We start from the raw sequence: 55,980 nt of genomic DNA on the forward strand, positions 1-55,980 counted from the left end.
CCTTCGTGGATGCCGGCAACGTCTACACGACCGAATATCCCAAGCTGGGTCAGGGGCTTCGTTATGCCGCGGGTGTGGGCGGACGCTACTACACGCCCATCGGCCCCATCCGTGTGGACGTGGCCGTGCCGCTGAACCGGCGGACAGGCGACAAGACCTTCCAGTTCTATATCTCCATCGGACAGGCATTCTAGGGGGTGGGGGGAATGGACGCCATCCGGGCTGATGCCCTTCCGGCCGCGGCGGATCATCCGCCGGCCCGCCTGTCGAAGCTGCCGGAAAAGTACGGGGAGGCCCCATGCGCGCTGTCCTGATCTGGATCGCCGCCGGCCTGGCGGGGCTTCTGGCACTGGTTTTGCTGCTGGTCATCGGCGCCGGTATCTGGCTGTCCACGCCATCGGGGCGTGACGTCATCCTGGCACAGGCACAGAAGGCCGTGCCGGGGCTGGTCGTGGAGGGGGCGGACGGCTCCATCTTCGACCTGCGCCTGGCCCGCGTGACGATGGCCGATGCCGACGGCATCTGGCTGATTGTCACCGATGCGAGGCTGGACTGGACCCCCTGGCCGCTGCTCGGCCGGTCGCTGGAGGTGGCGAAGGTCGGGGCTGCGACGGTGGATGTGGCCCGTCAGCCCCTGCCGTCGCCCGACCAGACGGAAGCCGGAACCACGCCGTTGCGTCTCCCCGTTTCCGTGACGGTGGACCGGCTGGCGGTGGGGCGGGTGACGCTGGGCGCTGCGCTGCTGGGCGGGGAGCCGGCGCTGCTGACCGTATCGGGCCATCTCAATCTGCCATCGGGCGAACTGGCCGGCGCCGGGGCGCTGGATATCGCGCGCATCGACGAGCATCCGGGCACGCTGGCCGTATCCGGCGCCTACCGGCCGGGCGGAAGGCTGACCCTGGCGGCGGAGGCGACGGAGGAAGGCAACGGACTGCTGGCGGAACTGCTGGATATTCCCGGCCGGCCGGCCGTCGTGCTGACGCTGCAGGGCGACGGCACCCTGTCGGACTGGACCGGCACGGCAACGGCCAAGGCCGGCGATCAGGCCGATGCCCGCGCGGAATTCCGTATCCGGCCCGTCGGCACCAAGTTGACCTTCGGCCTGGATCTTGCCGGCAACATGCAGGCCCTGCTGCCGCCATCCATCCGTGACCTGGTCGGGCCGGATCTGAAGGTGGGGGCCGGTGGCCTGATCGATCCGGGCAAGCTGATCGCGCTGGACGGCGTGGGGATCGAGGCCGCCATCGGCCGGGTGTCCGGCGGCGGCCAGTTCGATCTTGAAACAAGGGCGCTGAATGTCGGTGCCTGGGTGGAGGTGCCCGACGCCGCACCCCTGGACCCGATGGTGGCACCGGCCGCCTTCGCCGCGGCGCGCGGCAGCCTGACCCTGACGGGCACGCCGGAGGCGCCGCATCTGGCCACCGACATGGTGCTGGACCGTGTCGTCCTGCCCGACCTGACGGCCGCGACGCTGGGCATCAAGGGTGTCGTGAAGGCCGAGCCGGGGATGGAAAAGATCGACGTTGCGGCCGACATGGCGCTGCAGGGGCTGGCGGGGCCGCTGGCGACCCTGACAGGCCCGCGCGCCACCATGGTGACGCGCGCCGTCCTGACGCCGGCCCCGGGCCGTATCGATCTGTCGCAACTGGCCTTCAACGGCACTTCCATGACCGCGACGGCCAAGGGTGTACTGACCGGCTGGGGTCAGGATGGCGATCTGGCCATCAACATGGCGGCCCGCAATCTGGCGCCGCTGTCCAACATGGCCGGCCGGCCCCTGTCCGGCGCCATGACGGCAGAGGCCACGGTGCGCCGCCGCAACGGCGAGACGGCGGTCCTGCTGAAGGGCCAGGCCGACGGGCTGGGCGTGGGCCAGGACCAGGCCAACGCATTGCTGGCCGGGCGCACCGAACTGACGGCCGATATCACGGTAGGGGCGGAAACGGTGCTGCGCGCGCTGTCGGTGCGCACCCCGCTGATGAGCCTGACGGCCCAGGGCCGCTATGGGGCGGATGGCATCACGGCCGACGCCACGGCGGAGGTGCCGGACCTGTCGCCGCTGTCGCGCGGGCTGGGCATGGAAATGGTGGGTGCGGTCACGGCCCGCCTGCGCAGCCCCGTCGCGGACAGCCTGGAACTGGAGGTGCGCGGCGATGGTGTGGTGCTGGACGGGCTGAGACTGCCCGACACGCGCCTGGACGCGCGTCTGGCCAATGCGACCACGGCGCCCAACGGCCGTGCCACGCTGGAAACCAGGCTGAACGGTCAGCGCATCGCGGCGGAAACCAACCTGGCGCTGGCCGACGGCATCCTGGAGGTCGCTGACCTGGAGGCCGTGGTTGGCATCAACCGTTTCACGGGCGGGCTGCGGCTGGACACGGGCACGGGACTGGCCAGCGGCCGGTTCCAGGGCACGGTGCCCGACCTGGGCATCCTGGCCTTCATCGCGGGGGACGAGGTCTGGGGCAATGGCACCATCGACCTGTCCCTGTCGGCCGAACAGGGCAGGCAGTCGCTGGACCTGAAGGCGGATTTCAAGGAGATCTGGCGCCGCTGGCACGGGCAGCGCGTCGCCACCATCTCGCTGGCCGCCCGGCTTGACGGCGCCGGCCGCGACCATCCGCTGGATGCCGGCTTCACCATCACCGGTGTGGATGCCGGCACGTTGGACCTGGACCGGATCACGGGCAGCGCGCAGGGACCCCTGGCCGATCTGGCGCTGCGGTTCGATCTGGCGGGCAAGCGCGGCGCGGCGCCGCTGCGTCTGGCCATGGCTGCGCAGTTGGCGACGGGGGCCAAGGACGGCGTGACCCGCCTGGGACTGCGCGATCTGTCCGGCACCTACGCCGATACCGATTTCCACCTGGCCAATCCGGCCGACCTGGCCTTTGGCGAGGGGGTGGTCGGGGTCGACCGGCTGGTCGTGCTGGCCGGCGATGCGCGCATCGACCTGACGGCCGACCTGTCGGCTCGTGGTATCGACGGACGGCTGGCCCTGTCGCGGGTGCCGCTGAACTGGGTACGCCTGATCGACCCCACCCTGACACTTTACGGCCATATCGACGGATCGGCCGAACTTTCGGGCAATGTGCGCGATCCGCGGGGCACGCTGTCGCTGAAACTGACCGATTTCGCCGTGACGCCGCAGGCGCAACGCGGGCCTTCGCCCATCGGCGCGACGCTGGCCGCGACCTGGCGCGATGGCCGCGTCGCGCTGGAGGCGCATGTCGATTCCGCCGGGTCCGGCGTCGGCCTGACGGCGCGGGGCGATCTGCCCCTGGTCATGCAGGGATCGGTGACCAACATCGCCATTCCCACCGACCAGCCCGTCAGCGGCCGGTTGGAAGGCAACCTTGCCCTGCGGCGGCTGAATGATTTCCTGGCCAGCACGGGCGACCGGCTGGGCGGGCAGATGGTTCTGGACCTCACCCTGGGGGGCACGCTGGCGGAACGGCAATTGAGCGGGTCCGTCCGGCTGGAGAATGCCCGGTATGAGAACCAGCAATGGGGCACCCAGATCACGGATATCCAGGCCGTGCTGACAGGCGACACCCAGGGCCTCTCCATCGAGCGATTCGAAGGCCGGACCGCCGGCGGCGGCACCGTCACCGTGGCCGGGTCGCTGGGATTGCGTCCCGAACTGGGCGACCGGCAGATCGACCTGCATCTGAAGGCCAACCGGGCCAAGCTGACCAATGTCGACATGGTGGAGGCCATTGCCGGTGCGGACATCACCGTGACGGGCAGCCTGACCGACGTGACCATCGCGGGCCGGGTGGATGTGCAGCAGGCCTATGTCCGCATGCCGGACAAACTGCCCTCCTCTGTCGTGCAGTTGAAGGTGGTGGAGATCAACCATCCCCGCCGCGTGCCGCCCCCGGGTGCCGTCAGCAGCGCCGACGCCACGCCGGAAGGCACGCCGCCGCCCAAGCTGGTCATCCGCTTCAATGTGGATATCGAGGCGCCCAACCAGATCTATGTCAGCGGGCGGGGCCTGGATGCCGAACTGAAGGCGTCGCTGAAGCTGCGCGGCACGTCGGAGGCACCACTGGTCACCGGCGGCGTCTCGCTGGTCAAGGGCGAGATGGCGCTGCTGGGCCAGACCTTCACCCTGTCGCGTGTCAATATCGGTTTCATGGGCGACAATGCCTTCGACCCGTCGCTGGACGTGTCGGCCCGCACCCAGCGGGGCGAGTTGACGGCCATCGTGGAAGTGTCGGGGCGGCCGTCGAAGCCCGTGGTGAAACTCTCGTCCGAACCGCCCTATCCGGAGGATGAGGTGCTGGCCCGGCTGCTGTTCAACCGTGGTGCCGGTCAGCTTTCGGCGCTGGAGGCCGTGCAGTTGGCGCAAAGTGCCGCCCAGCTTGCCGGCCTGTTCGGCAGTGGTCCCGGATTCGTGGACAATGTGAAACGCTCCCTGGGCGTGGATCGCCTTGAATTCCGGGGCAGCGAGGACGGGCAGGGCGCCGGCACGGTCGCGGCCGGCCGCTATGTCGGCGACAACATCTATATCGGCGTCGAGCAGGAACTGGGCACCGGACAGAGCAAGGCCACGGTGGAATACGGCATCACCCAGAACATCAAGGCCCGTGGCGAAGTCGGGACCGAAAGCAAGGTGGGCATCCAGTTCGAATGGGATTATTGACCGGAGCCGGTCCCCCGACCGCCATTCGCCCCGTCCGATCTCTTCCACGGGTCCGGACGGACGGCACCCGAAAAGCGGGATGCGACGGCAGGGCATGCTTTGGAGTGTGAAAATCAGGGCATGAAAAAAGGGGCGGTCACCCGCCCCTTTTTATCACCTTGCTTTTACCATTGCGCGAAGCCGGACGGGAAGCCGGTCCTACAACATCGCCTTCAATGCCGTGCGCACCTTCTCCGACATGTCGGGCCGGTTCAGGGCATAGGCGACATTGGCCAGCACGAAGCCCAGCTTGTCGCCGCAATCGAAGCGCTCGCCCTCGAACTTGAACCCGTGGAAGGGCTGGTTGCCGATCAGCTTGGCCATGGCGTCGGTCAACTGGATCTCCCCGCCCGCGCCCTTCTCGAACACCGACAGGTGCTTGAACACCTCGGGCTGCAGGATGTAACGGCCCTGGATCGATAGGTTGCTGGGCGCCACGGCGGGGTCCGGCTTCTCCACCAGCCCCTTCACGGCGACCAGCTTTCCATCCTCCGACGCGATGTCGAGGATGCCGTATTTGTTCGTCTGTTCCCGCGGCACCTCGAACACGGACAACAGATTGCCGCCGACCTGTTCATAGGCGTCCATCATCTGCGCAAGGCAGGGTCTGGTTCCCAGCACCTGCTCATCAGGCAGCAGCACGGCAAAGGGCTCATTGCCCACAAATTCGCGCGCGCACCAGACGGCATGGCCCAGGCCCAGCGGCTCGGCCTGTCGGACATAGGAGAGATAGCCCGACTCGATCTGGATATCCTCGACGATCTTCAGCAGTTCGGCCTTGCCGCGACGGCGCAGCGTCTCGTTCAGCTCGTAATTGAGGTCGAAATGGTCTTCCAGCGGGCTCTTGCCGCGACTGGTGACGAAGCAGAACTGGTCGATGCCGGCGGCCTTGGCCTCATCCACGGCATGCTGGATCAGTGGCCGGTCGGCCAGGGGCAGCATTTCCTTCGGGATGGCCTTGGTCGCCGGCAGGAAGCGGGTGCCCAGACCTGCGACCGGGAATACGGCCTTGCGCACTTTTTGGGGCATCTTGGAGCCTGTATTGAATGCCATGATCGATCTGTCCCGCACCTTCAGGTCTTCAGACCGTGGGTGCCTTCTCCTGTTGTGCCATGCCGGACCCCCGCTTCGCAACAAAGCCGGGAGAACGGGCCCCGCTTGTCGGGGAAGGGAGGCAGGATGACTGGCCCCCTCCCTGTCAACACGGCGGCAATGAGATAGTTGTCACAGACAGCCGCATGATTTTGATTTATTAAGGGTGTGATGCTGACCACAAAGTGGCAGGATCGGAAGGATGGCCATCCGGGGCCTGCGTGGGCGGCGCGGGCGGGTGGCTGCACGTTTTATGATTGGGCTGGGATCGACGAATGAAAATCCTGATAGGCGACGACCATCTGTTGTTTCGCGAAGGGCTTTGCCGACTTTTGACCCAATTGGACAGCCAGGCCAGCTTTGTCGAGGCGGGCACGTTCGATGAGGTCCGGGAACTGGCCCGGGATGGGCAGGATTTTGATCTGGTCCTGCTGGACCTGCAGATGCCGGGCTTTCCGGGTTTCAATGGTGTCCAGGAAGTGTGCGAGGCGCAGGCCGGCACCCCCGTTGTCATCGTTTCGGCGTCCGAATCGCAGGCCGACGTGCGTGCCGCGCTGGATGCTGGCGCGTCGGGCTATATCCCCAAATCCTCTTCCGTGAAGATCATGCTGTCGGCGCTGAACCTGATCTTCTCCGGTGGCGTCTATGTGCCGCCGGCTGCCCTGCTGGGTGATGGGCCCGGTGTCGGGGGTGGTGCCGGCGGGCTCCCCGGTGTATCGCCGGGTCCTGGCGGTGGCGCCGGCGGCACCCCTGCCCTGACCCAGCGTCAGCGCGATGTGTTGCGCTGCCTGCGTGAAGGCAAGTCGAACAAGCAGATCGCCTATGAGCTGGGCCTTTCGGAAGGCACCGTGAAGATCCATGTCACGGCCGTCATGCGCAGCCTGGGCGTGCGCAACCGCACCCAGGCCGTGATCGCGTCCAGCGATATGCCCTCCTGAACCCTCCGCACGGGTCAAGCATGACGCATGCCGATGTGACGGCCCCGACGGCAACGCCGCTCGGGGCCACTGCCTATCTGGCGGCCGAGGATTATCTGGAACCGCTTTTGGTCGAACTGGGCGACGTGCGGTCCGTGCATGGGCGCCTGGTGCTGGCCGACGGGCCGCCGCGCCCGGCCGCCTGGGCGCAGAATGTCTGGTACGACCCGGTTCTGATTCCGATCCAGTCGATCAAGCAGGGGGCCAAGGCCCTGCGCGCCATCCAGCGCAATTGGGCGCTGTACGGTTTCCAGCATCACCGCCGCGCGCAACTGATCCAGGATAACCTGCCCCATGTTTCGGCCCGGCCGCTGGTCTTTCCGGCGCCGGCGCCGACGGCGCCGCTGGGGTCCTGGACATTGCTGAACGAAAATACGATTCTGGCGGCGGCGCATTGCGCCAGCCCGTTCCGCAATGGCGAGATCGAGTTTGTCGAGGACAAGGTCACGCCTCCCAACCGCGCCTATCTGAAGCTGTGGGAGGCGTTCACCCGGATCGGCCATACGCCGAAGCCGGGGGAACAATGCATCGATCTGGGCGCCTGCCCCGGGGGCTGGACCTGGGTCATGCAAAGCTGTGGCGCGCGTGTGATTGCCGTGGACAAGGCACCGCTCGACCCCGCCATCGCGGCCTTGCCCGGTGTCACGGAACGGCGGGAAAGCGCCTTCGGCCTCAAGCCCGCCGATATCGGACCCGTCGATTGGCTGGCCTGCGACGTGATCTGCTACCCCTCGCGGCTTTACCGCATGATCCAGGGCTGGCTGCTATCGGGACTGGCGCGCAATTATGTCTGCACCCTGAAATTCCAGGGGGAAACGGACCATGAGACGGCGCGCGCGTTCGCCGCCATTCCAGGTTCGCAACTGGTCCACCTGTGCCAGAACAAGCACGAGTTGACCTGGATACGGCTGGCTGCGGATGCGTGATACCCGCCTGCGATGGGGGACCTCGTCGCAGGCGGGTACATCCGGCGCTTACCGCATGCGGAAGCGGTTACGCAGGCCCAGGCTGATCAGGAACAGCAGGACCAGTCCCAAAACGGTTTGCAGGCCGCTCAGCAAGTATGCCCAATCCGGCAGGCCTTGCAGGGTTTCCGGATCGATCAGATCCTTGCGCAGACCGAGCGAGCCCAGCGTATTGGCTGTGCTGATCCCCAGTGACAGGAACAGGTCCCGAGGCTCCTTGACCCACCAGAGTGGGAGGGCCCCGACAATGATCACCCCCATGAGCCATATGAAAGGCCGCACGAAGCTCTGTCCATAATTGCAAAGAACGCGATAAAGAAGGAACGGCCATTTGCTGCGATCAGGCGCGATGACCCGGCGGCATTCAAGTTCCATGGCAAAGAATTTCAGTTCGTCTTCATGCTTCTTCAGCCGGTCCATTTCAAGCTTCAAACGCTCATAGGCAATGATGAACCGGCTTGCATCGCCCTGCGTCGGCGGGGCGGGGAATTTTGCCTCCCATATGGTGCCCTCGTGCAGTTTGGCGCCGGCAAAGTCCGGTGGATAGCGTTTGAAATTGCATCTTTCGAATGTAGTGCGCGCCTTCATCTCTGTATTGACGAAGGTAATGCTGCTGCCGAAGGTTGCGCTCTCAAAGTATACGCTTTTCTCGAACACGGCATTCTCGAAGCTGGTGGACTTATGGAATTTGGCTGACTCGAAATAAATCGTATTGGAAAAGACTGTACGGCAGAAACTGGACCTTTCATGGAATATCGAGTTATTGAATTTGGCCATTTTCATCAGCTTTGAGTCGTCAAAATTTACATCCCCGACAAACGCGACGCTGCTGAAATTGGCTTCATCCTTGAAGGTCGTATTATTGAAGTCGCATTTCCTGCGGAAAACATAGCCTTGGAAAGATACGGGTTTCTCGAATATACACCCGGAGAAATTGATATTTTCCGAAACGGAGGGGAGGGCGATGGATCGACCATCGGCTCTCGCCGCAAATTTCCGGCGAAGCGCGGATAATTCCTCATCTGTCAGGGGGACTTTTTCCGCGTCGGAAATGCCGGGTGCGGTTGGCCCGGTTGAGGATGCATAGTAGCGGTTCCAGGCGATGCGATTGGCGTTGATCCGGTCCTGGTCATCGGCGGCAGGGACGCCGTCGATGGTGGCCAGCAGGTAGAATGGATTGTCTTCGGGATTGGAACCAAAATTGGATGTTACTTCGGACATGGTCTTTCCCTGATTATAATTGTATTTATTTATAATAATACAACTTATGATCAGGGAAGGAAATCGTTCTGTTGGCACCTCCTGCCGGGGCCGCGCGCCTATCGTGTCATGGCCAGTTCCACGGCGGGCCGCATGGCGATGGCGGCGGTATAGCCCAGCTCGATCAATTCCTCGGCGCGTTCGAATTCCAGGATGCCGATATGGCCGATGCGCGGCGTGATCAGCACGTCCGGCGGCTCTCCGGCCAGGCGGGAGCGGGTTATCCGGTCCTGCATGATGTCGATCGAACTGGCCATCACCTCCAGCACGCCGGGGCTTGGCGGTCGGGGCAGGGGCTTCAGGTGGGTGGCGAACTGGCGGGCGTGCTCGCCCACCTGGTTCAGTCTGGCCGCCAGCTTGGCCAGGGGTTTGGCCACTTCGCGCAGTGGCTTTTCCGGGGGCGTTTCCCCGATCGGATGTTCAGGCAGGCTGACATTGACGGGGCCCAGTTGCGCCTTGGACAGGCGGGGCATCTGCGACAGGTCGCCGTTCAGGTTGATGGCGATCACGACCTCGGCCCCCAGCGCCCGGCACAAGGAAACGGGCACCGGGTTCACCAGCGCGCCATCGGCCAGCCACATGTTCTGGAACGGCACGGCGGGAAACATGCCGGGTATCGCCGCAGACGCGCGCACGACATCCAGCAGATGCCCTTCGCGCAGCCACACCTCCTTGCCCGTGGAAAGGTCCGTGGCCACCGCGGCGAAGGGGATGGGCAGCGACTCGATGGGTACGTCCGTGCGCTCGTTGCGGAAGCGGTCATAAGCCTTTTCGACGCTGACCAGCCCCCCGCGGGAGAAGGTGAGGTCCAGCAGCTTCAGCACATCCAGCATGCCGAACCCCTGGGCATATTCCTGCAGTTCGTCCAGCAGGTCGGTCAGATAGGCGGCGCCGACCAGCGCGCCCACGGATGTGCCGGTGATGACATCGGGCTTCAATCCGAACTCTGCCAGCGCCCGCATCACACCCACATGTGCCCAGCCGCGCGCGGCCCCACTGCCCAAAGCCAGCCCGATCTTCATGATATTCCAACCATCCCTGTGAAATGCCGCCTGCGACACCGGGAAACCTTGCGCGAGAGTGCCGCAAACGGCAATACATCCATGGGTTCTCGCCAAAAGGAAGACCGATGCGCGTCGTCATCGCCCATCTGCTGTGGCCCTTTCTGGTCGCTATCTGCATCGCCGGCTATTGGTATGGCTGGCAGTCGGGTCATGCCGTGCTGGCTTTCAACGCGACCTATTTCGGCCTGGCCGCCACCCTGTTGGTTTTGGAAAGGGTGATGCCTTATGAACGGGAATGGGCGAGAAGCGATGGACAGCTTTTCAACGACATCGCGCATACGCTGCTGAACAAGGGGCTGGGGCAGGTGATCGCCGCTTCCATTGCCATCGCGGGGCTGGACCATGCAGGGCCGCAGACGGCCAGCGGCTTCTGGCCGGGCGACTGGCCCCTGTGGGCACAGGTGCTGCTGGCCCTGGTCGCGGCGGAGTTCGGGCTTTATTGGGCCCATCGCACCGCCCATGAATTCCGCGCCATCTGGCATTGGCACGCCATCCATCACAGCGTCACCCGCCTGTGGATTGTCAATACCGGGCGCTTCCATTTCCTGGACAGCCTCTGGAAGACGGCGTTCGCCATGGTCATCGCCGGTGTGCTGGGGGCGCCCAAGGATGTCATTCTGTGGGTGCTGGCGATCACCACCTATATCGGCTTCCTGACCCACTGCAATGTCGACATGCGGTGCGGCCCGCTGAACTGGGTGTTCTCCACACCGGAACTGCATCGCTGGCATCACAACCGCGACCCGATCGAGGGCAATGTGAACTATGGCGAGAACTTCATCCTCTGGGATGTGGTGTTCGGGACCCGCCACCTGCCGGCCGACCGCAAGCCGCCCGTGAATATCGGCTGCAAGGACCCGGTGCCGGACACCTTCCTGGGCCAGCTTGCCTACCCGTTCAAGGCGTGGGCCCGGCGAGACTTCTTCAACAGCCGGAAGGCGGCCTGACGGGCCGGCCGGTGGTGTTCGCCGGTCCTGTAGTGCTACCGCCACCGCTACCATCGCGGTGGCGAAACAATCTGCGCTTCTGCGCGTTGGAACAAGCTGGCGAGCCGCGTCGCCATGTGCTTTGCTGCGGGCGACGCATCTCTTAACCAACATCAGTTCGGGTGAACCAAACATGACCCTGGCGCACAAGTTCCATCCCACGGTCCTGCGCGAATATGACATCCGCGGCATCATCGGCAAGACGCTGACACCCGACGACGCCCGTGCCATCGGCCGCGGATTCGGCACCATGGTGGTGCGGGGCGGGGGCAGCAAGGTGGCCATCGGCTTCGACGGCCGCCTGTCCTCACCGGAACTGGAGGCGGCGGCCGTGGAAGGGCTGAAATCCACCGGTCTGCACGTGGTGCGCATCGGTCTGGGCCCGACGCCCATGCTGTATTTCACGGTGCGTCATCTGAAGCTGGATGCCGGCGTGATGATCACCGGTTCCCACAATCCGCCCGACTATAACGGCTTCAAGATGATGCTGGGCAAGGGCCCCGTCTATGGCAGCCAGATCCAGGAGATCGGTCAGATCGCCGCGGCGGGCGATTTCGCCACGGGCGATGGCACGGACGAGACGATCGACATCCAGGACACCTATGTCGACCGCCTGGCGCAGGATTATGACGGCACGGCCGATCTGAACGTCGTCTGGGACAATGGCAACGGCGCGGCCGGGGAGATCCTGCGCCGCCTGGTGAAGAAGCTACCGGGCACGCATACGCTGCTGTTCGACCAGATCGACGGCACGTTTCCCAACCATCACCCGGACCCCACCATTCCGGAGAACCTGGAAGATGTGATCCACAAGGTGGCCGACCGGAAGGCGGACCTGGGCATCGCGTTCGATGGCGATGCCGACCGGATCGGGGCCGTCGATGAACGCGGCCGCATCGTCTGGGGCGACCAGTTGGTCGCCATCTATTCCAAGGATGTGCTGGAGGCGTTCCCCGGCGCCACCATCATCGCCGATGTGAAGGCCAGCCAGACCCTGTTCGACCAGATCGCCAAGCTGGGCGGCAAGCCGCTGATGTGGAAGACGGGCCATTCGCTGCTGAAGGCCAAGATGGCCGAGACGGGCAGCCCGCTGGCCGGCGAGATGTCGGGCCACATCTTCTTCGCCGACAAATATTACGGCTTCGACGACGCGCTTTACTGCGCCGTCCGCCTGCTGGGCCTGGTGTCCCGCCGCGGCAGGCTGTCGTGCTTGCGTGACGAGTTGCCCGATGTGCTGAACACGCCGGAGGTCCGGTTCCAGGTCAGCGAGGAACGCAAGTTCGCCGCGGTGGAGGAGATCAAGGCCCGCGTCAAGCAAGAGGCAGCCGCCGGCGGGATCGAGGTGAACGACATTGATGGTGTGCGCGTGAAGACGCCGGACGGCTGGTGGCTGCTGCGCGCCTCCAACACCCAGGACGTGCTGGTGGCGCGCGCCGAGGCGTTCGCCAATGACGGGCTGGAACGGCTGAAGGATGCGATCAAGGGTCAGTTGTCGGCCAGCGGCATTGCCGCTCCGGCCGATTTCTGATCAGCGATTCCCTTGAGAAGCGGGAAAGGGCCGGTGGAGGTGTTCCGCCGGCCCTTTTCCTTTCCGTCCGGGCACATGCCGGCCCATGGAAAGCCGCCCGTTGGTGGTGCCGGCCTTTGATGTCTGGCCGGTATCAGGCGACCAGCCGCCCGGCGGCGGCCGTCAGGTCGCGCAGCCGCTCCACATCCTCATCCCGCCATTGTCCCGGCTTCAGGCGCCAGCCCCAGTTACCATCGGGTTGGCCCGGCACATTCATGCGGCCTTCGGTACCAAGGCCCAGCACATCCTGCAGGGGCGTGATCGCCAGTTCGGCATTCACGCCCAGGGCGAAGCGGATCAGGTCCCAATGCAGTTCCCGCCCGTCGGTGTTCAGGTAGGAACGGATGCGCTGTCCCAATTCCCCGTCCAGGCCCCCGCGTGACGCGACCCAGCCCAGGATCGTGTCATTGTCGTGGGTACCGGTATAGAAGACGGAATGCGCGGCATAGCGGTTGGGGTCGTAGTGCCAGGGCTCGAAATGGTCGCCCCACTCGAACGGGAGCACGCGCATGCCGGGGAACCCGAAATGGTCGCGCAGCCGTTCCACCTCCGGTGTGATGATGCCCAGATCCTCCGCGATGATGGGCAGCGGGCCGTGGGCATCGCGCAGGGACTGAAACAGTTCGTAACCCGGTGCCGGCACCCACTGGCCATGGATGGCCGTTTCCTCCTGCGCGGGGATTTCCCAATAGCTTTCAAATCCGCGGAAATGGTCGATGCGCACCATGTCGACCGTTTCCAGGGTGCGGGCGATGCGCCGCCGCCACCAGGCGAAACCTTCCGCCCTGTGGGCGTCCCAGCGATAGAGCGGGTTGCCCCAGCGCTGGCCCGTGGCCGAGAAATAATCGGGTGGCACGCCGGCCACGACGGTGGGCTGGCCGCGTTCGTCCAGCGCGAACAGGTCGCGGCGGGACCAGACATCGGCGCTGTCGCCCGCCACGAAGATGGGGATATCCCCCATGATGTGGATGCCGCGCTGGTTGGCCTCCTTCTTCAGGCGCATCCATTGCCGGAAGAAAAGGAACTGCTGCACCTTCACCTTCTTGATGTCGAAGGACAGCGTATGCCGGGCTTCCCCGATGCCGATGGGATCGCGCGCGATGTAGAGCGCGTTCCATTCCGGCCACGCCCTGCCCTGGTGGCGGGCCTTCAGCACGGTGTAGAGCGCATAATCATCCAGCCATTCGGCATCGTTGCGGGCGCGGAACAGCTCGAAATCGCCCCACTCCTCGTCATCGGACGACCGTTTCAGGAAATCGCCGGCCACGATGTCCAGTGAGGCCAGCTTCATGGCGGCCACCCCGTCATAATCCACCCGCTCCGGCCCGTTTCCGGGCAGACGGTCCAGCAGGGCGGAATCGGCCAGCCCGTCGGCCACCAGATCGTCGAAACTGATCAGCAGCGGGTTGCCGGCGAAGCTGGACAGGGCCGAATAGGGGCTGTTGCCCAGGCTGGTCGGGGCCAGCGGCAGGATTTGCCATATGGTTTGCCCCGCAGCCTGGAGTTGCGCCAGGAAGGTGCGGGCAGCCGGCCCCATGTCCCCGATGCCATGCCCGCCGGGCAGCGAGGTCGGGTGCAGAAGGATGCCGCTGGCGCGCTGGTTGATCATGGGGCCGGTTCTTTCCTGGGGCTGGTCGCAAACGCGGAGGGGGCGGCGGGCAAGGGGCCGCCATTCCTATCAGGCCGACCCATGGCGCCCATGATTTCGCAACCCATGTTGCATTGCAACAGTTGCGCGCGCCGGTAACGCTGTTACAGTCTTGGGATCAGGAAGCGGGCGTTGTTGTTACGGGGGACAGATGCCGGAAGCGCCATTGCCACGGGGGATCGGCAAGCAGGGACCGCAGGCGGCCAAGACCGCGCTGGATCGGCTGTTCGACCATGTGAACCGGGTGATCCTTTCCCGCCAGCACCCCATCACCGGGTTGTTGCCGGCCTCCACGGCCGTGACGGTGCATGGCAACTACACCCATGCCTGGGTGCGCGACAATGTCTATTCCATCATCGGTCCCTGGGCCCTGTCGCTGGCCTATCGCCGCCGCGGCGACAGCGCGGCACGCGCCCGCCTTCTGGAACAAAGCGTGGTGAAGACCATGCGGGGCCTTTTGCAGGCCATGATGCGTCAGGCCGCGAAGGTGGAACGGTTCAAGCAGACCCAGGCGCCCCTGGACAGCCTGCACGCCATCTATTCGGCCAGCACGGGCGAGGCCGTCGCCGCTGACGATGGCTGGGGACATCTCCAGATCGACGCGACGTCGCTGTTCCTGCTGATGCTGGCGCAGATGACGCGGTCCGGCATGTCGCTGATCTACACGATGGACGAGGTGGCCTTCGTCCAGAACCTTGTCCATTACATCGGTCCCGCCTATCGCATCGCCGATTTCGGCATCTGGGAGCGGGGACGCAAGATCAATGACGGGGCTGTGGAACTGAACGCCAGTTCCATCGGCATGGCCAAGGCCGCCATGGAGGCCATGCAGGGGCTGGACCTGTTCGGGGAGGATGGGGGCCGGGTTGCCGTCATCCACGCCGTGCCGGACGAGATCGCGCGGGCCCGGGCCACGGTGGAGGCACTGCTGCCGCGCGAGTCCGGATCGAAGGAGGTGGATGCCGCCCTGCTGGCCATCATCGGCTGGCCCGGCTTCGCCGTCGACGTGCCTGATCTGGTGGAGCGCACGCGCGCGGAGATCCTGTCGAAGCTGGGCGGCCCCTATGGCTGCAAACGCTTCCTGACCGACGGGCACCAGACCGTGCTGGAGGATCATTCCCGCCTGCATTACGAGGCGGGCGAGTTGGAGCGGTTCCGTGGCATTGAAAGCGAATGGCCGCTGTTCTTCACCTATTTCTACGTCACGGCCCTGCTGACAGGGGATGCGCGCGGGGCGGCGCAATGGCGCGAGCGGCTGGAAGGGCTGCTGGTGGAGCGCGGGTCCGACACGCTGCTGCCGGAGCTTTACATCGTGCCCGCCGACACGGTGGAGGCGGAGCGCGCCAGCCCCGGCAGCCAGGCGCGCATCCCCAACGACAATGTGCCGCTGCTGTGGGCGCAAAGCCTGTTCATCATGGGCCTGCTGCTGGACGAGGGGTATCTGTCGGCCGGCGACGTCGATCCGCTGAACCGGCGGGCCAAGCTGAAGCCCAAGCCGCCGGTGCCGCTGCGTCTGGTCGTCCTGGCTGAGGACGAGCCGGTGCAGGCCGAACTGCGCGGCCATGGCGTCTTCTGCCAGACCCTGTCCCAAGGCGGTGGCTCCATCCATATCTGCCATGTCGATGTGCTGGTCGGGGCGCTGGCCGAACTGGGGCGCTGCGAGGCGCTGGGGCTTTCCGGTCGGCCGCCGCGCCGGCTGGGCACGCTGATCACGGCCAACGGCTTCCGCTTCGCGGGGCAGCCGGCCGTCATCGTGCCCACCTTCGTCGATGAACAGGACGGTTTCTATTTCACCTATGACCACCGGTTCCTGGTCGAACGGCTTTTGTCGGAAATCGCCTATATCAACCGCACCTGGACCTTCACCAAGCCGCCGTTGCTGGTCTTTCCCGTGTCCAAGGGCATGGCGGCGGGCGAGGGGTTCGCCGAACTGGCCCGCACGCTGGCCGATCTGCTGGCGGGCAGGGTGCCGGACCTGGTGGTGCGTGGCGGCGATCTGGCCGACACCTATGCTGGGTCCCGCATCATCGCCTTCGACCAGATTGCGCCTTCCTGCCCGGTTTCCGCCCGGCCCGTGCGGGCGCGCGATGCCGGTGCCGGTTTCGATTTCGCGGCCCCGCCGCCGGGTGCGGAGGATCGCCGCTGGATCGAGGAGGGGGACACGCCCTGGCTTGCCCGGTCGCTGGACGGGGAGCGGCGGGCCGACTGGCACCTGCTGATGCTCTCGCTGCTCTGGCAGCGCCAGGGGCGTGATTTCGTGCCCGATGGCGACAGCCGGCCCCTGTGGCAGCGGGCGGAGGATCTGTACCGCGCCGCCGGCCATGCCGGGCACTGGGACATCGTCCGGCCGCTGGCCTGGCTGATGGACCGGCATGACGAACGCCTGCAGGACGCGGTGAAGGAGATCGTGGTCCGGCAGAAACACGTGATTCTGGGCGACTGTGCGCGGGCGGGCGCGGTCGTCGACCGGCCACTGGCGAATGCGGAGATCAGTCACCGGCTGGCCGCCATCGGCGGCGACCCGGCGACGCTGATGCTGCGGGAAGAGATGCTGCTGTTCAGCGGCACGCTGATCAAGGCCAGCCCCGAACTGTTCCGCTATACCCTGTCGGCCCGGCCAGCCGATCTGCTGGGCCTGCTGGTCCGGTCCGTCGGCCGGCAGCGCGGCGTGTCGGAGGCCGCGGCGCTGGAGATGCTGAAGGGCGAGGGACCGCACACGATCCTGACGCGCTTGCGCCGGCTGATTTCCCGCTGTCCCGGCATGACGGGGGATTTCTGTCTGCCCGTCCTGTCGCGGGCCTGCGCCGTGGACCGGCCGGAATTCGCCATGGAGGGGGACCATTGGTCGGCCCACATCCTGACGGGCGGGGACTGGTGGGGCTGGCGCGACACGGCCGGCACCCTGCTGCCCGTGCCCGACGAATTCTTCCACCGCGTCTGGGGTCTGCTGCGCCATGGCGACGGCCTGATCATCGCCGATCCCACCAACCATGACATGCGCCTGGACAGCGCCACCCTGCGCGCCGACCGCACCCCCGGCGAGCGCGACTTCGCGCGCGAGGTGGAAAGCCGGCTGGATCGCATCATGAACCCCGAATACCGGCAATTGACGGTGGAGGCGCTGTGGGCGGTGTCGGAGATGCTGTCGGTGCATAGCGAGGTGCGGCTGCCCGGCCTGATTTCCACCGACCGTATCATCGCCACGGCGGTGGCGCGGCATTGGTCGCTGAAGCATCCGGGCATCGGCGATCCCAACGGGGCAACGGCCTGGAAGGGGTTTTACAACCTGTCCCCCGTGACGGCGGCCGAACATCTGGCCACCGGTGCGCTGATGCTGGCCGGCCTGGCCGACGGCGTGCCGGACGCGGCCTGAGGGCGCATCAGCCCGCGTCCGCCCCGTCCAGCCGCAGCCGCAGGGCCAGCAGGTCCTTCCAGGCTTCCCGCTTGGCGGCCGGGTTGCGCAGCAGATAGGCGGGGTGCAGCATGGGGATGGCGGTCACCGACTTGCGCAGGCCGGCCGATCCGTAATCGAACCATCGGCCGCGCAGGCGCGTGATGCCTTCGGTACGGTTCAGCATGGCCTTGGCACTGATGCCGCCGGCGAAGATCAGGAAGTCGGGCGCCAGCAATTCGATATGCCGCACCATGAACGGCATGCAGGCCGCGATCTCGCTGTCGGTCGGGCTGCGGTTGCCGGGCGGGCGCCAGGGCAGCATGTTGGTGATATAGACGGCCTTGGCCGGGTCTTCGGCATGGCGGTCCAGCCCGATGGCGGCCAGCATACGGTCCAGCAACTGCCCCGCGGGCCCCACGAAGGGCAGGCCCTGCCGGTCCTCGTTCTCGCCCGGCGCCTCGCCGACCAGCATGATGCGGGCCTGCCGGCTGCCCATGCCGAACACCAGATTGGTGGCCGTCTTCTTCAGCGCACAGCCATCGAAGGCGGCCAGCGCCGTCTTCAGCGAATCCAGGTCATGGGCTGCGGCCGCCGCGGCGCGCGCCGACTGTCCGGCTTCGTTCGCGCCAAGGGGAGGTATGTTCCCGATTTTAGCCTGTTGTGCATTCTCTGCTGGTCCCGCGGCCGGTCCCGGACCCCGATCCGGCGGCAATGAGGCGGCCGGTTGGGGTGCGGCGGGGGGCGGTGACGCACCGGCCGCCTTGCCGCGCGCCCTGATGGCCACGGCCGACCAGTCGGTCGGCGTGTCCTCGATCGCCTCGTCAACCCCGGCATCCAGCAGGAAGCGCAGGGCCGATACGGATTCTGCAAGCCCAATCATGGTTTGACCCTACCATCCGCCTATGCTGTCTTAACAGCGTCGTAGAGGACCGGCCCCGCTGGATGGGCCGGCAGCCGCGCCATGGCTGGATCGCAGGGACCGCATGACAAGGTCCCGCCGGCCGGTGCGGGCTGTAATGGAAGCGGTGGGACGGGGTATGGAACGCGAATCGATGGAATATGATGTCGTGATCGTCGGCGCGGGGCCTTCGGGCCTGTCCGCGGCGATCCGGCTGAAGCAACTGGCCGCGGAAAAGGGTCAGGAGGTCAGTGTCTGCGTCCTGGAAAAGGGATCGGAGGTGGGGGCCCACATCCTGTCGGGCAACGTCATCGATCCGCGGGGGCTGACCGAACTGATCCCCGACTGGAAGGAAAAGGGCGCCCCTCTGAACACCCCCGTCACCGACGACCGCTTCTACATGCTGTCGGAAAAGGGTGGCATCCGCGTTCCGAACTTCCTGCTGCCGCCGCTGATGCATAATGACGGCAACTACGCCATTTCGCTGGGCAATCTCTGCCGCTGGCTGGCGGGCCAGGCGGAGGAACTGGGCGTTGAGATCTATCCCGGCTTCGCCGCCGCGGAGGTGCTTTACAACGAGGATGGCAGCGTCAAGGGTGTGGCCACCGGCGACATGGGCATCGGCAAGGATGGCGAGCCGACGGCCAACTACACGCCCGGCATGGAACTGCACGGCAAGTATACTTTCTTCGCGGAAGGCGTGCGCGGCAACCTGTCCAAGCTGCTGATGGAGAAGTTCGATCTGCGCTCCGACTGCGACGTGCAGAAATACGGCATCGGCATCAAGGAACTGTGGCAGATCGATCCGGAAAAGCATCAGCAGGGTCTGGTCATCCACACCCAGGGCTGGCCGCTGGATTCCAAGACGGCCGGCGGTTCCTGGATGTACCATCTGGAAGAGAACCAGGTGTCGATCGGCTTCGTGGTGAACCTGGATTACTGGAACCCGCATCTGTCGCCGTTCGAGGAGTTCCAGCGCTTCAAGCAGCACCCGTTCGTTCGCAAATATCTGGAGGGCGGCAAGCGCCTGTCCTATGGCGCGCGCGCCATCAATGAGGGCGGGCTGCAATCCGTGCCGAAGCTGGTGTTCCCCGGCGGGGCGCTGATCGGCTGTTCGGCCGGCTTCGTCAACGTGCCGCGCATCAAGGGCACCCATAATGCCATGAAGACGGGCATGCTGGCGGCCGAGGCGGCGTTCGCCAGGCTGGCATCCGGCGTGGGGTCCGGCGACACGCTGGACGCCTATGAGGCGTCGTGGAAGCAAAGCTGGGTTTACGAGGATCTGTACAAGGTCCGCAACGTCAAGCCGGGCCTGAAGGCCGGGCTTATGCTGGGCAATCTGCATGGCGGCATCCAGATGTGGGCGCATGATCTGGGGCTGGGCAAGCTGCTGCCCTACACCCTGCACCATGCCAAGCCGGACAATGAAAGCCTGGTTCCCGCCAACATGGCGCGGAAGATCAAGTATCCCAAGCCCGATGGCGTGATCAGCTTCGACCGGCTGTCCTCGGTGTTCATTTCCAACACCAATCACGAGGAAGACCAGCCGGCGCACCTGAAGCTGAAGGACCCCGGCATCCCCATCGCGTACAACCTGCCCAATTATGACGAACCGGCGCAGCGTTACTGCCCGGCCGGGGTGTACGAGGTGATGCGGGATGATGACGGGTCCAACCCGCGCTTCGTGATCAACGCGCAGAACTGCGTGCATTGCAAGACCTGCGATATCAAGGACCCGCTGCAGAACATCGTCTGGACCGTGCCGGAAGGCGGCGGGGGACCGAACTATCCCAATATGTGACGAGCCCCTCCGCGTGCGGGGATATGGGACGGTCAAGGGGCGGTGGCGCAGGCTGCCGCCCCTTTTCCATCTGGCGGGATTGATATTGCGCCCGCCCGGATGCAGGACAAGAATGCCGCCATCCGTTTCCACCGCCGATCGCGACCATGCCGCCGACCCTTGCCGACCTGACCGATGCCATCCGTGCCGGCACGCCCCTGCGTATCGCGGGCGCGGACAGCAAGGCGGGGTTCGGCCATGCCGTGACGGCGGCGGCGGACCTGTCCGTGGCCGGCCTGGACCGCATCATCAGCTATGAGCCGGAGGAACTGGTCCTGGTGGCCGAGCCGGGACTGCCCCTGACGGTTCTGCAGGCGACGCTGGCAGCGCGCAGCCAGACGCTGGCGTTCGAGCCGCCGGACCTGGGGCCGCTTTACGGCCGGGCGGCGGGGCAGGGGACGCTGGGCGGCGTGGTGGCCTGCGCCCTGTCGGGGCCGGGGCGCCTGCGTGCCGGGGCCTGCCGTGACCATGTGCTGGGCATGACGGCCCTGTCAGGGCGGGGGGAGCTTTTCCGGGCCGGCGGCCGGGTGGTGAAGAATGTCACGGGCTTCGACCTGCCCAAGTTGCTGACGGGTGCGCATGGCACGCTGGGGGTGATGGTGGAGATCGTGGTCAAGGTGCTGCCGGCCCCACCCGTGTCCCGCACCCTGGTGCTGGCCGGGATCGACGGGGCCGCCGCCACCCGCGCCCTGGCCGATGCGCTGGGATCGGCGGCGGAGGTGGCGGCCGCCGCCTGGACACCGGCCGGCCTGCCGCTGCACGACCTGCTGCCCGACCGCACACCCTGCGTGCTGCTGCGCCTTGACGGGGTTGCGGCGTCGGTGGCGGCGCGGCTGGCCACGCTGGAACGGCTGCTGGCGGGACGGGCCGCCATGGGTGTGCTGGATGGTGGGGAGACGGCGGCTCTTTGGGCCGGGCTGCGCGATGCGCTGCCGCTGGCCGACCGGCCCGACCTGGATGTCTGGCGCCTGTCGGTGCCGCCCATGGCGGGCATGGATGTGCTGGAAGCGGTGCGGGCCCGGGTTCCGCGCGCGCGGGGCTGGCTGGATTGGGGCGGCGGGCTGGTCTGGCTGGGCCTGCCTGCCGGTATGACCGATGCCGGCGCCGCTATCGTTCGCGGTGCCGTGGGGGGCGCCGTGGGGGGCGATGGCCACGCCACCTTGATGCGGGCTTCCGACGCCGTGAAGGAAACGGTGCCGGTCTTCCACCCGCCGGCGCCCGCCCTGGCCGCATTGACCGCCCGCGTGAAGGCGCAGTTCGACCCGGGCAATCTGCTCAACCCCGGCCGCATGGGGTTCTGACCGGCATGCAGACGCATTTCACCCTGGCGCAACTGGCCGACAGCGGCACGGCGGAGGCCGAGCGCATCCTGCGCGCCTGCGTCCATTGCGGCTTCTGCACGGCGACCTGCCCCACCTATCTGCTGACGGGAGATGAGCGTGACAGCCCGCGCGGCCGCATCTACCTGATCAAGGACATGCTGGAGAGCGACCGGCCGGCCGGCCCGGTGGAAACCCACCATATCGACCGCTGCCTGTCGTGCCTGTCCTGCATGACGACCTGCCCGTCGGGTGTGCATTACATGCATCTGGTTGACCATGCGCGCGCGCATATCGAACGGACGGGCCGCCGGCCGCTGCCGGACAGGCTGCGCCGGCTGGCCCTGCGCCTGACCCTGCCCCATCCGGGGCGGTTCCGGGCGGCCATGGGTCTGGCGCGGGTGGCAAGGCCGTTCCGGACCCTGCTGCCGCGCGCGATGCGCGGCATGCTGGACCTGGCACCGGCCCGCATCCATGGGCGCACGGCACAGGAAGGACCGGCCCATTTCCCGGCCGAGGGGCGGCGGCGGATGCGCGTCGGCCTGCTGCCCGGCTGCGTGCAGCCCGCCCTGGACCCCGCCATCAATGAAGCGGCGATCCGTCTGCTGACCCGCCTGGGGGTGGAGGTGGTGGTGGCGAAGGGGGTGGGCTGCTGCGGGGCGCTGACCCATCATATGGGCCATGACGGCCATGCCTTCGCCGCCGCGAATATCCGCGCCTGGATGGCGGAGGTGGAAGGGCCCGGCCTGGACGCCGTCATCGTCACGGCCAGCGGCTGCGGCACCACCGTGAAGGATTACGGCCATATGTTCCGCGATGATGCCGCACTGGCCGGGCCGGCGGCCCGCATCGCGGCCCTGGCCCGCGACGTGACGGAGGTGCTGGCCCAATTGGGCCTGCCCGCCGGCATCACCCCGCCCCGGCCGCTGCGCGTCGCCTATCATGCCGCCTGCTCCCTGCAACATGGGCAAAGGGTGAAGGATGCGCCGCGCGACCTGCTGCGCGCGGCGGGCTTCACGGTTCTGGATGTGCCGGAAGGCCATATCTGCTGCGGGTCGGCCGGCACCTATAATCTTTTACAGCCCGACCTGGCCGGCCAATTGCGGGCCCGCAAGGTGGCGGCCATCGAAGGAACGCGCCCCGATGTCGTGGCGGCCGGCAATATCGGATGCATGACGCAGATTGGATCAGGCACGGCCCTGCCCGTTCTGCATGTCGTGCAGTTGCTGGACTGGGCCACGGGCGGACCGGCACCGGCCGCGATGGTTTAGCAGGGGCCGGTGCGGCGGCCTCTACCCGGCGCGGCGGGCCGCATCCAGCGCCATGGCCATGGCCTCCACCCGGGCCAGCCGGGTCGCGGCCAGGGTCGGATCACCCAGGCGGAAGGCATCCAGCAGCAGGCGCAATTCGCCCTGCATCTCCGTTTTCACCGCTTCCAGGGCCCGGGTGCGGGCACCGGCGTCGGGGGCTGCGGCCAGTGCGATTTCCCATGGCCCGCCATTGGCCGGCCGGGCCGGGGCATCGCCGGTCAGGTCCAGCAGGGCGCGGGCACGGGCTGCGGGATCGCGCAGCACGACCGCCGCCCGCGTCTGGGCCTGCCGGTGGGCGGCGGCATGGGCCGCGGCCGCCTCACCCCTGGCGGCGAAGCGGGCCGGTGCCAGGATGCGGGCGAAGCCGGCCAGTTGCCGGTCAATCGCGGCCATGTCCAGTTCAAATGACGCTACCAGTCCCAGCCGCGTGAAGGGATCGGCGGCCCCCGGCGGCTGGATGGCACCGCAGCCATGGCAGAACAGGGCGCGGGCCGAGACGTTGCCGGCGCAGTGCCAGCAGGAAAGGGGGGCGTCCAAGGGGCGTCTTCCTTCAACGGGTGGAACGGCGGCGTCGTCAGCCGGCGGGCCGGGCGCGGCCGGTCAGCGGGATGTAGGTGGCCAGAAACCTGTCGATATCCCGGTCGCCGCTGTCCCAACCCAGGCTGACGCGGATGGCGGAGCCGGCCACCTCCTCCCCATATCCCATGGCTTCCAGCACGGGGGAGGATTTGACCGTGCCCGATGAACAGGCAGACCCCGCCGACACCGCGATGCCGGCCAGGTCGAAGGCCATCAACTGGCTGTTGGCGGCCATGCCGGGAAGGGCCAGGCAGCTTGTATTCGCCACGCGCGGGCTGCCGGTTCCGATGATGCGCACCTGCGGGGCCGCCTGACGCACGGCTGCCTCCAGCCTGTCGCGCAGGGTGGCGATGCCGGCATAGCCGTCCAGTCCGGCCAGTGCCTCGCGCGCCGCCGCGCCGAATCCGGCGATGCCGGCCACATTTTCCGTTCCGGCCCGCATGCGCCGTTCCTGGCCCCCGCCGCACAGCAGCGGGACCAGCGGCACCGATGGGGCGGCCAGCAGGGCGCCGACGCCCTGCGGCCCGCCGATCTTGTGGGCAGACAGCGTCGCCAGGTCCAGCCCGATGGCCTGCATGTCCAAGCCGATGCGGCCTGCGGCCTGCACCGCGTCGCTGTGCAGCCAGCCGCCATGGCGATGGACGATGGCAGCGATGGCGGCTAGCGGCTGGATGATCCCTGTCTCACTGTTCACGGCCTGGATGCTGACCAGGGCGGGGGCGGGGTCGGCGGCCAGCAGCCGGTCCAATGCCTCCAGATCAATCAGCCCGTCGGGCCGCACGGGCAGGATGCCGGCCCCCGGCCCGCCGCATCCGGCCACCGATGGGTGCTCCGTGGCGCCCAGCAGCAGCCGGCGGCCCGCCGGTGCCGCCAGGGCCAGGGCATGGTTGTTCGCCTCCGTCCCGCCCCCGGTGAGGGTGATCCAGGCCGGTGGCACCCCGGCCAGGGCGGCCACCTGCTCGCGCGCATCCTCCACCAGCCGGCGGGCCCGGCGGCCATGATTGTGGATGGAGGAAGGGTTGCCCGTCACGTCCAGCGCGGCGACCATGGCGGCTCTGGCGGTGGCGCGCAGCGGTGCGGTGGCGTTCCAGTCGAGGTAAAGGGGGGCCGGCATCGGCTGTTTTTCCGCCAAAGGCTTGATTTGCCCCTGCGAAGAGGCTTGAACACGAACATGGGCGCTGTGGTATAGTCCGCCCCCGTCCCATCGCGGTTAACGCTTTGGGACAGTCCCGTGGACGGCGGGGCGCGTCCTTGTCCGGCGCGTGTCGACGGCCCACTCCCCGCCTTGAGGCATCCTATAGAATGACAGGGATGGACGGTCAAGAATCGCTCATGCACCAGGGCCGCAAGGCTTCGGGCGGTGCCGTGGCCGATGCCGTTCCCGCCCTGATCCTTGCCCCATGCATGTCTGACCGGGACCGGTGAAGCAATGCCTGACGTGATCATGAACGGCCCGGCGGGCCGGCTGGAAGGACGCTACTCCCACAGCAAGCTGCCGAATGCGCCCGTGGCGCTGCTGCTGCATCCGCACCCGCAGCATGGCGGCACGATGAACAACCGTGTCGTCTATACCCTGTTCCACGCCTTCACCAAGCGTGGCTTTTCCGCCCTGCGCTTCAATTTTCGCGGGGTGGGCCGCAGTCAGGGCACCTATGACCGGGGGGAGGGGGAATTGTCCGATGCGGCCAGCGCGCTGGACTGGCTGCAGACCTACAATCCCAATGCCTCCTCCTGCTGGATCGGCGGGTTCAGCTTCGGTGCCTGGATCGGGATGCAATTGCTGATGCGCCGGCCCGAACTGGACGGTTTTCTGTCCATCGCGCCGCCGGCCAACATGTTCGATTTCTCCTTCCTGGCGCCGTGCCCTGCCTCCGGCCTGATCGTGCATGGCGACCGGGACGAGATCGTCCCCGAGGCGTCGGTGACGCGGCTGGTCAACAAGCTGTCGGCGCAGAAGGACATCAAGATCGATTACCGCCGTGTCGAAGGGGCCAACCACTTTTTCAACGAGAAGGCCGACGATCTGGGCCGGATCGTTGATGATTACCTGGATGTGGCCCTGTCAAAGCCGGCGGGTGCCGCCGCTGGCTGACGGGCCGCAAGCCTGGCCTTCAGGAAACGGGCGGTGCCGCCGGGCCCGCCCGTTTCGCTGTCCGTCCCGCCGGTTTCCGCGTGGGCGCGCGTCCGCCTGTCGCCCGCGCCGTCCGTGACCACCGTCGCAATGGCGGTCATCCCTGCCGAAACGGTGCTTTACTCCGTCGCCGCGGCTTCGTAACACATCGGCATTGTCTGGTTTGGGAGTGCTGGCGCAATGCCGAAGATGGTGTTCATTGAGACCGATGGCACCCGCCGCGAGGTGGATGCCCCCCTAGGCCTGTCGATTCTGGAGGTGGCCCGCCGCCATGATATCGACCTGGAAGGTGCGTGCGAGGGATCGCTGGCCTGTTCCACCTGCCATGTCATCGTCACGCCGGAATGGTACGATCTGCTCCCCGACGCGGAGGAGGATGAGGAGGACATGCTGGACCTCGCCTTCGGCCTGACCAAGACCTCCCGTCTGGGGTGCCAGATCCGGATGGTGCCGGAACTGGACGGCCTGACCGTGAAGCTGCCGGGCGCCAAGTAAGGTCCCCGATGGCCCCGTCCCCCCGGACCCTGCCCGATCTGGCAACGCCCGATGGCCTGTTCGACCGGCTGCGCGCCGCGTGCAGGCCATCCTGGGACCGTTATGTCCGGCACGGTTTCGTGGCGGGTCTGGGCGACGGCACCCTGCCGGAAGCATGCTTCCGGCATTATCTGGTGCAGGATTACCTGTTCCTCATCCATTTCGCCCGCGCCTATGCGCTGGCCGCCTTCAAGGCCGACAATCTGGCCGACATGCGGGCGGCGGCCCGTTCCATGGCGGCCATCCTGGATCTGGAAATGGGCCTGCATGTGAAATATTGCGCCGGCTGGGGCCTGGACGAGGCGGCGATGCAGGCCACGGCGGAAGCGCAGGGCACCCTGGCCTATACGCGCTTCGTGCTGGAGCGCGGGTTGGCCGGTGACCTGCTGGACCTGCATGTGGCGCTGGCCCCCTGCATCATCGGCTATGCGGAGATCGCGGCCAACCTGCTGTCCGATCCGGCCACGAAACTGTCGGGAAACCCCTATGGCGACTGGATCGCCATGTATGCCGATCCGGAATACCGGGCCGTGGCGGCGGGGCAGGTGGCATTGCTGGACCGGCTGTCGGCCACGCGCGGCGGTGCTGCGCGGTTCGCCGACCTGTCGCGCAGCTTCGATGCCGCCAGCCGGCTGGAGGCCGGGTTCTGGGACATGGGCCTGGGGCTGCTGCCATGACGTCGCCGGTGTCGGCCCGGCCCGACCGGCTGACCCTGCTGGCCCCGCTGCTGCTGGTACTGTCGGTTTCCATGCCGCCCATCGGCGGCGCCTTGGCCAAGGAACTGGCGCAGGGGCATGACATTCTGGGGCTGGCCTTCCTGCGCAATCTGCTGTCGGCCCTGGTGCTGCTGGCCTGGGTGCGGCCGGATCCGCGCCGCCTGACAGGTGCGCAATGGGCGGCCGCGTTGGGCCTGGGCGCCGCGCTGGCCGTCATGAACGCCAATTTTTACCTGGCGCTGGAACGCCTGCCGCTGGGCGTGGCCGTGGCCGTGGAATTCCTGGGACCCCTGTCCGTTGCCCTGCTGGGCAGCCGCAGGCCGCTGGATTTCCTGTGGCCGGTGCTGGCGCTGGGCGGGGTGCTGCTGCTGACCCCGCTGACGGGTGCGGCGTCGCTGGACCCGCTGGGGCTGATGTTCGCGGGCATCACGGCCGTGGGCTGGGCCGGCTATATCCTTCTGTCGCAGCGCACCGGCCGGCTGATCCCCGGCATGTCGGGGCTGGCACTGGCGTTGGCCGCTGCGGCGCTGTTCACGGCGCCGGTGGGCCTTCCGGCGGCGGGACCCTATCTTGCCACCCCGGCCCTCGCGCTGCAGGTCGCGGCTGTGGCCTTGTTCTCCACCCTGTTGCCCTACATTCTGGAATTCCTGGCGTTGCGGCGGGTATCGACGGCGCTGTTCGGCATCATGATGGCCATGGAGCCGGCCCTGGCCGCGCTGGCCGGGCTGCTGCTGCTGGGGGAACGATTGTCGCTGGCCGCCCTGGTCGCCATCGCGCTGGTCTGTATCGCGGCCCTGGGGTCAAGCCTGACGCGGCGATAGGCCCCGCGCGATGAAGCCCGTGCGCACCCCCGCCAGCCAGTAGAAGCCGATGGTCGCGGCCTGCACGGCGGCGAATTCCAGCACCTCCGCCACGCCCTGGAAATCCGGCGGGTCGGGATCGGTCAGGGTGGTCACGCCGGGGAAGGGCAGGGCGCTGCCGCCGATGAAGATGGAAAACAGGATATTGTTGACGATATGGACGCCCATGGCGGCTTCCAGCCGGCCGAAGCGTACCGTCGTCCAGGACAGGAAAAGGGCCATCACCATGATGGCGGCGCGCTGCGTCCAGACGGCCTGGTTGCCGCTGCCTTCATGCGCGGCGGTGAACAATGCCGCCCCGATCAGGGCACCGGGCAGGGCATGGCGGAATGCCACCTGCATCCCCTGGGCCAGATAGCCGCGAAACAGAAGTTCCTCAGCAGAGGCCTGGGCCAGGAACAGCAACAGCGTCAGCGGTAGCAGGGCCAGGAACAGCGCGGCCGGCGTATCCGCCTGCCGCAGGTCTCCGGCAAGCAGGCCCCAGCCCACCTGCACCAGCAACGGCACGGCAAAGACCAGGGCCGAGCGCGCCAGCATGCCCGTGTCGAAGCGGCGGCCCGGTGCGATCATGTCCATGAAGGGCCGGCGGTGCAGCTTGGCCATCACCAGCCACAGGACGGGAATGACCAGGGCGTTGACGCCCAGGAGCAGATAGCTGTCCAGGAAGGCGACATGCCCACGCTGGCGCATCAGCGCCTGTATCCCCAGCACGACAGGCAGGGCCAGCAGCAGCGTGCCCAGCAGCGTCAGGACAAGACCGGCCAGATAGCGCAGGGGCGTCTGGCCCGTGGCCTGTCCCGCCTGGAGAAGGGGGATGCTCGTCATGACGGGTCCGTTCCTTGTGCCTGCCAGCCGCTGGCCACGAAGCCGGTGCGCAGGCCGATGAACCAGTAATTGGCGCAGACCGCGCCATAGACCAGCGTCTGGACCAGCAGCGCATCGGCGCTGAAGGGCTTCTGGGGTGGCGGCTCGGTAAAGCCGCTGACCGACGGCAGCCCGTAATCGGGCTGCGCCACCAGGGTGAAGATGATGATGTTGTGGGCGAAATGCACGCCCATGGCCGGTTCCAGCCGGCCGCATTGCACGGTCAGCCAGGACAGGGCCAGGCTGATGGTCAGGATGTTGGCCTTGCGGTCCCAGCCCGTATCCCATCCGCCCGTATCGTGCAGCAGCAGAAAGATGACGGCCACGGGCAGGGCGGCCATGGCCGCGTGCCCGAACAGCACCTGGAACCCCTGGGTCATGTAGCCGCGGCAGACCATCTCCTCCGCCGTGGCCTGCAGGGCCACCAGCACCAGCATGACCGGCAGCAGGGCCAGCGCTGCCCGCCAGTTGCCCAGTCCCAATTGCCCGCTCATCACGGCCATGACCAGGATGGGGGTGAAGGCCAGCGTATAGGTCGCGGCGGAGCGCGCCATCATGCCCAAGTCCAGATGCTGCTGCGGGGCCACGACGCTCATCAGCGACCGGCCCTGAAGACCCAGGATGATCCGCAGCAGCAGAATGATGCCGGCCAGGGCCATCAGGTCGGCGATGCGGCGGACGGCGGGCGCGCCCGGCGGCAGGTCCATCAGGCCGGTCACGGTCTCTGCCACCCCGCCGGCCGTCCAGGCCAGTGGAAAGACCAGCAGGCCGAGCGCGGCCATGCCCGTCAGATAATGCCAGAAGGAAAGGCGCAGATGCACGCCGACCATATGCACCGGTATCGGCGTCCAGCCGCTTTCGCGCCCTTGTCCCATGCCCTGGTCCGTTCCGCTTGCCTGCTGTTCGGGTTCCGTCGTTCCGGTGTACATGGCCGACCGGCGGACGGGCAAGGCGCGCTAAATCATTTCATGGCCCGGCGGCTTGGCGCATCATGCCGCAAAGCCACGCTAAACCGGAAGGAAGCCCGTCATGATCGACCTTTACACCGCCGCCACGCCCAACGGGCACAAGGTTTCCTGCACGCTGGAGGAACTGGGTTTTCCCTACAATGTGCATGTGATCTCGCTGTCCAGGAACGAACAGAAGGAACCCTGGTTCCTGGCCATGAACCCCAATGGCCGCATCCCCGTCATCATCGACCGGGCAGAGGATTTCACGGTGTTCGAATCCGGGGCCATCATGGTCTATCTGGCGGAAAAGGCCGGCCGCCTGCTGCCCGCCGACCCGAAGGGACGCAGCCGCGTGCTGCAATGGCTGATGTTCCAGATGGGCGGGGTGGGCCCCATGATGGGGCAGGCCAACGTCTTCCACCGCTATTTCCCGGAAAGGATACCGGCCGCCATCGACCGGTATCAGAAGGAGACGAAACGCCTGCTGACCGTGCTGGACGGTCACCTGAAGGACCATGAATATCTGGCCGGCGACTTTTCCATTGCGGACATCGCCAACTGGTGCTGGGCGCGCACGCATGATTGGTCCGGCGTCGCCATCGATGATCTGCCGCACTTGTCCCGCTGGATCGCGCGGCTGGATGCGCGGCCGGGCTGTGCGGAGGGTTTGCTGAAGCCGCCCCGTCAGGTGTCGGCCGCCGAACTGGTGCAGTCGGCGCAGACCATCGTGGTGCGTTGACGCCGGGGGGGCTCCGCGTCCTATCCCACGGCCAGCAGGCCGGCCCCCACGATCAGCCCCGCGGCGATCAGGGTGGCCGTGGCGTAAAGCGCCATGGCCGCCCGCAGGTCGCGGGGAACGGCGCGGGCCCGGCCCGACCCCAGCCAGGGTTCCTTGATGGTCCGGTCCCCCTCCCGCCGCGGGCCCGCCACCGACAGGCCCAATACACCCGCGAAGGCGGCGATGGGCAGGGCATCGGTGCCCATGGGATGGCCGCGCCCCGTTTTCATGTCGCTCATGCCGCGGACAAGATCGGCCCGTGGCACGAACAGCGCCGCCAGCAGCACCACCAGCGTGGACAGCAGGGCCGGGGGCAAAGCGATCAGGGAGGACAGGCGCCGGGCCGTGGCCCCGAAATGCCGGTAGCGGCCGGCATGGTGCCCGATGACCCGCGCCGTGCCGTCGATGGCGGCCCAGCCCAGCAGGCCCGCCAGCCCGAACAGTGCGTAGAACAGGGATGGCGCCACCACGCCATGGGTCAGGGCGCGTGCCACCCCCTCCACCCCGGCGCGGACCGTGCCGTGATCGTCCAGGCTCCATAGCTGGCGGTCGGTCAGGGGGCCCACCGCCTGACGCGCGGCCTCCGCGTTGCCGCCTTCCAGTGCCGCCACGGTACGCCCCAGCGCACCCCAGGGCAGGCGCAGGGTCAGACAGCGGGTCACGATCAGCAGTTCCAGCACGCCGCCGGCCGGCAATGTGCGGACCAGCACCGACAGGCAGAACCCGATCAGCCCCCCCAACAGCAGCAGCAGCAGTGCCACCAGCGCGCCCCGTGCCTGGCGCACCGCATCGCTCCGGTCGATGCGGTTCAGCCGCCGGTCGAGCATGGCGACCAGCCTGGAAACCAGATCGACCGGCCCCGGCAGGAAACGGCGCAACAGCCCGCTGTCGCCGATACAGGCGTCCAGCACCATGGCGATGATCAGCAGCAGCAGGGCATCGACCCCGCCGGAAAAGGGCAGCAGCATGGGACGGGGTCCGTATCAGGGCCGACCGGCAAGGATGTATCCGGCCCCGGCCGGCAAGGGAAGGGGGGATGCGCGCCCCGCCTACCTTGTTGTTGCCTTGGGCCAGGTGATGGCGTCGACCGCCCCGCAGGCGTCACAGACGGCGTGCCAGTCGCCGTGCGTCGTGCCGCACTGGGTGCAGCGCCAGCGGGGGTCGGCGGGGGCGGACATGGCCTTGTTCAGCAGGGCCTGCACTTCCGGTCCGTTGCCGCGCTCCGCCTGCTGCACATCGGCCAGACGGCGATAGATGCGCGTGCTGGGGGCCAGTTCGCGCGCCTTTTCCAGATGGTTGCGGGCCACGCCCCACAATTGCGCCTTGATCGCGGCCTCCGCCAGCCCGACATGGGCATCGGCGGCACCGGGTTTCATTGCCACCAGCGCCTCGTACCGCTTCACCAGGGCCAGCGGGTTCTGGTCTGCCGCGGTCTCGCCCCAGGCATCGGCCAGATCCGGATGCGGGCCCAGGCGCCAGGCCTGTTCCAGGACGCGCGTGGCCTTGGCGTGCTGGCCGGCCTTGGCGCGCAGCCGGGCCAGCAGGCTGGCGGCGGGCACACGGGCCGGGTCCATGTCGAAGGCGGCCTGGGCTGCCTGCAGGGCCGCTTCGGGCCGGCCGCCGGCAGCGGCCTGGCGCGCCTCCTCGATCAGCAGGGCGGCGCGGCGGTGGCCCGCATCGGCCTTGTCCAGCACCTTGCTTTTCTGCGCGCGGGCCAGGGCGGCATCGGCCTCCAGCCAATTGCCGCCGCCGGCTTCCAGTTCGGCCAGCGCCTTGGCGGGCCAGTCGGCCTTGGGGCGCAGTTCCAGGGCACGGCGCGCATGTTCCAGCGCTGCGGCCCGGTCGCCGTCGGCCATGGCCTGCTGCATCAGCGCCCGCCGGCCGGCCAGTTCGGTGGCCGGGTTGGCCAGCATGGCCTTGCGGTAGGTGGCGGCCCCTTTGGCGTCGCCGCGCATTTCCGCGGCCCGGGCCGACAGAGCCAGTGTCAGGGCCGGTTCCTGCAACAGCTTCTCGGCCGTGCGGGCGGACTTGGTGGCGATGTCGGCATCGCCCGCCGCTGCCGCGACCCAGCCCTGGCCCAGCGCGCGGAATCCGCCTTCACGCCGGCCGGCGTCGCGCCGCCGGCCCAGCATTCCGGGGCCATTGCGTAGCAGCCGCCAGCCCCATGTCGCCATCATGATCAGCCAGACTAGCAGCAGGATCAGGATGGCGGCGATGCCCACGGGCATCTCGGCCACATGGTCCAGCCATTCGATGGTGACGCGGCCCGGGCGCTGTGCCAGCCAGACGGCGGCGGCGACCAGCAGGCCGATCTTGATGAAGAAGAAGACGGCCTTGCGCATCACCGGGCCTCCGTGCCGGTCATGCGGGCCAGGGACAGGTCGGCCAGGGTCGCGGCGGCGGCCTCAGCCGCCATGCGCGCCTCGGCCAGCTTCATCCATTCAGCGGCCGGGGCGGCGGCATGGGCTGGCAGCTTCTCCATTTCCTCCACGGCGCGTGGCAGGTCGCCGGCGATCAGCGCGGCCTCGGCGCGGGCCAGCACGGCATCGGCATGATCGCCCGCGACATCGCCGGATGTGCTGCGCAGCGTCACGATGCTGGACAGCCGGCCCAGCACCCGGTCGGTCCAAGGAGCCCCCTCGCGGTCACGATCGGCGCGCAGCACCTCGGGCGCCAGCAGGCGGAACCTCTCCCGCAGTTCGATATCGCCGGCCAGACCCTTTTCCGCCGTCTGCTCCAGCGGGGCCAGAAGGTCCAGCAATGCGGTGTCATTGGCCGCCAGCGCCTGGGCGGCCCGCAATTCCCGGGCATAGGGCCGGCCTGCCGTCAGGGCGGCCTGCAACTGGCCCACGGCGATGATCAGCGCCTCGCCCACGGCGCCCATCTGACGCCGGGTCTCCAGCATGGTGACGCGCGGGATCATCTCCGTCGCTACCGTTTCCAGGGCCGTGACGCGGCGGGTCAGGGGTTCCAGGTCGACCGTCTCGGGCGTCTCCGGCTCCCGCGCTTCCAGCGCGCTGACGCGGGCGGCCAGTTCCTCGTCGCGCGGCGGTGCCACCGGCTCTGCCAGGCTGACTGAGGGCTCTGACGGGGTGACCTGGGGCTCTGCCGGGGTGGCCGGCTGTTCCGCTGAGGTCGGCGCCGCTGCCGGGGCCGTACCGGGCGCGGTTCCCGCCGCCAGCCGGGCTTCCAGACTGTCCTGGCGCCGCGACAAGGCGTCCAGCATTTCCCCCAGATCCTGCTGCCGCGTCTCCAGCGCTGCCACGCGGTCCGTCAGGGGGGACAGATCGGCGCCGTCATCGGCCGCAACGGGCGGCGGGGCGGCCATATGGTCCCGCCAATAGCCATAGCCTGACAGGCCCAGGGCGCCCAGCGCCACAAGCAGGGCCGTACCCCCCAGCAGGCCGCCGCCGCTCCGGGCGGGCGGGCGGGGTGGGGGAACGGGCTTGTCGGCGGACATCCCGCCGGCGGGCGTCGCAGTGGCCGTGGGCGGCGGTGGCGGCGGTGGATTCTTGCTGCTGGCGGCGATATCGCGTTCCAGGTCTTCCAGGCTGATGCCCTTGCCCGTGGGAACGGTGTTCTTGTCAGCGTCACTCATTCTTCTTCCCCTTCACCGCCGGCAGCAGCGCCAGCAGGGAGGCGGCATCCGGTGCCGCCGCAATCTGCATCGCGCCGAAGCCCAGCCTGCCTGCCGCCCTTGCCACGGCGTCCGACAAACACAGGGCGGTCCATCCCCCCGCCCATGGTGCCAGTCCGGCCTTCTCTGCCAAGCTAACAAAGCAGGCGGCCGTTCGTGGCGAAAAAAAACTGACATACGCCACCTGTCCGTCACGCAGGGCCTGCTGTCCCGCAGCGGGGATGGCATCGGCGGGCAGGGCGCGGTAAACGGTCATCCGTTCCACCGCGACACCGGGCGGGGTCAATTCGCCGGCAATGTCGGCGCCGGCCACATGCAGGATGCGCCCGGCCCCCGATCGGGCCAGCAAGGCGGTCAGCGAGGCGACATCCCCATCCGCATGGTCCACCCTGGTGAAGCCCAGGTCATGCGCCAATTCCGCCGTGCGGCGGCCGACGGCATGCAGCGGGTGGTGGCGTTCGCTGCTGCGCGCGGCCAGTGCCCGCAGCCCGTTGCCCGACGTCACGGCCACGCCGTCATATCCCGACAGGTCGATGGGCGGGCCCGGCAGGGGCTGGATGGACAGCATCGGCGCCAGGATGGGATGATAACCCCGGTTCCGCAGTGCCGTCGCGGTCTCGTCCGCGCCTGGCTGCGGGCGGGTGACCAGCACGCCCGTCAAATCACCGGTCCGTCGGGGTTCATGCCGGCGAAGAATGCGGCCGGCAGTTTCGCCTTCAGTTCCTGCCCGGCATCCACGCCCAGGGCCAGCGCGTCCGTGACGCGCCCGGCCCGGCCGCAGGTGAACCATTGCCTTCCGTCGGGCCGGACGACCAGGGCACGCAATGACAGGGCATCGCCATTGACCAGGGCCAGGGCCGCGATGGGCGTGCGGCAGGACCCGTCCAGCGTGGCCAGGACGCCGCGCTCGGCCGTCACCCGCGCCTGCGTCACCGCGCAATTCAGATGGCGGACATAGCGGTTGGTCCGTTCATCGTCGCGCCGCGTCTCGATCCCGATGGCGCCCTGTGCCACGGCGGGCAGCATCTGGTCTTCGGACAGTGCCGCCGTGGCGCGGTCGGCCAGGCCCAGCCGGTTCAGCCCGGCCATGGCCAGCAAGGTGGCATCGACCTGCCCTTCCTCCAGCTTGCGCAGACGGGTCTGCACATTGCCGCGCAGGGCGATGACGCGCAGGTCGGGCCGGCGCATCAGCACGATGGCCTGCCGGCGCAGGCTGGCCGTGCCGACCAGCGATCCGGCCGGCAGGTCGTCCAGGGTGGCGGCCCGGTGGCTGAACCAGGCGTCGCGATGATCCTCCCGCGGGAGATAGGCCGCGATGTCCAGCCCGTCGGGCAGGGTGGTCGGCACATCCTTCATGGAATGCACGGCCAGATCCACGCCGCCATCGATCAGGGCCTGTTCGATTTCCTTTGTGAACAGCCCCTTGCCACCCGCCGCGCTCAGCGTGCGGTCCAGGATGCGGTCGCCCTCGGTCTTGAAGGTGACGATTTCCACCGCGCCGTCCACCGCCAGTTCGGGGAAGGCGGCGGCCAGGCGGTCGCGGGTTTCGTGGGCTTGCGCCAGCGCCAGGGGGCTGCCGCGCGTGCCGATGCGCAGGATCGTGGTCATGGCCGATTCAATATCCCCGAATGGCTTGTCAGGGAAGCCCCGCTTGCGGGCCGGGCCTGCGGCGGATAGGTTCCGGCCCATGAAAGTGCTTGGCATCGAAACCAGTTGTGATGAAACCGCCGCCGCCATCGTGGAAAGCGATGGGGAGGGGCCGGGCCGTGTGCTGTCCAATGTGGTGCTGAGCCAGTTGGACGATCACCGGCCCTATGGCGGGGTCGTGCCGGAGATCGCGGCGCGCGCCCACCTTCAGCATCTGGATGGTCTGGTGCGCCAGGCACTGGACCAGGCGGGCCTTGGCCTGGCCGGGCTGGACGGGGTGGCCGCCACGGCGGGGCCGGGCCTGATCGGCGGGGTGATGGTGGGGGTGATGACGGCCAAGGCCATCTGCGCCGTCACGCGCCTTCCTTTCATGGCGGTGAACCATCTGGAAGGCCATGCGCTGACGGCGCGGCTGACCCATGGCGTGTCCTTTCCCTTCCTGCTGCTGCTGGTATCCGGCGGGCATTGCCAGTTGCTGGCCGTGGAAGGGGTGGGGCGATACCGCCGTCTGGGCACCACCATCGATGATGCCGTGGGGGAGGCGTTCGATAAGTCCGCCAAGATCATGGGTCTGGGCTATCCCGGTGGCCCGCTGATGGAGAAGGCGGCGGCCGGGGCAACCGATCCCGGCCGGTTCGACCTGCCTGTGCCCATGAAGGGCCGCCCCGACTGCGATTTCAGCTTTTCCGGCCTGAAGACGGCCGTTCGCCGGCATGTGGAGATGCTGGGCGGCACGCTGGGCGATGCCGACCGCGCCGACCTTGCCGCCTCCTTCCACAAGGCGGTGGGGGACAGCCTGATCGATCGCTGCACCCGTGCCATGAAGCTGTTCAAGCAGGATTTTCCCACCGGTGGCACCCTTGTCGTGGCGGGGGGTGTGGCCGCCAACCAGGTGCTGCGCGGCCGGCTGACCGACCTTTGCCGCCGTCGTGGCTTCGATTGCGTGGCCCCGCCGATGGGGCTTTGCACCGATAATGGCGCCATGATCGCCTGGGCCGGTCTGGAGCGGTTGCGCCTGGGCCTGACCGACGGGCCGGACTTCGCCCCCCGGCCGCGCTGGCCGCTGGACCCGACGGCCAAGGCGGCCCCCTTCGCCGGCGTGAAGGCCTGACCGGACCGGCCGGAGAAGGGGTGGGTGTGTCAGAAGCGGGGAATATCCTGGAACGCCCCCGGCCCGCCATTGCGCATCCAGCCGCTGTCGGCGCAGCGGTGCAGGGTGGGGAACAGCTTGCCGGGGTTGAGCAGCCCATCGGGATCGAAGGCGCATTTCAGGCGGGTCTGCTGGCGCAGGTCATCGGTGGTGAACTGCGTGCCCATCAGGTCGCGCTTCTCGATTCCCACCCCATGTTCGCCCGTCAGCACGCCGCCCACTTCCACGCATAGGCGCAGGATGGCGGCACCGAACGCCTCCACCCGTTCCAGTTCCCCCGGCCTGTTGGCATCGAACAGGATCAGCGGGTGAAGGTTGCCGTCGCCGGCATGGAAGACGTTGGCGACCCGCAGGCCGAACTCCGCCTCCATCGCCGCCATGCGGGTCAGGACGGTGGGCAGCGCCTTGCGCGGGATGGTTCCATCCATGCACATATAGTCGGGACTGATCCGGCCCACGGCGGGGAAGGCGGCCTTGCGGCCGGCCCAGAAGGCCAGCCGCTCGGCCTCGCTGCCGGAAAGGCGGGGCGGGCGGGCGCCATGGGCGCCGGCGATGGCGGCCACCTGGCCGATCAGGTCGTCCACCTCCGCCGCCGGCCCGTCCAGTTCGACGATCAGCAGGGCTTCCACGTCGCGGGGATATCCCACTTTCACGAAATCCTCTGCCGCGTGGATGGCGGGCCGATCCATCATCTCCATCCCGGCGGGGATGATGCCGGCCGCGATGACGGCGGCCACGGTATCGGCCGCATCGATGGTGCGATCGAACCCGACCAGAAGGGCGCGCGCCGTTTCCGGGCGGGGCAGGATGCGCACCGTCACCTCTGTCACGACCCCCAGCAGCCCTTCCGATCCGGTCAGCACGCCCATCAGGTCGTAGCCCCCCGAATCGAGATGCCGGCCACCCAGGCGCATCACCTCGCCCTGCATCGTCACGAACTCGATGCCCAGCAGGTTGTTGGCCGTGACGCCGTATTTCAGGCAATGCACGCCGCCGGAATTCTCCGCGACATTGCCGCCGATGGAACAGGCGATCTGGGAGGAGGGGTCGGGCGCATAATAAAAGCCGCGATCCGCCACGGCCTGGCTGATGGCCAGGTTGGTGACGCCGGGCTGTGCCACCACGGCGCGATTGTCATAATCGATGGCCAGGATGCGCGACAGGCGCGACAGGACCAGCAGCACGCCATCGGCCAGCGGCAGGGCGCCACCCGACAGACCCGTGCCGGCGCCGCGCGGCACGACCTTCACGCCCATCTCGTGGCAGATGCGCAGCACGGCGGCCACTTCCGCCGTGTCGCGGGGCAGCACGACCAGCAGCGGCCGCTGCCGGTAGGCCACCAGGGCGTCAGTGTCATAGGCGCGCAGCGACACCTCGTCCGCTATGACCCCGCCAGGCACGGCCGCGGTCAGGCGGCGCAGCAGGGCGGGCCGGCGGGTGATGGCATCGGCATCGGGTTTGGGCATCGATGGCATGGCTTCCCCTTGCCCGGCGGTTCGATACCGCCATGGCCCGGACCGGATTCGGTGTCACCATATCGATGGCACCCGGCGCGCTGGCGGGGCGGAATCATGCCGTGACCGGCGGGGAAACGGAACCCCCAACAGCGAAAACCGCGCCCGGGGGCGCGGTTTCAGCATGCCGGGGCGGTGCCGCCCCGGCCAATCCGAACGCGGAAACTCAGCCCTGGCGGGCCTTGAAACGCGGGTTCAGCTTGTTGATGACGTAGACGCGGCCCTTGCGGCGGATGACGCGGCAAGCCTTGTGGCGGGTCTTCATCGACTTCAGCGAATTCACGATCTTCATGATTAGGTACTCTGACGCTGGAGGCATTCTTTGCGAGGCGCGGAACATAGTCGCCGTCCGCCCCCCTGTCAACCGCGGGCCGCCGCGTTTGCGCGCAACCCCCGCCTGCGACGGCATTGCCATGGAAAACGGCCATAGCGTCATTGCGGACAGGCCTGCGGTCAGCTCAATTCGGCCGGCTTCATGGCATAGAATCGGTAATAGCGCAGGCCCGATGACAGGGCTGCCACGCGCCGCGCCCACATTTCCACCTCTTCCACCACGGCCAGTTTGGTGTCGCGGTCCATCGACACCGTCTCCAGATGCCGCACCAGTTCCTGGATGGCGGTCAGGATCAGGGTGCGCTGGGTGTCGGAATTATCTTCCGTGATGCGAATGTCCAGGTTCCGCTGGGCCAGGGCGGCGGCGTACTGCTCGATGGTCCAGGGCGTGGGCTCCACGGGTTCCGCGCTCATCCAGCCGTCGAAATCGCGGCCCCGGATCTGTTCGCGGTCGACGACGTAATCGGTGAACAGCAACTGGCCGCGCGGTTTCAGCGCCGCCTCTATGCTGTCGATCAGCTTGTCCTTGTTGCGCACCGTATAGAACGCCTCCTTGGAAAAGATGGCGTCCACGCGCTTGTTCCAGGCGAAATTCTCCAGATCGATGGGCATGATGGGGGCCTGGCGGGCCAGGCCGGCCTTCTGCGAACGGAACATCCCTGCCTCGGCGAGGACCGGGTTCGGTTCCAGCCCCGTGATCCAGGTGCCGTACTGCTTGGCCATGGCGCGGCTGGCGCCGCCCAGCCCGGCGCCGATGTCCAGCACGCTCATGGCCGGGTTCAGGCCCAGCGGCTTCACGATGGTCGGGATGAATTCGTCACCGCCGGGGGAGGAGAAGCCGGGTCCCCAGATTTTCTCCACCACCTCGATGCGGGTGGCCGTCCAGAGCGGCTTGCCCCGCCGGTTCATGTGCCGGCCGCCGGCCTGTCCGGCGCCAGCGCTGCCGGCCGGCCCGTCGCGACCGCTGCCCGCCGCGGCATCGTTTCCCGCTTCGCGCCGGGGCACGTCGATACCTTCCCACCACGCCAGGAATCGTTCCTTCAGCGTCGGGACGGGGGCGGTCATCTCATCGGTGCTGCGGCTGCCGGCCATGCGATTCGATCGGGCGCGTACCTGGATTGCGACAAGCTGTAGATTACCGTTTCCTCGTTTCGCGGGAAACAGTCTTTGCCCGCCATGCATGCCCAAGGGTTCATGCCGGGTCACAAGTCCCTAATAGCTGTTTTAGTGAAGACCGACCACCAATTATGGTATTTTACGACGGAAGTATGGAAAAAGAACCGTGTTCAGGGGTGGCGAATACCCCTTTTGGCCATGCGGTCCTTGCGTAGGTACGGCCTCAGCCCTGCTATCAATCGGTAACATTCCTCGGCTTTGATAGTGCATCCGGGCGATATCCGGTGTAGGGTCAAGTTGGGATGGCTGCTTGACCGGCTCCTCGCGGACATGCTTTCCGCGCGGCGCGGAACAGGGTACTGTCCTTGCAGCCGGTCCGCCGGTGAAGTTCCCTACACTATGACAGTCGAGTTCGAGACCACATGTACGAGCGCCGTTCTCCGCAGAGCCCGCAGATCACCCGCCGGAGCGTCACCGCCACGGTCAAATGGTACAACCCCACGAAGGGCTTCGGCTTCGTGACCCTTTCCGACGGGTCGCCCGATGCCTTCCTGCATGCCTCGGTCGTCCAGTCCGTCGGGCATGACGCGCTGGCCGATGGCACGACCATCGTCTGCGATCTGTCGCAGGGTCAGAAGGGGCCGCAGGTCGCCTCCATCCACAGCGTCGACACCTCGACCGCCCAGCCGGCGCGTCGTGCCGGTGGTGGTGACCGCTTTGGTGGTGGGGATCGCTTCGGCGGCGGCGACCGCTTTGGCGGTGGCGACCGTTATGGCGAGGCCCCGCGTCCGCGCGTGGCCCGCAATTTCGACACCGGCCCGACGGAGACGATCGAAGGCGTGGTGAAGTTCTTCAGCGCCGACAAGGGCTTCGGCTTTGTCACCCCCGATGGCGGTGGCAAGGACGTGTTCGTCCACATCACGGCGCTGGAACGTTCCGGCGTGCGCTCGCTGACCCCGGAACAGCGCGTGCGTCTGCACACCAGCATGGGCCAGAAGGGTCCGCAGGCCAACCGCGTCGAGATCCTATGATCTCGACCGCGATGGCCTGACGCTCTCGCGTCACGTGGTTGAAGGGATTTGGCAGCGCTGTCCGCAAGGACGGCGTTGCCAGCCCGTTTTTGCGTATTGTGAATCTTTGCGTTCCTTTCGGTCTCCACGCTCGAAATTCTCTGCGCTTTTTTGCGCCTGAAGCCTCCTTTGTCCGGGCGCCTTGTTGCCCGACACCTTGATGAATGCTCCGCGATGAGGGGCTTCCGCGGACCGGCCCCCTCATGGCGCCCCTTGCGCCAGCCTTGTGGGTGTCACTCCCGTATGGCCTGAGGGGCCTGGATGACGTGAAGCGGATTGAAGAAGCGGATTGAAGGGCGGGCCCATCGTGGCCCGCTTTTTGTTTTCCCGATTCGCGGCGGTTTCCCGATAGCAGGCATCACCAACGCATGATCCGGTCGGCCGGACCGGCTGGATGCGGAACGAACCAGCCCTTCCGCGGCCGCCGCCGGCCATTGCCGGAAGATGATGCCGCGGGTGTGGCCCCCGTGCCACCGGTCCGGCGGACGAGGCACCGGGTGGTGCGATGCTGCCGCCCTGCGGCTTGCATGCGGCTTTCCGCCGGGTAACCATGGGCAACTGGCCCCGCAAGCCCGGAAAGCGCATGCCCTTCCTTCCCCGTCCCGTTCTGCGTCGCCGCACTCTGTCGGGTGTATTCGCCCTTTTCCTGGCCGTGCCAGCCGCCTGGAGCCAGCCGGCGCCCGAACCGGCTTCAGCGGCCCGCACACGTGAACTGGTGACGGCCAGCCGGCACATGGTGGTGGCGGCCAACCCCCTGGCAGCGCAGGCGGGGCTGGACATGCTGCGCCGTGGCGGCAGCGCCGTCGACGCGGCCATCGCCACGCAACTGGTGCTGGGCCTGGTGGAACCGCAATCGTCGGGCCTGGGCGGCGGGGCTTTCATGCTGCTGGCCGAACCGGGCGGGCGGCTGACCACCTATGACGGGCGGGAGGTTGCGGGCAGTGCTGTGACGCCGGACCTGTTCCTGCGGCCCGATGGACAGCCCATGCCGTTTCTGGAAACCCTGCCACAGGGCCGTGCCGTCGGCGTGCCGGGCGTGGTGGCCATGATGGCCCGTGCGCACGCCGCCCATGGCAAGCTGCCCTGGGCGACCCTGTTCGGGCCGGCCATCGCGCTGGCCGATGAGGGCGTGCCGGTCTGGCCGCGCATGGTCGGGGTATTGACCGACTGGGAACGGATGCTGGGGCGTTCGCCCGACCTGCGGCGCGTCTATTACCGGGACGGGGCCGGCCCGCCAGCCCTGTGGGAACGGCTGTCCATGCCGGAACAGGCGCAAAGCCTGCGTTTGCTGGCGGTGGCCGGGCCGGATGCCTTCTATCGTGGCCCGATCGCGCGTGCCATCGTGCAGCGCGTGGCCGATGCGGCCGGCGACAGCGGCGCGCCCGTGCTGACGCTGGCGGACATGGCCGGTTACCGCTCGGTGGAACGCGAGGGTGTCTGCGCACCCTATCGTACCTGGAAGGTTTGCGGCATGGGGCCGCCATCGGCGGGCGGCGTGGCCGTGCTGCAGATCCTGGGCATGCTGTCCGGTCATGACCTGAAGGCAATGGGCAAGGACAGCCCGCAGGCCTGGCACCTGCTGCTGGAAGCCAGCCGCCGGGCCCATGCCGACCGCGAAAGCTTCATCGCCGATCCCGACCATGTACCGGTGCCGACGCGGGGCCTGCTGGATGCCGGCTATCTGGCGGACCGGGCGGCGGGGATCGATCCGGCGCGCGCCGCGGCGGGCAAGGTGGCGCCGGGCGACCCGCCCTTCCGGACGGGCGCCCGCTTTGCCCCGGCCGACGGGCCGGACATCCCCTCCACGACGCATTTCTCCATCGTCGATAATGCCGGGATGGTCGTCTCCATGACCAGTTCGGTGGAATTCGCTTTTGGTTCCGGTCTGCTGGCCGGCGGGTTCGTGCTGAACAACCAGTTGACGGACTTCACCTTCGTGCCGACGCAGGATGGACGACCCGTCGCCAACGCCCCGGCGGCGGGCAAGCGGCCCCGCTCCTCCATGGCGCCGATGATTGTCTTCGATGCGGGGGGGCGGCCTGTCCTGGCCGTCGGGTCCCCCGGCGGCACGGCCATCATCGGCTATGTCGTTCAGGCGCTGGTGGCCATGCTGGACTGGGACATGGACCCGCAGGCCGCCATCAACCTGCCGATCCTGTTGAACCGCAACGGCCCCACCCTGGTGGAAAGCACGCCCGCCGCCGACGCGCTGGCTGCCGCCCTGACTGAACGTGGTCATGCCGTGAAGCGGGAAGCCATCAATAGCGGTCTGCACGCCCTGCGCCTGACCCCCACGACCATCCAGGCCGGTGCCGACCCCCGCCGCGATGGCCAGGCGATGGGCGACTGACCGGCCGGATGCCCTGCCGGTCAGTGACGGAAGTGGCGCATGCCCGTGAAGACCATGGCCAGGCCGCGTTCGTCGGCCGCGGCGATAACCTCTGCATCGCGCATGGAGCCGCCGGGCTGGATCACGGCGGTCACCCCCGCATCGGCGGCGGCCAGCAGGCCGTCGGCAAACGGGAAGAAGGCATCGGACGCCACGACGGAGCCCTTCGTGCCCGCCTCTTCCAGGCCGGCGGCCTTGGCGGCGTCGGCCGATTTCCAGGCGGCGATGCGGCTGCTGTCCACCCGGCTCATCTGCCCGGCGCCGATGCCCACCGTGGCCCCGCCCTTGGCATAGACGATGGCGTTTGATTTCACATGCTTGCCCACGCGGAAGGCGAACAGCAGGTCGGCCAGCTCCGCGTCGGTGGGCGCGCGCCGGGTGACCACCTTCAGGTCGGCCTGTGCGATGCGGCCATTGTCACGGGTCTGGACCAGATAGCCGCCGGACACCGACTTCACGAACAGGCCCGCCTCTGCCGGGTTCGGCATGGAACCGGTCAGCAGCACGCGCAGGTTCTTCTTGGTGGCCAGAAAGGCCTTGGCCGCGTCATCCGCGTCGGGCGCGATCACCACTTCGGCGAACAGCTTGGCGATTTGTTCCGCCGTGGCGGCGTCCAGCGTCCGGTTCATGGCGATGATGCCGCCGAAGGCCGACACGGGGTCACAGGCCAGCGCGCGGGTATAGGCATCCAGCAGGTTGTCACCCTCGGCCACGCCGCAGGGGTTGGCATGCTTGATGATGGCGATGGCCGGGCGGTCGAATTCCGACACCAGCTCGAACGCCGCATCCGTGTCGTTCAGGTTGTTGTAGGACAGTTCCTTGCCCTGGAGCTGGGTCGCCGTGGCGATGCCGGGGCGCTGGTCGCCGGTCGTATAGAAGGCGGCCGTCTGGTGCGGGTTCTCACCATAGCGCAGCGTCTGGCGCAGCTCCCCGCCAAAGGTCAGGCGCTGGGGATATTCCTGGCCCAACTGGCCCGCGAACCAGCGGGAAATGGCGGCGTCATAGGCGCCCGTCCGGGCATAGGCCTTGGCGGCCAGCCGCCGGCGGAAGGACAGGTCGGTCTGCCCGTCATGGGTGGCCAGCTGGGCCGTCAGTTCGGCATAGTCGGCGGGGTCGGTGATGACGGCCACGAAATCATGGTTCTTGGCCGCACCCCGGATCAGCGACGGGCCGCCGATATCGATGTTCTCGATGCAGGTCTCGAAATCCGCACCCTTGGCCACCGTCGCCTCGAACGGATACAGGTTCACCACGACAAGGTCGATGCCGGGAATATCGTGGGCGTCCATGGCACCGGTATGGGTGGGATAGTCGCGGCGGGCCAGGATACCGCCATGGATCTTCGGGTGCAGCGTCTTGACCCGGCCATCCATCATCTCCGGAAAGCCGGTATGGTCCGACACTTCCGTCACGTCGATGCCGGCATCGGCAATGGCCTTGGCCGACCCGCCGGTGGACAGGATATGGACCCCGCGCGCGGCCAAGGCCTGCGCAAGGTCGATCAGGCCCGTCTTGTCGGAAACGGAGATGATGGCGCGGCGGATGGGGACGAGATCGATGCTCATGTCTTTGGTGTCCAGGTGGCAAGTAAAAGAACCGGGCCGGTCCATATGAACCGGCCCGGCGGTGGGGAAGACAGTCCGGTTCCTAACTGTCGATATCGCTGCCTTCGCGGCGGAAACCCCATTTTACCGGGGTTTCGCCCAGTTGCGTGATGCCGCGCAGCACGATCTGGACGGTCGGCCGCGGTTCGGCGCCCTGTCCCAGATAGATGCTGTCGGCGGTCTCGATGCCGGCCCCGCCGGCCCGGAACTTCCACAAGGCGCCGGACGGCAGGCGCAGCAGCAGGGCCGCCTCATCCTCCAGCGTTGCCACGCGCACACCGGGGTGCAGGTGGAAGCGCACGGCGAATTTATGCCCGGCCGCACCGGTCAGCGTGTCCTGCCCCCGCAGATCTTCCCCGCTTTCGGCCAGGAACAGGCGGCGATGATGGGTGAAGCCGCCGCGGATCTGGTAGCCGTCATGGTGGGCCTCCACCAGCGTGCCTTCCTCCGCATCCTGGCGCAGCGACCGCACGCGGGACGGGCGGCGCGTCAGGCCACCTTCGTCGTTCACGGCGCTGGAATTGGTATCGTCGATCGTGACGGTGGAATGGGCGGCCGTGGCGGCCAGGGCGGCCCGCCAGGGCCCCTGGTCGCCGGGATGGGCGCCGCAATTCACGATCAGCCGTTCCCGCCCGATGCTCATCTCGAACGACAGGGTGCCGGCATGGGCATGTTCGTCCAGGCCCGGGGCCGGTGGCACGCCCGTGTCCATCAGGATGCAGGTGCGGCCCGCCGTGATGCGCTCGAACCCGATATGGGGTGTTGATTTCAGGGGGCGGCCGCGGGCATCCGCCTGACCCAGCACGGTGTCGATCAGCACCGCTTCCCCCTCCTGGGCCCCGTTGAACAGGGCAAGGCCGCCATCGCCATGGCGGAAGAAGCGCAAGGTGGGGGTCATGCGGTCGATGGCGTGCTGCAACGCCTCCGGCACGTCGGCCCGCCCGGCGCGGTAACAGCCGCGCATGTCGATCAGGTGGCGCAGCGCCAGCAACTGGCTGGCCGGCGAATGTTCGACATGGCCGCCATCGGGCAGCACCTGGCGCGGTAACTCGCGGGCCAGCAGGCTGCCGGCGCGTTCCGCCACGCGCGACAGGCCGGAAAGGCACAGGCCGCCATAGACCATGCCCTTCACCGCGGTCAGCAGCGGCCCGCCCTTCAGCCGGCCGGGCACCGCATGGTCCAGAAAGCGCACCTGGCGGGCCAGACTGTCGAAGACACGGGCCCGCAACTGATCGTCGGCGCTGGCCAGGAAGAAATCATGCTGGCCGATCCAGGCGGTGACGCGCGTGGCCAGCACGTCGGGCGCCCAGGCCACGGGGTCCCATTTGCGCCCGAACAGGTCCAGCCAGTGGCTGACCAGCACACGGGCCTGCCGGCGGGCGGCATCGCCCCCCGTGGCGCGCAGATGGCGCAGCCAGTCGAACCCGTGCATCTCCGCCAGCCAGGGGGCGGAAGCCCCCGGCTCCAGCCAGGGCGGCAACTCGCCGCTGAAACTTTGTCCGGTGAAGCGGAAGCGGTTGTTCAGCAGTTCCTGCCCATGCTGGGCATCGCCCGGCCAGGGGTCGGGTGGCACGAAGGAAAGGCCGGCGGGGACAGGTCCCGACAGGGCCGTCATCTGATAAAGCGCGGTGCCGCGATACCAGGCCCCCGAACCGGGCTTGAACCGCTTATGCGCCACGCCAGCGGTCATGATGGATCAACCGTTTCCGCCGCGCAGGGCGCGAATATTGTCGGCATAGGCCGCCGGCCCGCCCAAGAAGGTGGCCGTACCGGCCACCAGCACGTCGGCACCGGCCGCGATGCATTGCCGGGCCGTCTCCACATTCACGCCGCCATCGACCTCCAGGTCGATAGGGCGGCCGCCCTGGGCTTCCGACACGGCATTGATGCGCCGCCGCAGCTCGGTGATCTTGTCAAGCTGAGAGGCGATGAAGCTCTGCCCGCCGAAGCCGGGATTGACCGACATGACCAGGACCAGATCCAGATCCGCCAGCAGATAGTCGATCATCGACAGGGGCGTGTGCGGGTTCAGCACGATGCCCGGCTTCTTGCCCAGCGAGCGGATGAGTTGCACGGTACGGTGCGGATGGGCACCGGCCTCGGGATGGAAGCTGATGATGTCGGCACCGGCATCGGCGAAGCCCTGGATGAAGGGGTCGACCGGCGCGATCATCAGATGCACGTCGAAGACCTTCTTCGTGTGCGGGCGCAGCGCCTTGACCACGCCGGGACCGATGGTGATGTTGGGCACGAAATGCCCGTCCATCACATCGATATGGATGTAATCCGCCCCGGCCGCGTCGATGGCGCGAACCTCCTCGCCCAGGCGGGCGAAATCGGCGGACAGGATGCTGGGGGCGATCTTGGCGGGCTGCGTAGTCATGGCGGGGTAGGTAGCAACAACAAGGCGTCCCGACAAGCCGGGTTCAGCGCATGAATGGCCGGTTCCGGGCACATGGCGACCCTTGTCACGCTGCCGGACACAGCCATTGCGGCGTGCGGATCAGCCTGCTTCAGATCAGCGCCTTTCCGTCGGCTGGAAAATCGCACCGGTGGCAGTTGCCGCCGCACGGCCCCTGCCGTGAGCAGCGGCGCCGGCTCCGCCCGGAATCCTCCTGGTCAAGCGTCCAGGGCGTGGTTGACGGGGGAGGGTACCACCCCCCACTCTGATCCCGTAGCAACCCATCCGGCAAGGTCGGCCATGGACAGGAAGGACCTTGCCGTCGCAATAACGGCCCGTTCGGTCCCGCATGTTGATCACGCAGGCCAGGATGGAGGCTTTGCTGCTGGTGACGGCGGATGGGATGATCCCAACCTGATGACGTGAAAACCCTGCCGGTACAGGCATTGAGAAAGGGGCGGTCCGATGGTCGAGGTGCATGTCGTTCCGGCATTGACCGACAATTACATCCACATCATCCATGATGCGGAACATGGACTGACCACAGTGGTCGATCCCGGAGAGGCGGCACCCGTTCGCGCGTTCCTGGCCGAGCGGGGCTGGCGCCTGACCCATATCCTGGCCACCCATCATCATGGTGACCATATTGGCGGCATTCCGGACCTGCGCGCCGGCAGTCATGCCACGCTGATCGGCCCCCGGGCGGAAATCGACCGCATCGCGGAGATGGATGCCGTCTATGGCGACGGCGACAGCTTCGCGCTGGGCGGGCAGACCGTACATGTGTTCGATACGCCCGGCCACACACGCGGCCATTGCGCTTTCTATTTCGAGCAGGCGCGCCTGCTGTTCAGCGGGGACACGCTGTTCTCGCTGGGCTGTGGGCGGCTTTTCGAAGGCACGCCGGAACAGATGTGGGACAGCCTGGGCAAGCTGCGCGCCCTGCCTGGGGACACGCGCATCCATTGCGGCCATGAATATACCGCCGGCAATGTCCGCTTCGCCCTGTCCATCGATCCCGACAATATCGCCCTGAAGGCCAGGGGGGAGGAGGTGGCGGCGCTGCGGGCCAGGGGCTTGCCGACCATTCCGTCCCGCCTGTCGGACGAATTGGCCGCCAACCCGTTCCTGCGGGCCGATGATCCTGGCCTTGCCGCCCATTTCGGTCTGTCCGGCGCCCCGGCGGCCACGGTCTTCGCCGCCATTCGCACGGCGAAGGACGAGTTCCGGGGCTGATCCCCTCCCTTTATCCCTGCCATGACGGAATGCTCCCATGAAGCTGCGTTACAGCCAGTCGTCCCCCTTCGTGCGCAAGGTGCTGATGGTGGCGCACGAGGTCGGGCTGGCCGACCGGATCGAACTGTCGCCGATCGATGTCTGGTCGCCCGACAGTGCCATCGTGCGTGAAAACCCGTTGTCGAAAATACCGACGCTGCTGACCGATGATGGCATGGTGCTGTTCGACAGTCCGGTGATCGCGGAATATCTGGACAGCCTTCATGCCGGCCGCAAGCTGATCCCCGCCACCGGCCCGGTCCGCTGGATGGTGCTGCGCCAGCAGGCGCTGGGCGATGGCATCTGCGACGCGGCCGTGCTGCGGCGGCTGGAAGGGCTCCGCCCCGCCGCCCTGCGCTCCGCGGAATGGGACAGCCGCCAGCGCGCGGCCATCTTCCGCGCCTTTGACCGGCTGGAGGTGGAGGCCGGCGACCTGCCCGAACCGGACAGTCCCACGGTGGGGGGCCTCGCCATCCTGTCGGCCATGGGGTACATGGATTTCCGCTTTGCCCATGAACCCTGGCGCACCGGCCGGCCGGGGTTGGCCCACTGGTTTGAATCGGCATCGAAACGACAAAGCTTCCTGGCTACGCTTCCGCCAACGGAATGAACATGCTCTATTCGATGAAGCCAAAGCAGATTATCGATCTGCTGGGCATGAAGCCCCATCCGGAAGGCGGCCATTATGTGGAAACCTTCCGTGCAGATGCCCCGGCGGGTGGACGGTCGGCACATACGGCGATCTACTTCCTGTTGCAGGCGGGCGAATATTCGCACTGGCACCGCGTGCTGGACGCCGACGAGATATGGCATTTCCATGCCGGTGCGCCCCTGGTCCTGACCATGTCCCCCAACGGCCATGACGCCGCCGCCCACCATCTGGGCAGCGACCTTGCGGCGGGACAGCGACCGCAGATCATTGTTCCGGCAGGGCACTGGCAGACGGCGGTCAGCCTGGGTGCCTGGACATTGGTCGGCTGCACCGTGGTGCCGGGGTTTGAGTTCGCATCGTTCGAGCTGGCGCCGCCCGACTGGCGGCCGACCCCACGCCCGCCGTCGGGGCGATAGGGCCGGCTGGGCCGCCGCGGGACGGGGGCCGTCGAAGGTGCAATAAGGTAAGATGTCGAAGACCGCCGGGATCAGACCGTTTCCGCCTTGAACGGCCGGGTCATCAATGCATCGATGATATCGTCCAGGTCGGCCCCATGGTTCAGCACGGCATCCACGGCCTGGCACAGCGGCATGTCCACCCCCTTGTCGGCGGCCAGCCGTGTCACGGCACGGGCCGTGAACACGCCCTCGGCCACAGACCGGCGTTCGCCCAGCACGTCGTCCAGGCTGCGGCCCTGGCCCAGGGCCGCACCCAGCGACATATTGCGCGATTGCAGGGAGGAACAGGTTAGCGTCAGGTCGCCCAGCCCCGACAGGCCCATCAGGGTTTCCGCCCGCGCGCCCAGCCGGGCGCCCAGCCGGGCGATCTCGGCCAGGCCCCGCGTGATCAGCGCGGCGCGGGCATTATCGCCCAGATTGCGGCCATGCACGATGCCGCAGGCGATGGCCAGGACATTCTTGACCGCACCCCCCACCTGCGCGCCGACCAGATCGTCGGACAGATAGGGGCGGAAGGTGCGCCCGCCCAAGGCCGTCAGCAACGCCTGGCCCTGTTCGCTGTCCGCGATGGCCAGCGTCACGGCCGTGGGCAGGCCCCTTGCCACCTCCGCCGCGAAGGTGGGGCCCGACAGCACGGCCAGCGGCTGGTCGCCCAGCTCGGCGCCTGCCGCCTCGCTCATCAGGCTGCCGGTTTCGATCTCGATGCCCTTGGCACAGATGATGACCGGCACGCCCGGCTTCAAATCGGACCGCAGCGCCCGGCAAGCCGCGCGCAGGTGCTGGGCCGGGGTGACCAGAAGCAAGGCGTCGGCATCCGCGGCCTCCGACAGGCTGCCGGTGGCGCGGATGGCAGGGTCCAGCGGGATACCGGGCAGGAACAGGCTGTTCTCATGCCGGTTGTTGACGGCCTCCACCACCTCTGTCTCGCGTGCCTGGAGAACGACGTCCCGGCCCGCCCGGGCCGCCGCCATGGCCAATGCCGTGCCCCAGGCTCCCGCCCCGATCACACCGATGCGCTGCATGGTCCTGTCTCCCCTGGGTCCATGACATCCGGGACATCACCCGGTTCAGGAAACAGGCTTAGCGCGCGGACGGATAAAAATAAACAGGGCCGGGCGGGAACTTCCCGCCCGGCCCCGCTGGAACGGGCCTTTGGCCTTAGTTGACGGCCGTGCCGGCCGGGGCGGAGGCCTGGAGGGTACAGCCGCTACCCTGCAGCTCGCACTGCTGCAACGCGGCGGCGCGGGCCTCTTCCTCGGTTTCACGGACCACCCAGCCGAAGGCGCCGTCCTCGGACATGGCCAGGGCCTTGGCGCCCGCGGCCTTCTCATAGTCGGCGACCACTTCGCCGCGCAGGTCGGCCGCATCGGCATGGCTGCGGGCTACCTCGCCCAGCGTCGTGCCGGCGGTAACGGCCTGGCCATCGACCGACACGACGCGGCAGGTGTCGCGCGTCACCTCGGCGCAGCGAGCCAGGGCGGCGATACGGGCCTCGCCCACATCCACGCCCGAGCTGTAGCCGACGGCCCCGTCATCGGCCATCGCCATGGCCTTGTGACCTTCCAGCTTGTCATACATGGCCACGGCCTCGCGGCCGACATCGCTCATGTTGTTGACGGCCTTTTCCTTGGCGGCATGGGCCATGGCCGGGATGGCGAGGATGGCGACGGTGGCGACCAGCGCAGACTTGATCTTCGACATGTGTCCCTCCTTGGAATTTGAGCGCCAGCCCGTTCAGGCCGGCTTCAGGGGTAAAACAAAGGGTCGGGGATCAAGTTCCAGGGCCGGTGACGATGTCACGAAATCACCTTCCTTCCGCCAGATTCCAGCAGGGGCGCCATATTTCGGCCATTGGCGGATTGCGAGGGCATCGGCATGATGCGGCACAGGGATTTTCCGGGAGAAAAGCGCCATGCGCCTGTTCGACGATGCCATCGCCCCAACGCCGCGCCGTGTGCGGATGTTCCTGGCCGAAAAGGGGGTAGAGGTTGAACGTGTGCCGGTAACGCTGGGCAGGGGTGAACATCTGGCCCCCGACTATCGCAGGCGCGTGCCCAGTGCGCGTGTGCCGGCCCTGGAACTGGATGATGGCACGGTCATCAGCGAAAGCGTGGCCATCTGCGGCTATTTAGAGGAACTGTATCCTGATCCCAACCTGATGGGGCGCGATGCGAAGGAGCGGGCGGTTATCGCCATGTGGCAGCGGCGGATGGAATTCGAACTGCTGCTGCCGTTTGCCGCCACCTTCCGCCACACCCATCCGAAGATGGCGGCCCTGGAACAGCAGGTCCCCGCCTATGCCGAGGTGCAAAGACCGCAGGCACAGGCGCGTCTGGCGACCCTTGACGCCGACCTGTCGCGAACGGCCTTCGTGGCGGGCGACCGATTCACGATCGCGGACATCACGGCCTTCACCACACTGTCCTTCTTTCCCCGCTTGTGCGGCCTGTCGCTGGATGACGGGCTGCCCCATGTGAAACGCTGGATGGCCGAAATCGCCACCCGGCCCAGCGCCGCCGCATAAAGCCAATCCTATCCGGGTATGTCGATGGTACAGGTCGTTGAAATGGGGCGATAATTGGCCACTGGTAAAGGCATTTTCTTAACGACTTCCCGCTAGACATTGATAATCATCGCCTTTAGCTTGACTGCCAAGCGAGACGATGGGCCGGGCGGCAACGCCTTTTTGATGGGGAGTGGGGCATGGCATTGACGACGATCTGGCGGCGTTCGGTGACCTCTCCGAAGCGGATGGCGACAGCCCTGGTCATGGCGGCCCTTCTGGCCGTCGCCGCCCCTGTCGCCGCCCTGGCGAAATACGCCTCCATCATCATCGACGCCAAGACGGGGGAGGTGCTGCACGAAGCCAGTGCCGACACTCGCAACTTCCCGGCCAGCATGACGAAGATGATGACCCTGCACATGGTCTTCGACGCGCTGGACAGCGGCAAGCTGCGCCTGAACCAGCAACTCCCTGTCTCCCGTCATGCGTCCAGCATGGAACCCAGCAAGCTGGGCCTGGTGCCGGGGGACAGGATCACGACGGAACAGTGCATCCGTGCGCTGGTCACCAAATCGGCCAATGATTGTGCCGTCGTCCTGGCCGAGGCCGTCGGCGGCACCGAGACGGAATTCGCCCGGCTGATGACCGAGCGGGCGCGCAAGCTCGGCATGTCGCGGACCACTTTCCGCAATGCCTCCGGCCTGCCCAATGCCGGTCAGCTCTCCACGGCACGCGACTTCGCCCGTCTGGCGCAGAGCCTGATCTATGATCATGCCAAATATTACCATTATTTCTCGACCCGCAGCTTCACCTACAAGGGTGTGGTCCATACCAGCCATAACCGGCTGATGGCGCGGTATGACGGGATGGACGGCCTGAAGACGGGCTATATCCGCGCCTCCGGCTTCAATCTGGCGTCGTCGGCCGTGCGGGACGGGCGCCGCCTGATCGGCATCGTGTTCGGCGGGCAGACCGGCGCCTGGCGCGACAACCACATGGCCCGCCTGCTCGACGATGCGTTCGAGGGCAAGCGCGAGGCGCCGATGCTGGTCGCCAGCACCCAGTCGCCCAAGCCCAAGCAGCGCAAGACCGCGCCGGAGGGTGTCGTCGCGGCGGTGTCCGACAGCATCATCGGCACGGCCAATGCCGCGACCGTTGCGGCCCCGCCGTCGCGCAAGGCGGCCCTGGGCGGCTGGTCCATCCAGGTTGGCGCCTTCAACGACAAGGCCGCCAGCCAGCGCGCCGTCAATCAGGCCACCCAGCGCACCGGCACCCTGCTCGACAGCGCCACCCCGCAATTGATGGAAGTCTCCACGGCCAAGGGCAAGCTGTACCGTGCCCGCCTGACCGGGCTGGACGAGACGACGGCGCGCCGCGCCTGCGCCCAACTGTCCAAGTCCGGGCAGGGCTGCCTGACATTGCCGCCGTCCGCCTGACGGGCCATCCCGGCGCAGCATGAAAACATTCCCGGTCTACAGGCCCGCCCACCCGGCGGGCCTGTTGCTTTTCCGGGTTGTTTGGACAGCATACGATTGACGCCCTGGGCGGATGCCCCCTAAATGCGCCGGAATTAACCATGCCCGCCGCTGCCAGGGGTTACCGATATGGATGGGATTCGGACGATCGCGGTCGTGGAGGATGAAACCGATCTGCGGGCGCTTCTGGCCGAATTCCTGAGTGGACAGGGGTTTCTGGTCCAATCCGCCGGCACCTGGGGGGAGTTCCGGCGGCACCTGGAGGCGGGCACGGAACCCGATCTCGTCATCCTGGATATCGGGCTGCCTGATGCCAGTGGCTACGAGGTGATGCAGCATCTGCGCGACCGGCCGCAGGGGGCGCCCCCCATCATCATCGTGACGGGCGCCACCAGCCCGCGTGACCGTTCCATGGGGCTGGACCTGGGGGCGGACGATTATGTCTGCAAGCCGTTCGACCTGGGGGAGCTTCTGTCACGGGTCCGGGCCGTGCTGCGGCGGGCGCGGACGACCGTCACCATGGCACCGGCCGGCGACCTGCATATCCGTTTCGGCTCCTGGCTGCTGAAACGGGACGAACGGGTGCTGGTCCACCTGCCCGAACAGCGGGTGGTGGAACTGACCGCCATGGAGTTTGACCTTCTGCTGGCCATGGCCCAGCGTCCGCACCGTATCCTGACGCGGGAGCAGTTGCTGCACCTGTCCCATATCCGCAAGGGTGACCCGTTCGACCGGGCCATCGATGTCCGTATCGCCCGGCTGCGGCGCAAGCTTGAAGTCAACCCGTCGCATCCCGGCCATATCCGGACCGTGCGCGGGGCCGGTTATGTCTTCCATCCCGACGGCACGGTCTGACCCGGCATCCGTCTGCCGGGTCAGACCGGCCGGTCAGGCGTCCTGGTCCTTCATCCACCAATAGCGCTTGCCGGGTTCCGGCGTGAAATCCACTTCCCGCAGGCCATCGTCGCGCAGCGGGCAGGCGGCGCTGGGCCGTTGCGCGAACATGGCCGCCCAGCGCTTCAGCTTGGGATGTGCGTCGGTCAGGAAATGGTCGCCGTAATTCTCGGCATTGTGATGGACCATCGGGTAAAGCGCGCAATCGGCGGTGGAGATTTCGGCCCCCATCAGGAACGGCCCCGTATCATCGGCCAGCATTTCCATGCTGGCGATGGACCGGTCCAGGAACGGCTTGATGAAGGCTGCCGTCTCCGCACTCTGGGTCAGCAGCCGGGCGAATTGCGGCAGGGTGTTGGCATAATAGGGCATGCAGCGATGGAAGAACTCGTTGCACAGATGCATGAAGGCCCGCATCCGCTGCCGGTCTATGGCCGTCTTCCCGATGAAATTCGGGCTGGGGAAGCGTTCTTCCAGATATTCGATGATGGCCAGACTGTCGAACAGGCAGGTGCCGTCATCCAGTTCCAGCACGGGGATATAGCTGAGCGGGTTCTTGGCCAGCATCGCGGGGTCGCGCTGATCGCCATAGCTCATGGGCACGATGTCGATGCCCCCGATCCCCTTTTCCTTGATGTAGATGGTCACGCGCCGGGGCCAGGGGCCCCACGCCAGATCGTAAAGCTTCATCGGAAATCCTCCTGCGCCGGCCGCGTCATCGCCGGACCGTTTGACACGGCGCCAAGAGTATCGGCCCACCCGGCTTCCGGCCAGCAGGCCTACCCGGATTGCGGTCTCACCACCCGCCGCCGGCCCCGTCAGTCGGTGGCGATGGTGACGCGCATGCCGTCCAGCGGGGCGATGACCGGGATCTGGCAGGACAGGCGGGACGTGGCCCGGCGTCCACTGCAACTGTCCAGCAGGTCGTTCTCGTCGGCGCTCATCGGCGGCATGTGGCCGGCATAGGCCGGATCGACATGGACATGGCAGGTGGCGCAGGAACAGCAGCCGCCGCACAGGGCATCCAGCCCATCGACCCCCTGGGCGCGCAGCCCTTCCATCAGGGTTGCTCCCTCTTCGATATCGATGGACAGGTCCTTGCCGTCCAGTGTGGTGACGATCAGACGGGGCATGGCCGCACGACCTCCTGCATTGCCGGGGGGACCGGTGGCGGGGCTGTTTTCCGGCCCCGCCGCACCGGCCCGCCCCTGTTGCCACAACCCCGCCCCGGGCCGCACCTAGCCGTTCGGACGGGCAGGACGGGGCGGGACAGTTCCGCCGTAAAGATAGGGTGAGTCGGCCGGCATCCCCGCGCTACCTTCGGCATCGCAACAATTTGGCCGGTACCCGATAAGGGCGGAAGCCGGCGATATCCGAACAGGTTACAGGGCGCTTCAACTGGGAATGAAGAGGACACGCATGTCTGCCTTGGCAAAGGGCCAGAGC

At 67.4% G+C, this 55,980-nt stretch carries 49 protein-coding genes (2 of these 49 running past the window's edge); 25 read left to right on the forward strand and 24 right to left on the reverse strand.

The window, feature by feature from the left end:
* On the forward strand, positions 1–194 hold the 3' portion of the coding sequence (locus ACM9LZ_RS04845; RefSeq protein ID WP_416618212.1) for an autotransporter assembly complex protein TamA. Its footprint begins 1,612 nt before the window's first position; only the last 194 of its 1,806 coding nucleotides appear in the window; its start codon lies off the left edge, out of view; its stop codon occupies positions 192–194.
* Between the two features lie 104 nt (positions 195–298).
* On the forward strand, positions 299–4,645 hold the full coding sequence (locus ACM9LZ_RS04850; RefSeq protein ID WP_416618213.1) for a translocation/assembly module TamB domain-containing protein: 4,347 nt from the start codon (positions 299–301) through the stop codon (positions 4,643–4,645).
* 198 nt (positions 4,646–4,843) lie between these two features.
* On the opposite strand, the gene galU is transcribed toward ACM9LZ_RS04850, so the two are convergent.
* The gene (galU, locus tag ACM9LZ_RS04855) at positions 4,844–5,713 is read right to left on the reverse strand and encodes a UTP--glucose-1-phosphate uridylyltransferase GalU (RefSeq protein WP_416618274.1); all 870 of its coding nucleotides are present in this window, start codon (positions 5,711–5,713) and stop codon (positions 4,844–4,846) included.
* A gap of 338 nt (positions 5,714–6,051) precedes the next feature.
* Between galU and ACM9LZ_RS04860 the strand changes: the two genes are divergently transcribed.
* Both ACM9LZ_RS04860 and ACM9LZ_RS04865 read left to right on the forward strand, forming a co-directional pair.
* Complete coding sequence (locus ACM9LZ_RS04860; protein WP_416618214.1) at positions 6,052–6,714, forward strand: LuxR C-terminal-related transcriptional regulator; 663 nt, start codon at positions 6,052–6,054, stop codon at positions 6,712–6,714.
* 20 nt (positions 6,715–6,734) lie between these two features.
* Positions 6,735–7,679: an SAM-dependent methyltransferase gene (locus tag ACM9LZ_RS04865; protein WP_416618215.1), complete on the forward strand. Its 945-nt coding sequence runs from the start codon at positions 6,735–6,737 to the stop codon at positions 7,677–7,679.
* Positions 7,680–7,727: 48 nt separating this feature from the next.
* On the opposite strand, the gene ACM9LZ_RS04870 is transcribed toward ACM9LZ_RS04865, so the two are convergent.
* Positions 7,728–8,939: a pentapeptide repeat-containing protein gene (locus ACM9LZ_RS04870; RefSeq protein ID WP_416618216.1), complete on the reverse strand. Its 1,212-nt coding sequence runs from the start codon at positions 8,937–8,939 to the stop codon at positions 7,728–7,730.
* 98 nt (positions 8,940–9,037) lie between these two features.
* Positions 9,038–10,000 carry a patatin-like phospholipase family protein gene (locus ACM9LZ_RS04875; RefSeq protein WP_416618217.1) on the reverse strand — a complete coding sequence of 321 codons (963 nt, stop codon included), beginning with the start codon at positions 9,998–10,000 and terminating at the stop codon, positions 9,038–9,040.
* A 107-nt stretch (positions 10,001–10,107) separates the two neighbouring features.
* On the opposite strand from ACM9LZ_RS04875, the gene ACM9LZ_RS04880 reads away from it, so the two are divergent.
* Both ACM9LZ_RS04880 and pgmG read left to right on the forward strand, forming a co-directional pair.
* Positions 10,108–10,989, forward strand: coding sequence for a sterol desaturase family protein (locus tag ACM9LZ_RS04880; RefSeq protein WP_416618218.1), 882 nt, complete (start codon positions 10,108–10,110; stop codon positions 10,987–10,989).
* Positions 10,990–11,161: 172 nt separating this feature from the next.
* The gene (gene pgmG, locus ACM9LZ_RS04885) at positions 11,162–12,556 is read left to right on the forward strand and encodes a phosphoglucomutase/phosphomannomutase PgmG (RefSeq protein WP_416618219.1); all 1,395 of its coding nucleotides are present in this window, start codon (positions 11,162–11,164) and stop codon (positions 12,554–12,556) included.
* 133 nt (positions 12,557–12,689) lie between these two features.
* On the opposite strand, the gene malQ is transcribed toward pgmG, so the two are convergent.
* Positions 12,690–14,204, reverse strand: a complete 1,515-nt coding sequence (malQ, locus tag ACM9LZ_RS04890) for a 4-alpha-glucanotransferase (protein ID WP_416618220.1) — start codon at positions 14,202–14,204, stop codon at positions 12,690–12,692.
* 190 nt (positions 14,205–14,394) lie between these two features.
* On the opposite strand from malQ, the gene ACM9LZ_RS04895 reads away from it, so the two are divergent.
* Positions 14,395–17,616, forward strand: coding sequence for a phosphorylase b kinase regulatory subunit alpha/beta (locus tag ACM9LZ_RS04895; RefSeq protein ID WP_416618221.1), 3,222 nt, complete (start codon positions 14,395–14,397; stop codon positions 17,614–17,616).
* 7 nt (positions 17,617–17,623) lie between these two features.
* Here the strand turns inward: ACM9LZ_RS04895 and ACM9LZ_RS04900 are convergent, their stop codons facing one another.
* A complete protein-coding gene (locus ACM9LZ_RS04900; protein ID WP_416618222.1) occupies positions 17,624–18,517 on the reverse strand; it encodes a uracil-DNA glycosylase in 894 nt (297 codons plus the stop codon).
* Between the two features lie 157 nt (positions 18,518–18,674).
* Between ACM9LZ_RS04900 and ACM9LZ_RS04905 the strand changes: the two genes are divergently transcribed.
* The 3 genes from ACM9LZ_RS04905 to glcF all read left to right on the forward strand — a co-directional run bounded on the left by ACM9LZ_RS04905 (position 18,675) and on the right by glcF (position 22,965).
* Entirely contained in the window at positions 18,675–20,336 is a 1,662-nt protein-coding gene (locus ACM9LZ_RS04905) for an electron transfer flavoprotein-ubiquinone oxidoreductase (RefSeq protein WP_416618223.1), read from the forward strand.
* A gap of 146 nt (positions 20,337–20,482) precedes the next feature.
* Positions 20,483–21,676 (forward strand): FAD-binding protein, encoded by a 1,194-nt coding sequence (locus tag ACM9LZ_RS04910; RefSeq protein WP_416618224.1) that lies wholly within the window; start codon positions 20,483–20,485, stop codon positions 21,674–21,676.
* Positions 21,677–21,681: 5 nt separating this feature from the next.
* On the forward strand, positions 21,682–22,965 hold the full coding sequence (gene glcF, locus ACM9LZ_RS04915; protein WP_416618225.1) for a glycolate oxidase subunit GlcF: 1,284 nt from the start codon (positions 21,682–21,684) through the stop codon (positions 22,963–22,965).
* 21 nt (positions 22,966–22,986) lie between these two features.
* On the opposite strand, the gene ACM9LZ_RS04920 is transcribed toward glcF, so the two are convergent.
* Together ACM9LZ_RS04920 and ACM9LZ_RS04925 are read right to left on the reverse strand one after the other, a co-directional pair.
* Positions 22,987–23,541, reverse strand: a complete 555-nt coding sequence (locus ACM9LZ_RS04920) for a molecular chaperone DnaJ (RefSeq protein WP_416618226.1) — start codon at positions 23,539–23,541, stop codon at positions 22,987–22,989.
* Positions 23,542–23,578: 37 nt separating this feature from the next.
* Positions 23,579–24,697: a cysteine desulfurase family protein gene (locus ACM9LZ_RS04925; protein WP_416618227.1), complete on the reverse strand. Its 1,119-nt coding sequence runs from the start codon at positions 24,695–24,697 to the stop codon at positions 23,579–23,581.
* A gap of 315 nt (positions 24,698–25,012) precedes the next feature.
* Between ACM9LZ_RS04925 and ACM9LZ_RS04930 the strand changes: the two genes are divergently transcribed.
* The 4 genes from ACM9LZ_RS04930 (at position 25,013) to ACM9LZ_RS04945 (ending at position 27,785) form a co-directional block, all read left to right on the forward strand.
* Positions 25,013–25,675: an alpha/beta hydrolase gene (locus tag ACM9LZ_RS04930; protein ID WP_416618228.1), complete on the forward strand. Its 663-nt coding sequence runs from the start codon at positions 25,013–25,015 to the stop codon at positions 25,673–25,675.
* Positions 25,676–25,894: 219 nt separating this feature from the next.
* Positions 25,895–26,209 (forward strand): ferredoxin family 2Fe-2S iron-sulfur cluster binding protein, encoded by a 315-nt coding sequence (locus ACM9LZ_RS04935; protein WP_416618229.1) that lies wholly within the window; start codon positions 25,895–25,897, stop codon positions 26,207–26,209.
* 8 nt (positions 26,210–26,217) lie between these two features.
* Positions 26,218–26,925, forward strand: coding sequence for a thiaminase II (tenA, locus tag ACM9LZ_RS04940; RefSeq protein ID WP_416618230.1), 708 nt, complete (start codon positions 26,218–26,220; stop codon positions 26,923–26,925).
* Positions 26,922–27,785, forward strand: coding sequence for an EamA family transporter (locus ACM9LZ_RS04945; RefSeq protein ID WP_416618231.1), 864 nt, complete (start codon positions 26,922–26,924; stop codon positions 27,783–27,785). Before tenA ends, ACM9LZ_RS04945 begins: the two co-directional genes overlap by 4 nt.
* Here the strand turns inward: ACM9LZ_RS04945 and ACM9LZ_RS04950 are convergent.
* Together ACM9LZ_RS04950 and ACM9LZ_RS04955 are read right to left on the reverse strand one after the other, a co-directional pair.
* Positions 27,765–28,649, reverse strand: coding sequence for a CPBP family intramembrane glutamic endopeptidase (locus tag ACM9LZ_RS04950; RefSeq protein WP_416618232.1), 885 nt, complete (start codon positions 28,647–28,649; stop codon positions 27,765–27,767). The two genes, ACM9LZ_RS04945 and ACM9LZ_RS04950, sit on opposite strands and share 21 nt — an antisense overlap.
* A complete protein-coding gene (locus tag ACM9LZ_RS04955) occupies positions 28,646–29,563 on the reverse strand; it encodes a CPBP family intramembrane glutamic endopeptidase (RefSeq protein WP_416618233.1) in 918 nt (305 codons plus the stop codon). The genes ACM9LZ_RS04950 and ACM9LZ_RS04955 overlap by 4 nt, the downstream gene beginning before the upstream one ends.
* Positions 29,564–29,717: 154 nt before the next feature.
* On the opposite strand from ACM9LZ_RS04955, the gene ACM9LZ_RS04960 reads away from it, so the two are divergent.
* Complete coding sequence (locus tag ACM9LZ_RS04960; protein WP_416618234.1) at positions 29,718–30,377, forward strand: glutathione S-transferase family protein; 660 nt, start codon at positions 29,718–29,720, stop codon at positions 30,375–30,377.
* A gap of 20 nt (positions 30,378–30,397) precedes the next feature.
* Here ACM9LZ_RS04960 and ACM9LZ_RS04965 read toward each other — a convergent pair whose 3' ends face one another.
* From ACM9LZ_RS04965 to hemC, 5 genes are all read right to left on the reverse strand, one after another.
* Complete coding sequence (locus tag ACM9LZ_RS04965; RefSeq protein WP_416618235.1) at positions 30,398–31,384, reverse strand: cobalamin biosynthesis protein CobD/CbiB; 987 nt, start codon at positions 31,382–31,384, stop codon at positions 30,398–30,400.
* Between the two features lie 81 nt (positions 31,385–31,465).
* Entirely contained in the window at positions 31,466–32,758 is a 1,293-nt protein-coding gene (locus ACM9LZ_RS04970) for a heme biosynthesis protein HemY (protein ID WP_416618236.1), read from the reverse strand.
* Positions 32,758–34,014 (reverse strand): COG4223 family protein, encoded by a 1,257-nt coding sequence (locus ACM9LZ_RS04975; RefSeq protein ID WP_416618237.1) that lies wholly within the window; start codon positions 34,012–34,014, stop codon positions 32,758–32,760. The genes ACM9LZ_RS04970 and ACM9LZ_RS04975 overlap by 1 nt, the downstream gene beginning before the upstream one ends.
* Positions 34,007–34,705 (reverse strand): uroporphyrinogen-III synthase, encoded by a 699-nt coding sequence (locus ACM9LZ_RS04980; RefSeq protein WP_416618275.1) that lies wholly within the window; start codon positions 34,703–34,705, stop codon positions 34,007–34,009. Before ACM9LZ_RS04980 ends, ACM9LZ_RS04975 begins: the two co-directional genes overlap by 8 nt.
* Before the next feature lie 5 nt (positions 34,706–34,710).
* Positions 34,711–35,661, reverse strand: a complete 951-nt coding sequence (gene hemC, locus ACM9LZ_RS04985; protein WP_416618238.1) for a hydroxymethylbilane synthase — start codon at positions 35,659–35,661, stop codon at positions 34,711–34,713.
* 79 nt (positions 35,662–35,740) lie between these two features.
* Between hemC and tsaD the strand changes: the two genes are divergently transcribed.
* A complete protein-coding gene (tsaD, locus tag ACM9LZ_RS04990; RefSeq protein WP_416618239.1) occupies positions 35,741–36,811 on the forward strand; it encodes a tRNA (adenosine(37)-N6)-threonylcarbamoyltransferase complex transferase subunit TsaD in 1,071 nt (356 codons plus the stop codon).
* 29 nt (positions 36,812–36,840) lie between these two features.
* Here the strand turns inward: tsaD and ACM9LZ_RS04995 are convergent, their stop codons facing one another.
* From ACM9LZ_RS04995 to ACM9LZ_RS05005, 3 genes are all read right to left on the reverse strand, one after another.
* The gene (locus tag ACM9LZ_RS04995; RefSeq protein WP_416618240.1) at positions 36,841–38,316 is read right to left on the reverse strand and encodes an FAD-linked oxidase C-terminal domain-containing protein; all 1,476 of its coding nucleotides are present in this window, start codon (positions 38,314–38,316) and stop codon (positions 36,841–36,843) included.
* A 214-nt stretch (positions 38,317–38,530) separates the two neighbouring features.
* Positions 38,531–38,656 (reverse strand): type B 50S ribosomal protein L36, encoded by a 126-nt coding sequence (ykgO, locus tag ACM9LZ_RS05000; protein ID WP_029014073.1) that lies wholly within the window; start codon positions 38,654–38,656, stop codon positions 38,531–38,533.
* Positions 38,657–38,817: 161 nt separating this feature from the next.
* Positions 38,818–39,789, reverse strand: coding sequence for an SAM-dependent methyltransferase (locus ACM9LZ_RS05005; RefSeq protein WP_416618241.1), 972 nt, complete (start codon positions 39,787–39,789; stop codon positions 38,818–38,820).
* A 446-nt stretch (positions 39,790–40,235) separates the two neighbouring features.
* Between ACM9LZ_RS05005 and ACM9LZ_RS05010 the strand changes: the two genes are divergently transcribed.
* Both ACM9LZ_RS05010 and ggt read left to right on the forward strand, forming a co-directional pair.
* Positions 40,236–40,844: a cold-shock protein gene (locus tag ACM9LZ_RS05010; protein WP_416618242.1), complete on the forward strand. Its 609-nt coding sequence runs from the start codon at positions 40,236–40,238 to the stop codon at positions 40,842–40,844.
* A gap of 622 nt (positions 40,845–41,466) precedes the next feature.
* Positions 41,467–43,233 carry a gamma-glutamyltransferase gene (ggt, locus tag ACM9LZ_RS05015; RefSeq protein ID WP_416618243.1) on the forward strand — a complete coding sequence of 589 codons (1,767 nt, stop codon included), beginning with the start codon at positions 41,467–41,469 and terminating at the stop codon, positions 43,231–43,233.
* A gap of 20 nt (positions 43,234–43,253) precedes the next feature.
* On the opposite strand, the gene purH is transcribed toward ggt, so the two are convergent.
* The 3 genes from purH to rpe all read right to left on the reverse strand — a co-directional run bounded on the left by purH (position 43,254) and on the right by rpe (position 47,259).
* Entirely contained in the window at positions 43,254–44,837 is a 1,584-nt protein-coding gene (purH, locus tag ACM9LZ_RS05020) for a bifunctional phosphoribosylaminoimidazolecarboxamide formyltransferase/IMP cyclohydrolase (RefSeq protein ID WP_416618244.1), read from the reverse strand.
* A gap of 82 nt (positions 44,838–44,919) precedes the next feature.
* A complete protein-coding gene (locus ACM9LZ_RS05025) occupies positions 44,920–46,566 on the reverse strand; it encodes a heparinase II/III family protein (RefSeq protein ID WP_416618245.1) in 1,647 nt (548 codons plus the stop codon).
* Positions 46,567–46,572: 6 nt separating this feature from the next.
* Complete coding sequence (gene rpe, locus ACM9LZ_RS05030; RefSeq protein ID WP_416618246.1) at positions 46,573–47,259, reverse strand: ribulose-phosphate 3-epimerase; 687 nt, start codon at positions 47,257–47,259, stop codon at positions 46,573–46,575.
* A 483-nt stretch (positions 47,260–47,742) separates the two neighbouring features.
* Between rpe and gloB the strand changes: the two genes are divergently transcribed.
* Genes gloB through ACM9LZ_RS05045 form a run of 3 tightly spaced genes read left to right on the forward strand, consistent with a single transcriptional unit; the run spans position 47,743 to position 49,620 of the window.
* Positions 47,743–48,513 (forward strand): hydroxyacylglutathione hydrolase, encoded by a 771-nt coding sequence (gene gloB, locus ACM9LZ_RS05035; RefSeq protein ID WP_416618247.1) that lies wholly within the window; start codon positions 47,743–47,745, stop codon positions 48,511–48,513.
* Between the two features lie 37 nt (positions 48,514–48,550).
* Positions 48,551–49,162, forward strand: coding sequence for a glutathione S-transferase N-terminal domain-containing protein (locus tag ACM9LZ_RS05040; protein ID WP_416618248.1), 612 nt, complete (start codon positions 48,551–48,553; stop codon positions 49,160–49,162).
* Between the two features lie 2 nt (positions 49,163–49,164).
* Positions 49,165–49,620: a cupin domain-containing protein gene (locus ACM9LZ_RS05045; RefSeq protein ID WP_416618249.1), complete on the forward strand. Its 456-nt coding sequence runs from the start codon at positions 49,165–49,167 to the stop codon at positions 49,618–49,620.
* 71 nt (positions 49,621–49,691) lie between these two features.
* Here the strand turns inward: ACM9LZ_RS05045 and ACM9LZ_RS05050 are convergent, their stop codons facing one another.
* Both ACM9LZ_RS05050 and ACM9LZ_RS05055 read right to left on the reverse strand, forming a co-directional pair.
* Positions 49,692–50,684 (reverse strand): NAD(P)H-dependent glycerol-3-phosphate dehydrogenase, encoded by a 993-nt coding sequence (locus tag ACM9LZ_RS05050; RefSeq protein WP_416618250.1) that lies wholly within the window; start codon positions 50,682–50,684, stop codon positions 49,692–49,694.
* 136 nt (positions 50,685–50,820) lie between these two features.
* The gene (locus ACM9LZ_RS05055) at positions 50,821–51,363 is read right to left on the reverse strand and encodes a hypothetical protein (RefSeq protein ID WP_416618251.1); all 543 of its coding nucleotides are present in this window, start codon (positions 51,361–51,363) and stop codon (positions 50,821–50,823) included.
* 211 nt (positions 51,364–51,574) lie between these two features.
* On the opposite strand from ACM9LZ_RS05055, the gene ACM9LZ_RS05060 reads away from it, so the two are divergent.
* The 3 genes from ACM9LZ_RS05060 (at position 51,575) to ACM9LZ_RS05070 (ending at position 54,495) form a co-directional block, all read left to right on the forward strand.
* Complete coding sequence (locus ACM9LZ_RS05060) at positions 51,575–52,186, forward strand: glutathione S-transferase family protein (protein WP_416618252.1); 612 nt, start codon at positions 51,575–51,577, stop codon at positions 52,184–52,186.
* Positions 52,187–52,365: 179 nt separating this feature from the next.
* Positions 52,366–53,601, forward strand: a complete 1,236-nt coding sequence (locus ACM9LZ_RS05065) for a serine hydrolase (protein WP_416618253.1) — start codon at positions 52,366–52,368, stop codon at positions 53,599–53,601.
* A gap of 168 nt (positions 53,602–53,769) precedes the next feature.
* A complete protein-coding gene (locus tag ACM9LZ_RS05070; RefSeq protein ID WP_416618254.1) occupies positions 53,770–54,495 on the forward strand; it encodes a response regulator transcription factor in 726 nt (241 codons plus the stop codon).
* A gap of 33 nt (positions 54,496–54,528) precedes the next feature.
* On the opposite strand, the gene ACM9LZ_RS05075 is transcribed toward ACM9LZ_RS05070, so the two are convergent.
* Both ACM9LZ_RS05075 and ACM9LZ_RS05080 read right to left on the reverse strand, forming a co-directional pair.
* Entirely contained in the window at positions 54,529–55,224 is a 696-nt protein-coding gene (locus tag ACM9LZ_RS05075; RefSeq protein WP_416618255.1) for a glutathione S-transferase family protein, read from the reverse strand.
* 128 nt (positions 55,225–55,352) lie between these two features.
* Positions 55,353–55,667, reverse strand: coding sequence for a 2Fe-2S iron-sulfur cluster-binding protein (locus tag ACM9LZ_RS05080; protein ID WP_416618256.1), 315 nt, complete (start codon positions 55,665–55,667; stop codon positions 55,353–55,355).
* A 286-nt stretch (positions 55,668–55,953) separates the two neighbouring features.
* On the opposite strand from ACM9LZ_RS05080, the gene ACM9LZ_RS05085 reads away from it, so the two are divergent.
* Positions 55,954–55,980, forward strand: partial view of a TonB-dependent receptor gene (locus tag ACM9LZ_RS05085; protein WP_416618257.1) — the 5' end (the start) only. It continues 2,148 nt past the right edge of the window; 27 of the gene's 2,175 nt are visible here — the first part of the coding sequence; the start codon lies at positions 55,954–55,956; the stop codon falls past the right edge of the window.

The sequence above is a fragment of the Niveispirillum fermenti genome (assembly GCF_048066175.1).
GTDB lineage: Bacteria > Pseudomonadota > Alphaproteobacteria > Azospirillales > Azospirillaceae > Niveispirillum > Niveispirillum fermenti.

What these genes read in the sequence shown, in the direction of transcription:
- ACM9LZ_RS05045 (WP_416618249.1), top strand. Translation starts at nt 49,165, where the DNA reads ATGCTCTATTCGATGAAGCCAAAGCAGATTATCGATCTGCTGGGCATG.
- pgmG (WP_416618219.1), top strand. Translation starts at nt 11,162, where the DNA reads ATGACCCTGGCGCACAAGTTCCATCCCACGGTCCTGCGCGAATATGAC.
- galU (WP_416618274.1), bottom strand. Translation starts at nt 5,713, where the DNA reads ATGCCCCAAAAAGTGCGCAAGGCCGTATTCCCGGTCGCAGGTCTGGGC.
- ACM9LZ_RS04950 (WP_416618232.1), bottom strand. Translation starts at nt 28,649, where the DNA reads ATGACGAGCATCCCCCTTCTCCAGGCGGGACAGGCCACGGGCCAGACG.
- ACM9LZ_RS05080 (WP_416618256.1), bottom strand. Translation starts at nt 55,667, where the DNA reads ATGCCCCGTCTGATCGTCACCACACTGGACGGCAAGGACCTGTCCATC.
- ACM9LZ_RS04960 (WP_416618234.1), top strand. Translation starts at nt 29,718, where the DNA reads ATGATCGACCTTTACACCGCCGCCACGCCCAACGGGCACAAGGTTTCC.
- ACM9LZ_RS04905 (WP_416618223.1), top strand. Translation starts at nt 18,675, where the DNA reads ATGGAACGCGAATCGATGGAATATGATGTCGTGATCGTCGGCGCGGGG.
- glcF (WP_416618225.1), top strand. Translation starts at nt 21,682, where the DNA reads ATGCAGACGCATTTCACCCTGGCGCAACTGGCCGACAGCGGCACGGCG.
- rpe (WP_416618246.1), bottom strand. Translation starts at nt 47,259, where the DNA reads ATGACTACGCAGCCCGCCAAGATCGCCCCCAGCATCCTGTCCGCCGAT.
- malQ (WP_416618220.1), bottom strand. Translation starts at nt 14,204, where the DNA reads ATGATCAACCAGCGCGCCAGCGGCATCCTTCTGCACCCGACCTCGCTG.
- ACM9LZ_RS05005 (WP_416618241.1), bottom strand. Translation starts at nt 39,789, where the DNA reads ATGGCCGGCAGCCGCAGCACCGATGAGATGACCGCCCCCGTCCCGACG.
- ACM9LZ_RS04870 (WP_416618216.1), bottom strand. Translation starts at nt 8,939, where the DNA reads ATGTCCGAAGTAACATCCAATTTTGGTTCCAATCCCGAAGACAATCCA.
- ACM9LZ_RS04875 (WP_416618217.1), bottom strand. Translation starts at nt 10,000, where the DNA reads ATGAAGATCGGGCTGGCTTTGGGCAGTGGGGCCGCGCGCGGCTGGGCA.
- ACM9LZ_RS05050 (WP_416618250.1), bottom strand. Translation starts at nt 50,684, where the DNA reads ATGCAGCGCATCGGTGTGATCGGGGCGGGAGCCTGGGGCACGGCATTG.
- ACM9LZ_RS05060 (WP_416618252.1), top strand. Translation starts at nt 51,575, where the DNA reads ATGCGCCTGTTCGACGATGCCATCGCCCCAACGCCGCGCCGTGTGCGG.
- ACM9LZ_RS04995 (WP_416618240.1), bottom strand. Translation starts at nt 38,316, where the DNA reads ATGCCCAAACCCGATGCCGATGCCATCACCCGCCGGCCCGCCCTGCTG.
- hemC (WP_416618238.1), bottom strand. Translation starts at nt 35,661, where the DNA reads ATGACCACGATCCTGCGCATCGGCACGCGCGGCAGCCCCCTGGCGCTG.
- ACM9LZ_RS04880 (WP_416618218.1), top strand. Translation starts at nt 10,108, where the DNA reads ATGCGCGTCGTCATCGCCCATCTGCTGTGGCCCTTTCTGGTCGCTATC.
- ACM9LZ_RS04865 (WP_416618215.1), top strand. Translation starts at nt 6,735, where the DNA reads ATGACGCATGCCGATGTGACGGCCCCGACGGCAACGCCGCTCGGGGCC.
- tenA (WP_416618230.1), top strand. Translation starts at nt 26,218, where the DNA reads ATGGCCCCGTCCCCCCGGACCCTGCCCGATCTGGCAACGCCCGATGGC.
- ACM9LZ_RS04910 (WP_416618224.1), top strand. Translation starts at nt 20,483, where the DNA reads ATGCCGCCGACCCTTGCCGACCTGACCGATGCCATCCGTGCCGGCACG.
- ACM9LZ_RS04975 (WP_416618237.1), bottom strand. Translation starts at nt 34,014, where the DNA reads ATGAGTGACGCTGACAAGAACACCGTTCCCACGGGCAAGGGCATCAGC.
- ACM9LZ_RS05070 (WP_416618254.1), top strand. Translation starts at nt 53,770, where the DNA reads ATGGATGGGATTCGGACGATCGCGGTCGTGGAGGATGAAACCGATCTG.
- ykgO (WP_029014073.1), bottom strand. Translation starts at nt 38,656, where the DNA reads ATGAAGATCGTGAATTCGCTGAAGTCGATGAAGACCCGCCACAAGGCT.
- ACM9LZ_RS04900 (WP_416618222.1), bottom strand. Translation starts at nt 18,517, where the DNA reads ATGATTGGGCTTGCAGAATCCGTATCGGCCCTGCGCTTCCTGCTGGAT.
- ACM9LZ_RS04925 (WP_416618227.1), bottom strand. Translation starts at nt 24,697, where the DNA reads ATGCCGGCCCCCCTTTACCTCGACTGGAACGCCACCGCACCGCTGCGC.
- ACM9LZ_RS04895 (WP_416618221.1), top strand. Translation starts at nt 14,395, where the DNA reads ATGCCGGAAGCGCCATTGCCACGGGGGATCGGCAAGCAGGGACCGCAG.
- ACM9LZ_RS05075 (WP_416618255.1), bottom strand. Translation starts at nt 55,224, where the DNA reads ATGAAGCTTTACGATCTGGCGTGGGGCCCCTGGCCCCGGCGCGTGACC.
- ACM9LZ_RS04850 (WP_416618213.1), top strand. Translation starts at nt 299, where the DNA reads ATGCGCGCTGTCCTGATCTGGATCGCCGCCGGCCTGGCGGGGCTTCTG.
- ACM9LZ_RS04860 (WP_416618214.1), top strand. Translation starts at nt 6,052, where the DNA reads ATGAAAATCCTGATAGGCGACGACCATCTGTTGTTTCGCGAAGGGCTT.
- ACM9LZ_RS05025 (WP_416618245.1), bottom strand. Translation starts at nt 46,566, where the DNA reads ATGACCGCTGGCGTGGCGCATAAGCGGTTCAAGCCCGGTTCGGGGGCC.
- ACM9LZ_RS04945 (WP_416618231.1), top strand. Translation starts at nt 26,922, where the DNA reads ATGACGTCGCCGGTGTCGGCCCGGCCCGACCGGCTGACCCTGCTGGCC.
- ACM9LZ_RS04955 (WP_416618233.1), bottom strand. Translation starts at nt 29,563, where the DNA reads ATGGGACAAGGGCGCGAAAGCGGCTGGACGCCGATACCGGTGCATATG.
- ACM9LZ_RS05055 (WP_416618251.1), bottom strand. Translation starts at nt 51,363, where the DNA reads ATGTCGAAGATCAAGTCTGCGCTGGTCGCCACCGTCGCCATCCTCGCC.
- ACM9LZ_RS04930 (WP_416618228.1), top strand. Translation starts at nt 25,013, where the DNA reads ATGCCTGACGTGATCATGAACGGCCCGGCGGGCCGGCTGGAAGGACGC.
- gloB (WP_416618247.1), top strand. Translation starts at nt 47,743, where the DNA reads ATGGTCGAGGTGCATGTCGTTCCGGCATTGACCGACAATTACATCCAC.
- ACM9LZ_RS05040 (WP_416618248.1), top strand. Translation starts at nt 48,551, where the DNA reads ATGAAGCTGCGTTACAGCCAGTCGTCCCCCTTCGTGCGCAAGGTGCTG.
- ACM9LZ_RS05065 (WP_416618253.1), top strand. Translation starts at nt 52,366, where the DNA reads ATGGCATTGACGACGATCTGGCGGCGTTCGGTGACCTCTCCGAAGCGG.
- ACM9LZ_RS04965 (WP_416618235.1), bottom strand. Translation starts at nt 31,384, where the DNA reads ATGCTGCTGCCCTTTTCCGGCGGGGTCGATGCCCTGCTGCTGCTGATC.
- ACM9LZ_RS04935 (WP_416618229.1), top strand. Translation starts at nt 25,895, where the DNA reads ATGCCGAAGATGGTGTTCATTGAGACCGATGGCACCCGCCGCGAGGTG.
- tsaD (WP_416618239.1), top strand. Translation starts at nt 35,741, where the DNA reads ATGAAAGTGCTTGGCATCGAAACCAGTTGTGATGAAACCGCCGCCGCC.
- ggt (WP_416618243.1), top strand. Translation starts at nt 41,467, where the DNA reads ATGCCCTTCCTTCCCCGTCCCGTTCTGCGTCGCCGCACTCTGTCGGGT.
- ACM9LZ_RS05010 (WP_416618242.1), top strand. Translation starts at nt 40,236, where the DNA reads ATGTACGAGCGCCGTTCTCCGCAGAGCCCGCAGATCACCCGCCGGAGC.
- ACM9LZ_RS04970 (WP_416618236.1), bottom strand. Translation starts at nt 32,758, where the DNA reads ATGCGCAAGGCCGTCTTCTTCTTCATCAAGATCGGCCTGCTGGTCGCC.
- purH (WP_416618244.1), bottom strand. Translation starts at nt 44,837, where the DNA reads ATGAGCATCGATCTCGTCCCCATCCGCCGCGCCATCATCTCCGTTTCC.